Origin of the sequence: Nafulsella turpanensis ZLM-10, assembly GCF_000346615.1 — a bacterium.
In the GTDB taxonomy this organism is placed as follows: Bacteria; Bacteroidota; Bacteroidia; order Cytophagales; family Cyclobacteriaceae; genus Nafulsella; species Nafulsella turpanensis.
In genome coordinates this window covers 1-57,671 of sequence record NZ_ANNU01000033.1, presented here as the reverse complement: position 1 = coordinate 57,671, position 57,671 = coordinate 1, and the positions used below count along the sequence as shown (strand labels likewise).

52 protein-coding genes and 3 pseudogenes (1 of these 55 running past the window's edge) are annotated in these 57,671 nt (G+C 42.2%); 35 read left to right on the top strand and 20 right to left on the bottom strand.

What is annotated here, in order from left to right; all coding sequences use genetic code 11:
- On the top strand, nt 1–1,439 hold the 3' portion of the coding sequence (locus F752_RS26905) for a prephenate dehydrogenase (RefSeq protein WP_017732299.1). 547 nt of this gene lie to the left of the window's left edge; only the last 1,439 of its 1,986 coding nucleotides appear in the window; its start codon lies off the left edge, out of view; its stop codon occupies nt 1,437–1,439.
- A gap of 225 nt (nt 1,440–1,664) precedes the next feature.
- Here F752_RS26905 and F752_RS27000 read toward each other — a convergent pair whose 3' ends face one another.
- Together F752_RS27000 and F752_RS0113595 are read right to left on the bottom strand one after the other, a co-directional pair.
- A complete protein-coding gene (locus tag F752_RS27000; protein ID WP_262491832.1) occupies nt 1,665–1,847 on the bottom strand; it encodes an IS3 family transposase in 183 nt (60 codons plus the stop codon).
- A 481-nt stretch (nt 1,848–2,328) separates the two neighbouring features.
- Nucleotides 2,329–3,447 carry a sensor histidine kinase gene (locus F752_RS0113595; RefSeq protein WP_040664640.1) on the bottom strand — a complete coding sequence of 373 codons (1,119 nt, stop codon included), beginning with the start codon at nt 3,445–3,447 and terminating at the stop codon, nt 2,329–2,331.
- A 1,073-nt stretch (nt 3,448–4,520) separates the two neighbouring features.
- On the opposite strand from F752_RS0113595, the gene F752_RS0113585 reads away from it, so the two are divergent.
- From F752_RS0113585 to F752_RS25405, 22 genes are all read left to right on the top strand, one after another.
- On the top strand, nt 4,521–5,615 hold the full coding sequence (locus F752_RS0113585; protein ID WP_236614010.1) for an ice-binding family protein: 1,095 nt from the start codon (nt 4,521–4,523) through the stop codon (nt 5,613–5,615).
- A gap of 184 nt (nt 5,616–5,799) precedes the next feature.
- Nucleotides 5,800–6,324, top strand: coding sequence for a helix-turn-helix domain-containing protein (locus F752_RS24175; RefSeq protein ID WP_316928880.1), 525 nt, complete (start codon nt 5,800–5,802; stop codon nt 6,322–6,324).
- A gap of 542 nt (nt 6,325–6,866) precedes the next feature.
- Complete coding sequence (locus F752_RS0113575; protein WP_017732294.1) at nt 6,867–7,253, top strand: HYC_CC_PP family protein; 387 nt, start codon at nt 6,867–6,869, stop codon at nt 7,251–7,253.
- Nucleotides 7,254–7,396: 143 nt separating this feature from the next.
- Nucleotides 7,397–11,221 (top strand): efflux RND transporter permease subunit, encoded by a 3,825-nt coding sequence (locus F752_RS0113570; protein ID WP_017732293.1) that lies wholly within the window; start codon nt 7,397–7,399, stop codon nt 11,219–11,221.
- A 13-nt stretch (nt 11,222–11,234) separates the two neighbouring features.
- Nucleotides 11,235–12,563 carry a TolC family protein gene (locus F752_RS0113565; protein ID WP_017732292.1) on the top strand — a complete coding sequence of 443 codons (1,329 nt, stop codon included), beginning with the start codon at nt 11,235–11,237 and terminating at the stop codon, nt 12,561–12,563.
- Nucleotides 12,547–14,373 carry an efflux RND transporter periplasmic adaptor subunit gene (locus tag F752_RS0113560; RefSeq protein ID WP_017732291.1) on the top strand — a complete coding sequence of 609 codons (1,827 nt, stop codon included), beginning with the start codon at nt 12,547–12,549 and terminating at the stop codon, nt 14,371–14,373. The genes F752_RS0113565 and F752_RS0113560 overlap by 17 nt, the downstream gene beginning before the upstream one ends.
- A 30-nt stretch (nt 14,374–14,403) precedes the next feature.
- Entirely contained in the window at nt 14,404–14,985 is a 582-nt protein-coding gene (locus F752_RS25415) for a DUF3347 domain-containing protein (protein ID WP_160164116.1), read from the top strand.
- Nucleotides 14,986–15,026: 41 nt separating this feature from the next.
- On the top strand, nt 15,027–15,404 hold the full coding sequence (locus F752_RS0113550) for a heavy-metal-associated domain-containing protein (protein ID WP_236614009.1): 378 nt from the start codon (nt 15,027–15,029) through the stop codon (nt 15,402–15,404).
- 60 nt (nt 15,405–15,464) lie between these two features.
- Nucleotides 15,465–15,938, top strand: coding sequence for a hypothetical protein (locus F752_RS0113545; RefSeq protein WP_017732288.1), 474 nt, complete (start codon nt 15,465–15,467; stop codon nt 15,936–15,938).
- A 19-nt stretch (nt 15,939–15,957) separates the two neighbouring features.
- Nucleotides 15,958–16,623, top strand: coding sequence for an SCO family protein (locus F752_RS0113540; RefSeq protein ID WP_026135734.1), 666 nt, complete (start codon nt 15,958–15,960; stop codon nt 16,621–16,623).
- Between the two features lie 5 nt (nt 16,624–16,628).
- Nucleotides 16,629–17,183: an AraC family transcriptional regulator gene (locus F752_RS0113535; protein WP_017732286.1), complete on the top strand. Its 555-nt coding sequence runs from the start codon at nt 16,629–16,631 to the stop codon at nt 17,181–17,183.
- A 257-nt stretch (nt 17,184–17,440) separates the two neighbouring features.
- Entirely contained in the window at nt 17,441–17,650 is a 210-nt protein-coding gene (locus F752_RS0113530; RefSeq protein ID WP_017732284.1) for an SHOCT domain-containing protein, read from the top strand.
- A gap of 96 nt (nt 17,651–17,746) precedes the next feature.
- Nucleotides 17,747–19,981: a heavy metal translocating P-type ATPase gene (locus tag F752_RS0113525; RefSeq protein ID WP_017732283.1), complete on the top strand. Its 2,235-nt coding sequence runs from the start codon at nt 17,747–17,749 to the stop codon at nt 19,979–19,981.
- Nucleotides 19,982–20,191: 210 nt separating this feature from the next.
- Entirely contained in the window at nt 20,192–20,779 is a 588-nt protein-coding gene (locus F752_RS0113520) for an AraC family transcriptional regulator (protein WP_017732282.1), read from the top strand.
- Nucleotides 20,780–21,904: 1,125 nt separating this feature from the next.
- Complete coding sequence (locus F752_RS25410; protein ID WP_017732279.1) at nt 21,905–22,645, top strand: DUF3347 domain-containing protein; 741 nt, start codon at nt 21,905–21,907, stop codon at nt 22,643–22,645.
- An 11-nt stretch (nt 22,646–22,656) separates the two neighbouring features.
- Nucleotides 22,657–22,818, top strand: coding sequence for a hypothetical protein (locus F752_RS26255; RefSeq protein ID WP_017732278.1), 162 nt, complete (start codon nt 22,657–22,659; stop codon nt 22,816–22,818).
- A 52-nt stretch (nt 22,819–22,870) separates the two neighbouring features.
- Nucleotides 22,871–23,248, top strand: coding sequence for a rhodanese-like domain-containing protein (locus F752_RS24160; protein ID WP_152425142.1), 378 nt, complete (start codon nt 22,871–22,873; stop codon nt 23,246–23,248).
- Between the two features lie 212 nt (nt 23,249–23,460).
- Nucleotides 23,461–23,802, top strand: a complete 342-nt coding sequence (locus F752_RS0113485; RefSeq protein ID WP_017732275.1) for a P-II family nitrogen regulator — start codon at nt 23,461–23,463, stop codon at nt 23,800–23,802.
- 258 nt (nt 23,803–24,060) lie between these two features.
- Entirely contained in the window at nt 24,061–24,612 is a 552-nt protein-coding gene (locus F752_RS24155) for a hypothetical protein (protein ID WP_152425141.1), read from the top strand.
- A 72-nt stretch (nt 24,613–24,684) separates the two neighbouring features.
- Nucleotides 24,685–25,320: a peroxiredoxin gene (locus tag F752_RS0113470; RefSeq protein ID WP_017732271.1), complete on the top strand. Its 636-nt coding sequence runs from the start codon at nt 24,685–24,687 to the stop codon at nt 25,318–25,320.
- Nucleotides 25,321–25,527: 207 nt separating this feature from the next.
- Complete coding sequence (locus F752_RS0113465; protein ID WP_017732270.1) at nt 25,528–25,983, top strand: hypothetical protein; 456 nt, start codon at nt 25,528–25,530, stop codon at nt 25,981–25,983.
- A 100-nt stretch (nt 25,984–26,083) separates the two neighbouring features.
- Complete coding sequence (locus F752_RS25405) at nt 26,084–26,698, top strand: class I SAM-dependent methyltransferase (protein WP_017732268.1); 615 nt, start codon at nt 26,084–26,086, stop codon at nt 26,696–26,698.
- 143 nt (nt 26,699–26,841) lie between these two features.
- Here the strand turns inward: F752_RS25405 and merTP are convergent, their stop codons facing one another.
- The 3 genes from merTP to F752_RS0113445 are packed head-to-tail and all read right to left on the bottom strand — an operon-like array spanning nt 26,842 to nt 28,102.
- Complete coding sequence (gene merTP / locus F752_RS0113450) at nt 26,842–27,471, bottom strand: mercuric transport protein MerTP (RefSeq protein WP_017732267.1); 630 nt, start codon at nt 27,469–27,471, stop codon at nt 26,842–26,844.
- Between the two features lie 53 nt (nt 27,472–27,524).
- The gene (locus F752_RS26660; RefSeq protein WP_081604569.1) at nt 27,525–27,731 is read right to left on the bottom strand and encodes a GDCCVxC domain-containing (seleno)protein; all 207 of its coding nucleotides are present in this window, start codon (nt 27,729–27,731) and stop codon (nt 27,525–27,527) included.
- Nucleotides 27,732–27,736: 5 nt separating this feature from the next.
- The gene (locus F752_RS0113445; RefSeq protein WP_017732266.1) at nt 27,737–28,102 is read right to left on the bottom strand and encodes an ArsR/SmtB family transcription factor; all 366 of its coding nucleotides are present in this window, start codon (nt 28,100–28,102) and stop codon (nt 27,737–27,739) included.
- 247 nt (nt 28,103–28,349) lie between these two features.
- Between F752_RS0113445 and F752_RS0113440 the strand changes: the two genes are divergently transcribed.
- The 5 genes from F752_RS0113440 (at nt 28,350) to F752_RS0113420 (ending at nt 32,838) form a co-directional block, all read left to right on the top strand.
- Nucleotides 28,350–28,724 carry a metal-sensitive transcriptional regulator gene (locus F752_RS0113440; RefSeq protein WP_017732265.1) on the top strand — a complete coding sequence of 125 codons (375 nt, stop codon included), beginning with the start codon at nt 28,350–28,352 and terminating at the stop codon, nt 28,722–28,724.
- 324 nt (nt 28,725–29,048) lie between these two features.
- A complete protein-coding gene (locus F752_RS0113435; RefSeq protein ID WP_152425140.1) occupies nt 29,049–29,297 on the top strand; it encodes a heavy-metal-associated domain-containing protein in 249 nt (82 codons plus the stop codon).
- 38 nt (nt 29,298–29,335) lie between these two features.
- The gene (locus tag F752_RS0113430; RefSeq protein WP_081604568.1) at nt 29,336–31,732 is read left to right on the top strand and encodes a heavy metal translocating P-type ATPase; all 2,397 of its coding nucleotides are present in this window, start codon (nt 29,336–29,338) and stop codon (nt 31,730–31,732) included.
- Between the two features lie 30 nt (nt 31,733–31,762).
- Nucleotides 31,763–32,149 carry a heavy-metal-associated domain-containing protein gene (locus tag F752_RS24145; RefSeq protein ID WP_040664624.1) on the top strand — a complete coding sequence of 129 codons (387 nt, stop codon included), beginning with the start codon at nt 31,763–31,765 and terminating at the stop codon, nt 32,147–32,149.
- On the top strand, nt 32,149–32,838 hold the full coding sequence (locus F752_RS0113420) for a cytochrome c biogenesis CcdA family protein (protein ID WP_017732261.1): 690 nt from the start codon (nt 32,149–32,151) through the stop codon (nt 32,836–32,838). The genes F752_RS24145 and F752_RS0113420 overlap by 1 nt, the downstream gene beginning before the upstream one ends.
- A gap of 134 nt (nt 32,839–32,972) precedes the next feature.
- Here the strand turns inward: F752_RS0113420 and F752_RS26065 are convergent, their stop codons facing one another.
- From F752_RS26065 to F752_RS0113395, 4 genes are all read right to left on the bottom strand, one after another.
- Nucleotides 32,973–33,161 (bottom strand): hypothetical protein, encoded by a 189-nt coding sequence (locus F752_RS26065; RefSeq protein WP_152425139.1) that lies wholly within the window; start codon nt 33,159–33,161, stop codon nt 32,973–32,975.
- 26 nt (nt 33,162–33,187) lie between these two features.
- On the bottom strand, nt 33,188–33,535 hold the full coding sequence (locus F752_RS0113405; RefSeq protein WP_017732258.1) for a hypothetical protein: 348 nt from the start codon (nt 33,533–33,535) through the stop codon (nt 33,188–33,190).
- 89 nt (nt 33,536–33,624) lie between these two features.
- Complete coding sequence (locus F752_RS0113400) at nt 33,625–34,236, bottom strand: DUF2911 domain-containing protein (protein WP_017732257.1); 612 nt, start codon at nt 34,234–34,236, stop codon at nt 33,625–33,627.
- 187 nt (nt 34,237–34,423) lie between these two features.
- Entirely contained in the window at nt 34,424–34,663 is a 240-nt protein-coding gene (locus F752_RS0113395; protein WP_017732256.1) for a heavy-metal-associated domain-containing protein, read from the bottom strand.
- 296 nt (nt 34,664–34,959) lie between these two features.
- Between F752_RS0113395 and F752_RS0113390 the strand changes: the two genes are divergently transcribed.
- The 7 genes and pseudogenes from F752_RS0113390 (at nt 34,960) to F752_RS0113340 (ending at nt 47,130) form a co-directional block, all read left to right on the top strand.
- The gene (locus F752_RS0113390) at nt 34,960–37,128 is read left to right on the top strand and encodes a copper-translocating P-type ATPase (RefSeq protein WP_017732255.1); all 2,169 of its coding nucleotides are present in this window, start codon (nt 34,960–34,962) and stop codon (nt 37,126–37,128) included.
- 369 nt (nt 37,129–37,497) lie between these two features.
- A pseudogene (locus tag F752_RS26995) lies at nt 37,498–37,665 on the top strand (hypothetical protein); the annotation flags it as partial.
- Between the two features lie 16 nt (nt 37,666–37,681).
- Entirely contained in the window at nt 37,682–38,221 is a 540-nt protein-coding gene (locus tag F752_RS24135; protein ID WP_152425138.1) for a helix-turn-helix domain-containing protein, read from the top strand.
- A gap of 247 nt (nt 38,222–38,468) precedes the next feature.
- Nucleotides 38,469–39,307, top strand: a pseudogene (locus F752_RS27050) (IS982 family transposase).
- Nucleotides 39,308–39,557: 250 nt separating this feature from the next.
- The gene (locus tag F752_RS0113350; RefSeq protein WP_017732247.1) at nt 39,558–43,517 is read left to right on the top strand and encodes a PKD domain-containing protein; all 3,960 of its coding nucleotides are present in this window, start codon (nt 39,558–39,560) and stop codon (nt 43,515–43,517) included.
- A gap of 607 nt (nt 43,518–44,124) precedes the next feature.
- The gene (locus F752_RS0113345; RefSeq protein ID WP_160164114.1) at nt 44,125–44,820 is read left to right on the top strand and encodes a toxin-antitoxin system YwqK family antitoxin; all 696 of its coding nucleotides are present in this window, start codon (nt 44,125–44,127) and stop codon (nt 44,818–44,820) included.
- Nucleotides 44,821–44,952: 132 nt separating this feature from the next.
- Nucleotides 44,953–47,130: an RHS repeat domain-containing protein gene (locus tag F752_RS0113340; RefSeq protein ID WP_160164113.1), complete on the top strand. Its 2,178-nt coding sequence runs from the start codon at nt 44,953–44,955 to the stop codon at nt 47,128–47,130.
- A 140-nt stretch (nt 47,131–47,270) separates the two neighbouring features.
- On the opposite strand, the gene F752_RS0113335 is transcribed toward F752_RS0113340, so the two are convergent.
- The 11 genes and pseudogenes from F752_RS0113335 to F752_RS25805 all read right to left on the bottom strand — a co-directional run.
- The gene (locus F752_RS0113335; RefSeq protein WP_017732244.1) at nt 47,271–47,810 is read right to left on the bottom strand and encodes a hypothetical protein; all 540 of its coding nucleotides are present in this window, start codon (nt 47,808–47,810) and stop codon (nt 47,271–47,273) included.
- 558 nt (nt 47,811–48,368) lie between these two features.
- A complete protein-coding gene (locus F752_RS0113330) occupies nt 48,369–49,634 on the bottom strand; it encodes an HNH endonuclease (protein ID WP_017732243.1) in 1,266 nt (421 codons plus the stop codon).
- Nucleotides 49,635–49,725: 91 nt separating this feature from the next.
- Nucleotides 49,726–50,313: a hypothetical protein gene (locus tag F752_RS0113325; protein ID WP_017732242.1), complete on the bottom strand. Its 588-nt coding sequence runs from the start codon at nt 50,311–50,313 to the stop codon at nt 49,726–49,728.
- A gap of 91 nt (nt 50,314–50,404) precedes the next feature.
- Nucleotides 50,405–51,832 (bottom strand): DUF6371 domain-containing protein, encoded by a 1,428-nt coding sequence (locus tag F752_RS0113320; RefSeq protein WP_017732241.1) that lies wholly within the window; start codon nt 51,830–51,832, stop codon nt 50,405–50,407.
- Between the two features lies 1 nt (nt 51,833).
- Nucleotides 51,834–53,315, bottom strand: coding sequence for a DNA primase family protein (locus tag F752_RS0113315; RefSeq protein WP_017732240.1), 1,482 nt, complete (start codon nt 53,313–53,315; stop codon nt 51,834–51,836).
- A 2-nt stretch (nt 53,316–53,317) separates the two neighbouring features.
- Nucleotides 53,318–53,629: a hypothetical protein gene (locus tag F752_RS0113310; protein ID WP_017732239.1), complete on the bottom strand. Its 312-nt coding sequence runs from the start codon at nt 53,627–53,629 to the stop codon at nt 53,318–53,320.
- Nucleotides 53,619–53,978: a helix-turn-helix domain-containing protein gene (locus F752_RS0113305; protein WP_017732238.1), complete on the bottom strand. Its 360-nt coding sequence runs from the start codon at nt 53,976–53,978 to the stop codon at nt 53,619–53,621. The genes F752_RS0113310 and F752_RS0113305 overlap by 11 nt, the downstream gene beginning before the upstream one ends.
- A gap of 100 nt (nt 53,979–54,078) precedes the next feature.
- Nucleotides 54,079–55,362, bottom strand: coding sequence for a hypothetical protein (locus tag F752_RS0113300; protein ID WP_017732237.1), 1,284 nt, complete (start codon nt 55,360–55,362; stop codon nt 54,079–54,081).
- Nucleotides 55,363–55,385: 23 nt separating this feature from the next.
- Nucleotides 55,386–56,528 carry a site-specific integrase gene (locus F752_RS0113295; RefSeq protein WP_017732236.1) on the bottom strand — a complete coding sequence of 381 codons (1,143 nt, stop codon included), beginning with the start codon at nt 56,526–56,528 and terminating at the stop codon, nt 55,386–55,388.
- A 59-nt stretch (nt 56,529–56,587) separates the two neighbouring features.
- Entirely contained in the window at nt 56,588–57,172 is a 585-nt protein-coding gene (locus tag F752_RS0113290) for a helix-turn-helix domain-containing protein (protein WP_017732235.1), read from the bottom strand.
- A 280-nt stretch (nt 57,173–57,452) separates the two neighbouring features.
- Nucleotides 57,453–57,641, bottom strand: a pseudogene (locus F752_RS25805) (tRNA uridine-5-carboxymethylaminomethyl(34) synthesis GTPase MnmE); the annotation flags it as partial.
- Nucleotides 57,642–57,671: the final 30 nt, after the last annotated feature.

Genomic DNA, 57,671 nt, shown 5'->3' with positions numbered 1-57,671 from the left:
ATCTTTCCCATATTTCTTCTTTTGCATTAGGTCTCACGGTATTAAACATAGAGAAAGATGAGAAAAGTATTTTTAACCTGGCAGGAAGTGGTTTTGCTTCCACGGTGAGACTGGCCAGGAGCTCACCCGATATGTGGGCACCGATTTTTAACCAGAATGCACGCCACGTTTCTGTAGCATTGGGGGCTTATATTGAACAACTGTTGCTGTTCAAGGAAAAAATTGATGAAGGGCTGGAAACGGAAACCTACGATATGATTTCAACAGCCAATCAGATAAGCCGCATTTTAGATGGCATTGAGTTGAAAAACAGGCAGAAGCCTTTTGTAAAGCCCAAATCGGCTGGTGGAGAGATTAAGATTTCGCCTATTACAGAATGGATCCCTAATCTGCAGCGCCCCTTGGTAATCAGTGGTCCCTGCAGCGCAGAAACAGAGGAGCAGGTAATGGAGACCTGCCAGCAACTTGCCGCAACAGGCAAGGTAGATGTGCTGCGGGCAGGTATCTGGAAGCCCAGGACGAGGCCCAATAATTTTGAGGGAGTCGGCACAGTAGGGCTGGAGTGGCTAAAAAAAGCAAAGGAAGCCACCGGTATAAGGACAGCGGTAGAAGTAGCCAATAAACAACATGTGGAAGAAGCTCTTCAGCATGGAGTAGACATTTTGTGGATTGGTGCCAGAACCACCGTAAACCCCTTTTCTGTGCAGGAAATTGCTGATGCCCTTCAGGGCGTAGACATACCAGTTCTGATAAAGAACCCTATTAATGCTGATCTGGAACTTTGGTTAGGGGCGATTGAGCGTATCAGTGGCGCAGGAATTACGAAGCTTGGAGCCATTCATCGGGGCTTTGCAAAGTATGGGGAGACCAAGTATCGCAATGCGCCGCAGTGGCAGCTTCCGGTAGAAATGAAAAGAAGATTACCAGATCTCCCTATGATCTGCGATCCAAGCCATATCTGCGGAAACAGGGAGCTTCTTGCTGAAGTCAGTCAGCAGGCAATGGATCTTAACTATACCGGTTTGATGATAGAAAGCCATATCAGTCCGGAGAAGGCGCTTAGTGATGCAAAACAGCAGGTGAAACCTGAGAGGTTAGCCCAAATAATTAATGAACTGGTACTCAGGGAAGGCTATGAGGGAAAAGTTTTAGTAGATGATACCCTGCAAGGGCTTCGGAACCAGGTAGACCAGTGCGACAGCGAAATTTTCACCATGCTTTCTCAGCGGATGCAGGTAGTGGAAAGCATTGGCCAGTATAAAAAGAAAAACAAGCTGACTATTCTTCAAACCTCCAGATGGAACGACATACTGGAACAATCGTTTGCCAGGGGGGAAAAACTCGGTCTCAGCAGGGATTTTATTGAAAAGTATTTAAAGGCGGTGCATCAGGAGTCCATCAATCACCAAAGTGCCGTTATGAACGAGCTGAGGACCTGAAGAAAAGTTTATACAAAGGGAAATACAGGCTTAGCTGAAAGTGAAATATTCAAAACAGAAAAATGTTTAAGACCCCGTAAAACTGGAGAGGTATTCTAATTGACAAAGGTTAAAAGTTCTCGATTATTCTCTGCTTCATTTCTTCTTTTTTTCCTTTTCCAATACCCCCCCTTTTTTAGTGAGGGGCATTAGAAAAAGAAAAAAAGTATTATCTGTTCTGTCTGTCTAAGCGGCGCAAGCTTTTCTTTCCAGGAGGTGTTTTTCCCTCAACCAAACATTTTCTGGAGCTTGCCTTTTTAGGCTCTCATGCCTTGGTTTGTTATTGTAGTACTGCACATACTGGTCAATCAACTCCCTGGTCTGAGAAAAACTATGGTACTCGAACCGCTGGAAAAGCTCTTTTTTCAGGATGCCGTGATAAGCTCTACATGCCCGTTTTCCTCAGGGGTAGCTACATGCGTAAACTCCTGCTCCAGGCCTACCAATTCCAGATACTCCCTGACCTTAGCTGCAATAAATTGACTGCCGTTATCACTCCTAATGATGGTTCCTTCAGGTAATTGCCCCGCATCAACCTACTGGGAAACACTGCTTCGGAAAGACACCATATCAGACCTTCTTATTAAGAAGTATTCCTCTTTCTAAGGAAAAGATGCTCTATAGGTTCAGACAGAATTCTATCAAACATTTTTTTCGGAACCAGGCCTTTCACCTGAAAGCGAAGGGATGGTGCAGAAAAAAAAATGATCCAGAAACAGCTGGATCACGAGAAGTTTTAACCTGATGTACCTGCCAGATAAATTCTTGGCTACTATATTTTAGATATACCACTTTTACCTAACACACTGGCCTTACCAATTTAGCAGCTTCCGGATCAATCAAATACTTTTTAATCTTTTGGTTTAAGGTAAATATTAAATTGTGAACCTTCACCGGGATTGCTGCTTATAATAATCTGCCCGCCCTCATTTTCTACAATTTTCTTAACCAGGTATAAACCGATTCCTGTTCCTTCTATACTTTTTTCCAGGCGGGTAAAAGGGGTGAAAATGAGGTCCTGTTGATCATTGGCAATTCCTAGCCCGTTATCAGAAACAGAAATGTGTAGCATGTCATCTTTTATTCCTGTTTTAATGGTTATTTCCGGCGCCTGCCCTGGTTTCTGGTATTTAATGCCATTACTGATAAGGTTATACAAAATACTTCTGAGGTTTTTCCGGGAGAATTTTATTTCACGCACCTGGATATCATACCTGATTGTTGCCTGGCTTTCGATGATTTTACTTTTGACCATCATTTCAACCTCATGGAGGATATTTTCAAAGTAAACGGTTTCTACATGTTCCTTGAAATTCTTTTCAATTTTTACGATTTCAGAAAGCTCATTAAGGATGTCTCTCATCGATTTAACAGAGCGGTCGAGCAATTCAGCAATAAATTTTTGCTCCTTGCTATCTTCTCCCATCTTTTCCGCTAACTCTCCCGATGATTTGACCAGGTGCTGAACAAGCCCTTCTATATTGGCAAGGGGGCCTTTAAGGTCATGCGAAACTGAATAAATAAAGGTTTCATGGGCCGCATTTAAGCGTTCCAGCTCTTTTAAAACCTTTATGCGGTCGGTAATGTCCACAAATGTGATAATTACCCCGTTAGTTCTGTTTTCTTTTTTAAGAAGGTAAGGAATAATGTTCATCTGGAACCAACGCAAATCGGTCGTCTGGATTTCTTTTTCAAAAACTTCTTCGGTGCGAATTACTTCCTGAATATTTTCTACAATTGTCGAATACCGAATATTGTCGGCCATTTCCTCCATCGGTCGGCCAATATGGGTTTCGGTAAGGCTAAATTGCTTCATGGCCGGAGGGGTAAACTTGCGCAGTATTAAATTTGCATCAACAAAGAGTTGGGGAATGATGGTATTCCGGAAATAGTTTTCAAGCTCATCATTCAGCTCTATGAGTTCTTTTATTTTCTGATTATCTTTTCTTCCTTTATGGGGTTTCTCCATAAGAGTATAGGATTTATTTGTTTTTAACTTCATTGGATTTTGGTTCTCTTCGAAAGAACCGTTTATGGTAGAAAAGACGGGTAAAAGTAGTATGGGCTTTGTTTTAAACCTCACCCGGACCCTTGTAAAGGGTTTAAGTTTGGTAAAAAAGAACAGACCCCATAATTAATTTCAGATATTCTTTTTTAATAGTGGCTTTGTTTGCAAATAGTTTTTTAGCCGTAATGATATCGATCATTACGGTAGGGTTATATAACCTTTCTTCCGGATAGTTATTGCCGGAGGTGATACCAGATGTTTCCCAAATCAAATCACTTTAGATGTGCCGTCTTTTCTGCCGGTGTAGGAAAGGATACTTCCGATAAATTCCTTTCTATTAAAAGAGCTACGGTTACAGGAGCAAAGCCTGAGGTTTGAATAGAAGGGAATTTAGGAACCGGGTCTTTCAAATCGGCATTGCATTGGTTTTTTGAAGTCCGTTACTGGCAGATGTTGGCCTTCCGAAATAATGCACTTGTTATTGATAGTATAAAGATGGAGTTGTTTTTCCGGCACATTATTACATAGGAAAGAGAATTTGTTACATATTTCACATATTTACTATTCTGTATTCCTTCACCTCTTTAAAAGTCTCTTTCATGTGCAGATCAGGTGGAAAGAATAAAGGTTTTGTAACAGCCACCTTCCTAACCAGGAAAGGATTAGCCTGTGGGTAAAACCCGCCATTAGATAGACAGATAGTTAGCTGATGGTTACCTAGGCCTCCCGGATCTTTGGGCGGTACATCAAAAATTCTACCATCATTTTATAGAAAACGGAACAGGGATGGAACTGCCTCTAGAATAAGAATCAGGGGCTTTGTATGGTTGCTTTCCATAACAGTGAATTATGTAATAATCTGCCGGACTTTTGCAACACTTCATAATTTCATTAACCTCATCTTTGTAGGGTAATCATATAACCAAATCGTGGACCGATCAAAACAAAAATGGCAGCTCCTTTCCGGGGCTGCTAACCGGGCTAAGCTGCACACCGAATTACCCCTCACACATTCAAAGAACAAAATGAAAAATATGAAAAAAATAAACGTACTGATAATGCTGTTGATTTTGATAATGGCAGCCTGCGAAACCCAAAACATCGATCCTGCTCCTGTAACGGATCCTCCTATTGAAACGGATTCTACAAGGTCTGCTGTATCAACCACCGATCCCCAAAACAAGGCTATTGATATCGCCAAAAATAAGGTAATCAAAATAACCTTTACAGAGGAAATGGATGCCTCCACCATTAACGCGTTCACTTTTACCCTAAAGAAGGGAACAACAGAAGTTGAAGGTACAGTGGCTTATTCAGCAAAAGTGGCCACTTTTACTCCCTCTGCTGATATGGATGCCCATCTCGAATATAAAGCAATGATTAGCATGGAAGCGAAAGGGGTGGATGGTCAAAACTTAGCTTCTGCTACAGAATGGTCTTTTACCACCGGTGAAGAGGCACAGGAACCTTTAGCGGTAGTTGAACTTGGTGCTGCAGGCAATTATGTAATTCTTGCCAAAACCGCTATTAACAATAATCCGACTTCCAGTATTACAGGCGATATGGGGATAAGTCCGGCTGCTACTTCCTACATTACCGGCTTTAGCTTAACAGATGCAACGGGCTATGCAACCTCTGCCCAGGTTACCGGCAAGGTTTATGGAGCTGATATGGCCGACCCTACACCCATAAATTTGACCACTGCTGTAGAAAACATGATTACAGCATACAACGATGCTGCAAGCCGTCCGTCACCAGACTTTACAGAGCTGGGCACGGGAAATATAGGGGGGCGAACTCTTTCTGCGGGTTTATACAAATGGAGCAATACGGTTTCCATCCCAACGGACCTTACCATTTCCGGAGGCCCGAACGAAGTGTGGATTTTCCAAATTGCGGGAGACTTAGCCGTAAGTTCAGCGGTAAACATCACCTTAAGCGGTGGTGCACAGGCGAAGAACATCTTCTGGCAGGTTGGCGGGGAAGTCACACTCGGAACCACCTCCGGATTTAAAGGAATTATTCTTTCTATGACAGGTGTTACTTTAGGCACAGGAGCCACCCATGAAGGCAGAATTCTGGCGCAAACTGCGGTAATTCTTGACGGAAACGCCGTTACACAACCTTAATACTCGCTTACCTTTCATCAGAACTGGATTGATAATTTTAAAAGGAGCGTTGCCATCTGCAGCGCTCCTTTTTTTATTTAAGGCATAAGTAAAGCCGGTATTTCAGATGAATTAATACAATTGGTGTTTGCTTGTTTAACAGGGAATTAATGTACCTTTGGCAACTCATTAGGCCCAATCTCATTTGAAACTATACATTAAATTCATGGTAAGCCTTCGTTGCAAAATGATGGTGAAAGAGGAGTTGGAGAAGCTGAGCTTTCAGTGTGTAATAGTGGAATTGGGAATGGTTGAAATTCTACAGGATATAAATCCGGAACAGCGCAATTTATTGAAAATTAACCTGGAGAAATCCGGGCTTGAATTGCTGGATGATAAGCGGGCCATTCTCATTGAAAAGATAAAAAATGTAATTGTTGAAATGATTCACCATTCTGACGAACTCCCAAAGGTGAATTTTTCTGAATTTCTAAGCGAAAGGTTAAATTATGATTATACCTATCTGTCTAATATTTTTTCGGAAGTAAAAGGGATTACCATTCAACAATATATCATTATTCATAAGATTGAAAGAGTGAAAGAACTGCTGCTATACGATGAGCTAAACCTGACGGAAATATCCTATAAACTTCATTACAGCAGTGTAGCCCATTTATCTAATCAGTTTAAAAAATCACAGGACTTTCTCCTTCATTCTACAAACAATTGAAGCAGAAGCGAAATGGTAACCTGGAGAATTTTTAATGTAAAATAGTTAGAAGTAGTTTCTATGCTATTGTAGGCTTTCCTGGAAATGGACCTATGAAGACTAAAGTCAAAAATGCCACCCAAAATTAAACTTACCTGCAATTGCTTTTTTTTGCTAAGATATTGTGCTGCGTTAGCTTCCCGCGATACAGAAGGCATTTAATATCTGTAAAGAGCTGTTTATCAGGCGTATAAATAGCTAAACCTAATGACAAGGTACAAATAGGGAGCAAAATTAAAAATTCATCGCCGATTAAAGGCAGGAGATTTTGAAGAAACCAGGAAAAAAGGTGGCACTTTTTGCTACAGTCAAAATCAAGAATAGTATGAAGCCTGGACCAGTTTTGAGTAATCTTTTCGCTTTTGAAAATCAGAATTTAAAATGATTTTGTGCATTTTTAACGCTCAATCAGGTAAATTCCCAAATTATATAACTTAAAAACGCAATTATATAACACATAAAAATAATTTAACCGTTATCTTTGCAAAGGAAAATAAAAACCAATGCGTAAATTCTTCCACATATTCCTGACCCTTTCCTTGCTAATCAGCACGGCAGGATATGCTGTGACAAAGCAGTTCTGTGGAGAAATACTGGCGCATGTTTCATTAGGTCATGATACTCAGCCATGCTGTAATAAGGCGGAGATGCCCTCCGGTTGTGAGTGTGAGAGCGAGATAGATCATTATGCTGTTGATGATGATTTTCAGCTAGACCATCAGGAAGTAAGACTAACGCCTGCATTACAGGCCACATTAGTTAGCTTTATTAAGTTTTTAGCGTTTGCTCCTTTAACAGAGGAGCACAACAATAACTTATTACCCACTTTAAAATACCCCCCCTTTACTGAGCCCAGTATCCATATCAGGGTTCAGTCCTTCCTTCTTTAATAAGCATAGTAAATTTTTGGTTAAAACAAGCCTTGGGCAAAACGGGTCTTAGTATAGAATAAGTCTTATATAGCACTGTACTATTCCGTTGGTTTTGTCTATCAAAGCAGGCCTGTGTATTCTTTAACAATATAAAATTAACTATGCTTAATAGACTCATTAGGTTTTTCCTGGAGAATAAACTCGTTACTGTATTGCTTACGGTTGCCTTTGTCGCCTGGGGCATTGCCGTAGCTCCTTTTAACTGGGAGGAAAGCTGGATTCCCAGAGACCCTGTTCCCGTAGATGCCATTCCGAATATCGGGGAAAATCAGCAAATCGTTTATACCGAATGGATGGGGAAGTCGCCTCAGGACATTGAGGACCAGATTACCTATCCGCTTACCACGGCCCTGCTGGGAGTGCCGGGGGTCAAAACCATCCGCAGTAGCTCTATCTTTGGCGTTTCCAGTATCTACATCATTTTTGAAGAAGATGTAGAGTTCTACTGGAGCCGTTCCCGCATTTTAGAAAAACTCAATTCCCTCCCGGCAGGTCTGTTACCGGAAGGGGTGCAGCCTGCCTTAGGGCCGGATGCCACTGCCCTTGGGCAGGTGTACTGGTATACCCTGGAAGGCCGTAATCCCGAAACCGGTGAACCTACCGGCGGTTGGGATCCTCAGGAGCTGCGTTCCATTCAGGATTTCTATGTAAAGTATTCCCTTTCCGCCGCGGAAGGTGTCTCGGAAGTGGCCTCAATTGGGGGCTATGTAAAAGAATACCAGGTGGAAATTGACCCTATTGCCATGAAGAGCTATGGCGTAGATGTAGAAGATATTATGCGGGCGGTGAACGAAAGCAATATGGATGTGGGAGCCCGAACCATCGAGTTTAATAAGGCGGAGTACCTTGTTCGGGGGCTTGGCTACATCGAAGAAATCGAAGACCTCGAAGAGGCGGTAGTGGCGGTGAATGAAAATACGCCCATTCGTTTGAAAGAGGTCGCCCGAGTACAGATGGGACCTGCTACCCGAAGGGGTGGGCTCGATAAAGCTGGTGCCGAGGCCGTAGGGGCCGTTGTAGTAGCCCGCTACGGCTCAAATCCGCTGGCCGTTATCAATAATGTAAAAGACAAGATAGAAGATATCGCTCCCGGACTTCCCAGCAAGGTATTGGACGATGGAACAGTCTCGAAAGTAACCATTGTGCCATTTTATGACCGCTCAGGGCTTATTTACGAAACCCTTGGTACACTGGAGGAGGCACTGATTCTGGAAATCCTCATCAGTATAATCGTAGTAGTCGTGCTGGTGCTTAACCTGCGGGCTTCCATCATGATTTCCAGTCTGCTGCCGATTGGCGTGCTCATGACTTTTATTGTCATGCGCTATGCCGGGGTGGATGCCAACATTGTGTCCCTTTCAGGTATTGCCATTGCCATTGGAGTGATGCTGGATGTGGGCGTGATTTTTACCGAAAATATCATCCGTCACCTGGAGATGCCGGAAAATGAAGGACGTTCTAAACTGGAGGTCATTTATGAGGGTGCCACAGAAATAGCTTCGGCTGTGCTTACGGCCCTGGCTACGACCACCATTAGCTTCATCCCTGTTTTTGCTATGAGCGGACAGGAAGGAAAGCTGTTCGGGCCCCTTGCCTTTACCAAAACCTTTGCCCTGCTGGCGGCCATGTTTGTAGGCCTGGTGGTAATTCCGGCCCTGGCACACGGGCTGTTTTCGTTGAATCTTGGGAAGAAGAGAACCCGGAGAATGTGGAACTTCAGCCTTATTGCCTTAGGTATCCTTCTGCTGTTTTATGTGCCATGGGTGGGAATTATGTTTATTGCCTTAGGCATTAATAACCTGCTGGAGCCAATTTGGCCGGAAAATAAGAAGCAGTATCCTAACTATTTAAATATAGGAATCGTGCTGGTAGGAATGCTTTACTTCCTTAACAAAGAGTGGCTTCCTTTAGGGGCGGATCATACTTACCTGATCAACCTGGTTTTTGTAGCAGGTATCATTGCTGTGGTGTTGGGGCTTTTATTTTTGATGGTGAAGTATTATCAACCCATACTGAAGTGGGCCCTGGAAAATAAATGGAAATTTCTCTCCATTCCGCTAATGATATTTCTCTTTGGCATTTTGGCCTGGCAGGGATTCGATACCGTTTTTGGCGTAGTAGCCAATACCAGTGAAAAGCTGGGATGGGACATTCGCAAAACTGCTGTATGGGCCACTTTAGATGAGCAGTTTCCCGGTGCCGGGGAAGAGTTTATGCCTCCGCTCAATGAAGGAACCTTTTTGCTGATGCCTTCCACCATGCCGCATTCCGGAGTAGAGGAAAATCTTGAAACCATTCGCCTCCTCGATAAGCGGATTACTGCTATTCCGGAAGTAGACATTACTGTAGGAAAATGGGGGCGCGCCAATACAGCTCTGGACCCTGCTCCTATTTCCATGTTCGAAAACGTAATCAACTACAAGTCGGAATATGTGCGGGACCAGGACGGTCATCGTGTGCCATTTAAGGTGAATGACGAAGAGCAGTATGTATTAAAGAATGGGGAAGTGTTCGACCCGGCAACCATGGAGCGTGAGGATTTGGATATTTCCCTGCTGATACCGGATCCGGATGGCAAGTACTTCCGCCAGTGGCGCGACCATATTGAGTCGCCCGATGACATCTGGGAGGAGATTATTGCAGCCTCCCATATACCTGGCATGACCTCAGCGCCGAAGCTTCAGCCTATTGCTACCCGACTGATAATGTTATCTACCGGTATGCGGGCCCCAATGGGACTAAAGGTATTTGGCCCGGACCTGGAAACGATCGAAGCAGTTGGCCTGGAAATGGAGGATATCCTGACGCAGGTTCCGGGAATAAAACCTGCCTCTGTCTTTGCCGACCGGGTGGTGGGAAAGCCTTACATAGAATTAGATATCGACCGCAGGGCGATTGCCCGCTACGGCTTGTCCATAGGCGATGTGCAGCGCATTATCAGTGCGGCCATTGGTGGGATGACCATGACCACCACGGTGGAAGGGCGCGAGCGTTATGCCGTCCGTTTACGCTATGCCCGTGAGTTCAGGGATAATCCCGAAGATATAAAGGATATTTTGGTTCCTACGCCCATTGGTGTACAGGTGCCTTTAGGGCAGCTGGCAGAGGTGGAATATGTTCAGGGGCCTCAGATGATTAAAAGTGAAGATACCTATCTGCTTTCGTATGTCATCTTCGATAAAGAGCCTGGATTTGCTGAGGTAGAGGTAGTGGAAAATGCGCAGGCACTCATTCAGGAGAAGATTGCCTCAGGTGAGTTTGAGGTGCCGCCAGGGGTAAGTTTTGAATTTGCCGGTAATTACCAGAACCAGATAAGGGCAGCAAAAACCCTCTCCATCGTAATTCCGATCAGCTTACTGGCTATTTTCCTGCTCCTGTACTTTCAGTTTGGAAATGTTCAGCTTACAATGATGGCCTTTTCAGGCGTGTTTGTAGCCTTATCAGGTGGTTTTATCCTGTTGTGGCTTTACAATCAGCCCTGGTTCCTGGACTTTACCCTTTTCGGGGAGAATATGCGGGATGTTTTCCAGATAGGCCCGGTAAACCTGAGTGTGGCCGTGTGGGTAGGCTTTATCGCCCTCTTTGGAGTGGCCACGGATGATGGTGTACTCATGGGTACTTATCTGAAGCAGGTATTCGCAAGAGAAAATACTACGGATACACCATCCATTCGACGGGCAGTGGTAATTGCCGGTAGTCAAAGGGTTCGGCCTGCCGTGATGACCACCGCCACCACGATTATTGCCTTGCTGCCGGTATTAACTTCTACGGGTAAAGGTTCCGATATTATGATTCCGATGGCCATTCCAACCTTTGGCGGAATGCTCATCCAGACCTTCACTATGTTCGTGGTTCCCGTATTATTTAGCATGTGGCAGGAAAGGAAGTGGTCTAACCCGAAACTAAAAGCGGAAGTAGAAGCATAAAGAGAAAATAATTATGGAAAATAAAAAAGATAGAAAAATAACCGCCTGGTTTTTTGTGCTGGTCTTTTCTCTTGTGCCATTGCTTACGCAGGCACAGGAAGAGATCTCACCAGGGATGGAAGAGGACCCATCTATGGAATACATTCATGACTACCTGGTAACGGCCGCCGAAAATAACCCTGAACTGAAAGCTCTTTTTAACAGATATTTAGCCGCCTTAGAGGAAGTGAAACAGGAAGGAGTTTTGCCCGACCCACAGCTGAGCTTTGGCTATTTTATTCTACCCGTAGAAACAAGGGTAGGGGAGCAAAAAGCAAATGCTTCCTTTAGCCAGATGTTTCCCTGGTTTGGTACCCTGGATGCAAAACAAAGAGTAGCCGCTGAAAGGGCAAGAATAGCCCTGCACCTGTTCAATGTTGCCAAGGCCGAGCTGTACCGCGACATCCGCATTACCTACAATGAACTGTATTACCTGGAAAAGGCCATTGCCATTACAGAGGAAAACCTAAAGCTGCTGGAGTCTTTTAAAGGAATCGCAGAAGTAACCTTTGAGAGTGGGAAAGCAGGCTTTTCTTCCGTACTGCAGGTGCAGATAGAAGAGGAAGAACTGCAGAGCGAACTCGAATTTCTGCTCGACAGCAGGCTCCCCTTATTAACTGAATTTGAACAGCTGTTAAATACAGATCTGGAAGAGCCTGTTGATCTTCCGGATTCCCTCTGGGAAGAACAACTGCTCCTGGAAAAGAGTGAGATATATGAAGAAATTCTGGCCACGAGCCCTCATATCGTGCACATGCGACATGAGGCACAGGTACATGAATATGAGGCAGAAGTGGCTGAAAAAATGGGTATGCCTTCCTTTACCCTTGGTACCAGTTATACCTATATATCCCCCAGAACAAATCTGGAGTCGGGTATGGCGATTCCGGATAACGGACAGGATGTTTTTATGTTTCCCCAGCTAGGGATTCGGCTGCCGATTTACAGGAAGAAATATAAGGCCATGAAGAAAGAAGCCCTTCTCCGGCAGGAGGCAGTCGGCTTCGAAATAGAGAACCTGGAGAATGAGCTGCTGACGGAAATGGAGCAACGCTACCGCGATTACCTGGAGGCACAGCGGAAGGTGGAGCTTTATACAAGACTCACCACCCTTGCAGAGCAGTCCTTAAGGCTGTTGCAGACGGAGCTGGCTACCGGGCAGAACGACCTCTTTGAGATTATTCGCATGGAAAGGAGATTACTGAACTACCGCCTGGAGCTGGCCAAGGCCAGAACAGAAAAGAACAATAATGTTTACAGGATTCACTACTTAATGGGAGAACAACATGAACAAGATAGATAAAAAGGTAATATATATCGGGCTTGGCTTTTTAGTAGCAGGCCTGTTTTTAGGCTGGATATTTTTTGGCGGTTCGCCCGAAGCGGAAGTCGCGGTGGGTGAAGGCGAAGTAGCCGAGGCGGTACATGAGCATGAGGAGGGAGAAGCGGAAGTGTGGACTTGTGCCATGCACCCCCAGATACGGCAGGATGGTCCGGGGCAATGTCCTATTTGCGGAATGGACCTGATTCCCGTAGCCTCCGGCGGGGAAACCGTAGGTCTTGATGAAATACAGATGACGGAGGCCGCCATGAGCATTGCCGATATACAAACTGTAGAGGTGGAGCGGACCGTTCCAGTCAAGGAAATTTATTTGCCTGGAAAAGTACAGGCCGATGAAAGAAGAATAGCTGCCGTGACCGCTCGTTTTCCTGGCCGTATCGAAAGATTGTATGTAAACTTTACCGGCGAAGAAGTCAGGAAAGGCGAAAAGTTAGCTTCTATCTACTCTCCCGAACTCATACAGGCCCAAAAAGAATTGCTGGAGGCCGTAAGCTTCAAGGAAACCAATCCTTCCTTTTATGAAGCTGCCCTCAATAAACTTAAGCTGTGGGATTTAACAGATGCCCAGATTCGGAACATCCTGGAAAAGGGCGAAATACAGTACAACTTCGACATTTACGCGACACAATCGGGTACGGTGGTAAGTAAAAATGTAAATGAAGGAGATTATGTCACTGAAGGGCAGCCGCTCTTCGATGTGGCGAACTTAAACGAAGTATGGGTACTTTTCGATGCCTATGAGAGTGATCTCCCCTGGATTGAAGTAGGCGATGAAGTAAAATTTACCGTCCCCTCCAAGCCCGGCGAAGTATTTACCAGTGAGGTTACATTTATCGACCCGGTCATCAACCCTCAAACCAGGGTAGCCCAGGTGAGGACGGAAGTAAAAAATGCTGAAGGTGAATTAAAGCCGCAAATGTTTGCAGAGGGAATCATGGAAAGTAAACTCGATGATGTAGGAAGTGCTTTGGTAGTACCGAAAACATCAGTCCTCTGGACGGGTAAAAGATCGGTGGTTTATGTGAAAGATCCAAAATTCAAGCAGCCCACCTTCGAGTATCGCGAAGTGATCTTAGGCCCTGAGGCTGGCGATTTATATGTAGTGGCCGAAGGACTGGAGGCTGGAGAAGAAATAGTAGCCAATGGAGTATTTAAAGTAGATGCTGCCGCCCAGCTGCAAGGCAAGATGAGTATGATGAACCCTGTTCCTACGGGAGAGGAAATGCCGCCAATGCCTGGTATGGATATGGGTGGAGGAGAAGTGCAGGTAGAGACTGAGGCCTTTATTGAAGAAGTAGTACCGGACTTAGGTGCCGATGTGCCGGATGTCTTCATCGACCAGTTAAATGAAGTCGTGGAGGCCTACCTGGTGCTGAAAGAAGGGCTGGTAGAGGCAGATGAGGAAAAAGTAGCCAAAGCAAGTACAGCCCTTTTGCTAGTGTTGGAGAAGCTGGATGGAAGCGTTCTGGAAGGAGAGGCAGCTGCCTTCTGGCAGGAAAAAAGAAAGTTCCTGTTTCAGCATGCCAAGCTCTGCAAAGAGGCCGATACCCTGGAAGGTAAGCGGGAGAACTTCATTTATCTCTCTCAGCCCCTCATTAAATTAGTAGAGGCTTTTGGCGCCGACCAGACACTGTATGTAGACTTTTGCCCGATGGCCCAGGATGGAAACGGCGCTTACTGGTTGAGTGAGATAGAAGAAATCCGCAATCCGTTTATGCCAGAGGTTATGCTTAGCTGCGGTGAAGTAATTGATGTAATAGAAGGAAAATAGTTTAAGTAAACACCATTAATCAAAATGAAAATGAAAAAGATAAGTTTAAAATTGAGTGCCATGCTTATGGCTAGCCTGTTATTCGCTTTTATTACTTCCTGTAGCAGCGGTACTGAGGAACAGAAAGCTGCAGAAATAGTAGAAGAACCTGAAATGGGCGAAATGGAAATGATGGAAGAAGATGCAACCGCTGCTCCCGTTGTATTGGAAGGCGAACCTACCTTTCTGGTCGAATATGTGGAAGTGAAAAATGCCCTCTTTCAGGATGATTATGAGCAGGCAAAGGCAGCCGCCGCAGAGCTACAGGAAGCTTTAGAAGGGAATGGAGCGCTCGAAGAAGCCCAGATAAGTGAGCTTCAGGCAACTGCCCTGCAAATAGCAGAGGCGGAAGATATTAAAACGCTGCGCAGGTATTTTGCGGAACTCTCTCAGGAGTTGTATGAAGTAGTGCAGAATAATGAACTTACCGAGCAGGTGCTCTACTGGCAGCATTGCCCGATGGCCCTTGGAGGCGAAGGAGCGAACTGGCTTAGCTATGAAGAACAGATTCAAAATCCTTTTATGGGACAGCGGATGCCAGGTTGTGGGTCTGTTGCGGAAACCATTAACTAGCAATCAATAATTTTAAAAGATAAACAAAAGGATAGATGAAAATGATGAAAATAGGAATTTTAGCAGGTACTATGGCTTTAGCCGTATTCGCCTTTACCCCTGCAAGTGCAGAGAAGGCGGCAAATGCCTCTATGGAGTTTAGCCAGACAGTAGCAACTACCACTTTTCAGGTGAGCGGAAAGTGCGGAATGTGCAAAAACCGCATCGAAAGTGCAGTAAAAGAGCTTAAAGGAATTGAGGCAGCAAACTGGGATGTGGAAACAAAAGCCCTTACGGTAAAGTACGATGCAACTAAAGTGAAGGAAGCGGATATTCACCAAAAGGTTGCTGATGCAGGGCATGACACCCAAGAGGCAAAAGCCACTGATGAAGTTTACAACAGCCTGCCTGGCTGCTGCAAGTATGAAAGAGAGGGATAACAAAAGTGAGCAGGGGCAGAATTGCCCCTGCTTTTTTAGTATCTGTAACTGAATATTAAAATGATAAAAATAAAAAGAAAGCAGTGGCAGGGCATTATTGCTTTTGCTCTCCTTCCACTCTTCATCCTTAGCTCCTGTAACCAAACAAAATCAGATAAAGGAGTGGTTGCTGAAACACTTGATATAGTGGCACAAAAAAGAAGTGAGGTAATGGCAGTTCATGATGCCATTATGCCCAAAATAGGAACCTTAATGAGCCTGAAAAGGCAACTAAAGGAAAAAGCGGCTACACTGGATAATACGAGCAGTGCTCATAAAGAGCAGCTTGATTCGATTCGCCTTTCCATAGAACAACTCGAAGCAGCAGATGAAGCCATGATGCAGTGGATGAGAACCTATAAAGACCCGGCAGATAGCGTAAGCGACGAAGAGGCTATAGGTTATCTTGAGATAAAAGAACAGGAAATCCTGGAAGTAAAAGAAGAAATGCTGGAAAGCGAAAGGGCAGCCCAGGCATTATTAAATGACCATTAAAAACCAAGCGAAGAACAGCATGACTACAAAAACAGGTGCAGGCAGTTTATATGTAATCGTCATTTTTATGTTGATTGCTTTTTCCTCCTGCCAGGAAAATGAAAGACGATTGCCCATTGAGGGGCCAAGAGAAGTGCTGGCCAGCGTATCGGGGGGAGCAGACACGCTTTACCATACCATTCCAGATTTTGCCTTTGTTAACCAGGACAGCAGCATCGTTACGCAGGATACCTTTAGCGGTGGAATATATGTTTCGGATTTCTTCTTCACTACCTGCCCTTCCATTTGCCCGATTATGAAAACGCAGATGCTGAGGGTGTACGAAAAGTACAAAGGGAATGATCAGGTAAAAATCCTGTCCCATTCCATTGATCCAGTACATGATACTGTAGCGGTTTTAAAAAAGTATGCAAACCGGCTGGGTGTAAGCAGTGAGCAGTGGCATTTTGTAACCGGCGATAAGGAGAAAATATTTGAGCTTGCCCAGAAAAGCTATATGGTAAGTGTTCTGGAGGATGCTGAATCTCCCGGAGGCGTGGCTCACAGCGGTGCCTTTCTGCTGATCGACTCTAAAGGAAGAATAAGGGGACATTACGACGGTACCAAAGCAGAAGAAGTAGACCGGCTAATGCTGGATATGGATGTTTTATTAAAAGAAGAAAACTTACAGGATGTAAAATCATAGATACCATGGAAAAACTCACCCTTCGCATAAAGAATATGACCTGTCCCAGCTGTATTTCGCTCCTGAAAATACAGTTAGAAAGTATAGGAGTTGAGGTGGAAGATATAAAGCTGGGAGAAGCGACGATTAAAAAGCCTGAAAACCTTTCTTTAGAGGCCGTAGAGGAAGTTTTGAATAGTAATGGTTTTGTTTCCATTGCAGATGATGAAAAACTGATTGTGGAGGAGGTGAAATTAGCTGTTTTAAAGCTGGTTAAAAGGCAAAGCCGATTAAATGATGAAGTTAAGAATTCAGATTTTATCGCCAGAGAGGTGGGAAGGTCTTACCGGACATTGAGCGAGTTGTTTTCAAGGCATGAGGGTGTTACTATTGAAAGGTATATCATTCAGCAGAAGATAAAAAGAACAAAAGAGCTCCTCTGGGAAGGGGAGCTGAGCCTGAGCCAGATTGCAGCCGAATTAGGCTATTCAAGTGTACAGCATCTGTCAGGACAGTTTAAAAGAGTAGAAGGAATATCGGTGAGCGATTATAAAAATGGGATAGATAGCGAAGGAGTATAAGGAGGAAAATCCACCAGGTTCATTTGCCATGGAAAGGAGCAGCTTAAAAAGAATCAGCAAAGAGAATTTGTACGGGTGTATAGTCTTTTTGAAGCTGAAATCCCTAATGGGACACATAGCCGGGGCGTTCCTTCCGGAAGCAATGCCTCAAAGGAGCAAGGGTTAATCCTGTAAGTCCTTTTCGCGATTGTGTAACATTAAATTTCAGCAGGGCTGTTAGGAAGGTATAGAATCAATAAAATCAAAAAATAAAGACTATGGAATTTATAAGTGGATTATCAGTATCGAGCCTTCTTTTTTGCAGCCTGTTTTTGATAGGTTTTACCGCATTGTTCTTCTGGCCGGTCCACAAGGACAAAGGAGAATCAGCATGGGAGATTTTGCATAAAAAGTTTGCAGAAGGAGGCTTGTCTGTGGAGCAGTACCAGGAAAGAAAAGCCCTGCTGGAGCAAAATAAGCGAAAGTAAGCTGGAAGCAGTCAGTTCTTTTAGGGCTGGCTGCTAAAAATGGTGCTGACCTCAGACTTTTAGAGGGAGTATTTTTCAGTCTTAAATACCAGGCGTATGGAAGTTATAGAAGAAAGAGCGGTAAAGGAAAGATTTGATGTATCAGGCATGACCTGTGCCTCTTGCGCCAGTAGTGTGGAAAGCATTTTGGCTCATGTAGAGGGAGTGGAGTCTGCGCAGGTCAATTTTGCCGATTCAAGTGTCTTAGTAGCTTATAAGCCTGATGTGGCTTCCAAAAAGGAAATGCAGGAAGCTGTTGAAAGTATTGGTTACGAATTAGTGGTGAGTGAGCAGGTTAATGAACAGCAGAAGCAGGAAAAGGAAGAGCAGAAACTGAAAATTGCGAAACGGAAGCTGATAGTGGCGGTGCTGTTGGCCATTCCCGTTGTAGTTATTGCCATGTTCTTCCCCCTAATGTCTTATGCAAACTGGATTATGCTGATTCTGTCTGTTCCGGTAATTTTTTATAGTGGGAAGGAGTTCTTCACTATTGCCTGGTTAAGAGCTAAGAATGGGTCTGTGAATATGGATACCCTCATTGCCCTGGGTACCGGTTCTGCATTTTTGTTTAGCCTTTTTAATACTTTTTACCCTCAGTATCTTTTAAGCCGTGGACTGGAACCACATGTATACTACGAAGTTGCCGCGGTTATTATCGCCCTCATATTACTGGGGAGGTATTTTGAAGAAAGAGCTAAATCCAGAACTTCCTCAGCTATTAAGAAATTGATGAACCTGGGTGTAAAAAAGGCCCGGGTAATTAGAGAGGGAAACGAAGTGGAAGTTCCGGTTGACCAGGTGAATAAAGGGGACCTGATTGTTATCAGGCCCGGAGAAAAGATTCCGGTGGATGGAAAAGTAGCAGATGGAAAATCCAGCATCGATGAAAGCATGATTACCGGAGAGCCTGTGCCGGTAGAGAAAAATCCGGGAGATGAGGTGATTGGGGCTACCATTAACAAAACAGGGAGTTTTACGATGGTGGCCGAGAAGGTGGGCAGTGAAACGATGCTCGCCCAGATTATTAAACTGGTACAGGAAGCGCAGGGAAGTAAAGCACCCATTCAAAAGCTGGCCGATAAAATATCTTCGGTGTTCGTACCTATCGTAATAGGAATTGCTGCTATAAGCTTTCTTATCTGGTTCATCTGGGGTCCTGAACCACAAATCACGTATGCCATTTCTGCGGCGGTAGCAGTCCTCATTATAGCCTGTCCCTGTGCTCTCGGCCTTGCCACGCCAACGGCTGTGATGGTAGGAATAGGCAAAGGAGCTGAGAATGGGATACTGGTGAAGGATGCCCAAAGTTTGGAAGCCATCCATAAGCTGGATGTGCTGGTGCTGGATAAAACAGGGACCATCACTAAAGGACAGCCCGAAGTAACAGACGCTTTTTGGGATGAAGAGGTGGATAACCAAATGGAAATAGCCAGTGTAGTGCTTTCTATGGAGTCAAAATCGGAGCACCCGTTGGCTTCTGCCATTGTACAATATTTTAAACAGCAGGGAAGCGATAGCCTTCCATTGGAGAGCTTCGATAGTGTAACCGGAAAAGGTCTTCAGGCCAGCTTCCAGAACAAGCCTTACCTTATCGGTAATTTGAGATTAATGGAAGCAATGGGAAAACCTCTCTCCCTGAAGCTGTCTCAAAAAGCGCAGCAGTTAGGGAGCGAAGCCAAAACTGTAATTTTTATTGCTCAGGCTGAAAAAGTAGTAGGGGTGCTGGGGATTACCGACCCCATCAAAGAAACCTCCAAGCAAGCCGTTCATGAACTGCAACAGATGGGGCTGGAGGTACATATGCTCACCGGCGATAATGAACAAACAGCCAAAGCTATCGGTGAAAGTGCGGGTGTGAATACGATTAAAGCAGAAGTGCTGCCTGCGGATAAAGAAGAGTACATCCGACTCCTGCAGGAGAAAGGAAAAAAAGTGGCCATGGTGGGCGATGGTATCAACGATTCTCCTGCTCTGGCACGGGCAGGTGTAGGGATTGCCATGGGTACAGGAACGGATGTAGCGATTGAGAGTGCTGAAATAACACTTATTAAAGGGGATTTAAGGGATATTTCTAAAGCCTTCAAGCTTTCCCGCGAAACGGTAAAAACCATTCATCAAAACCTGTTTTGGGCCTTTATTTATAATCTGATTGGAATCCCGATAGCAGCAGGCTTATTATTTCCCTTTACCGGCTTTCTGTTAAACCCAATGATTGCCGCGGGTGCAATGGCCTTTAGTTCGGTATCTGTGGTAACAAATAGTCTCCGTATAAAATCAAGAAAATTAAAGTAGAAGACTGGCTGAGCTTTTTTCCCTGAGACGAAAGTAGCCAGTTAGTTGAGGCTTTAGTAAGTAAGTTTAGTGTGGTTAGCATAGTTAACTCTGTGGGTTAGTAGAGTTAAATTTAAATCCTGCGGGAGGAGTTTCTTTTTTATAGTTTTGGTTGAGAAACTCTCTCCTGGCAGGTACAACTTCCAATTTAAAGTTGAACGCTTATTGTAGATGAAAGAAGTTGAGCTTCATATTAAAAACATGCTTTGTTCCAGGTGTGTCTTCCTTGTTAAGGAAGAGTTAAAAGCTCTTGGTATTAAGGTAGTCGATATAAAACTAGGACATGCTACTATTAAGAAACCTGTCCGGGTAACGCAAAAGCAGATCGAACAAAAATTAAAAAAGTTTGACTTTGAAATTCTGGAATCTCCTGATAAAGTTCTGGTCGAACAAATAAAACATGCAACGCTTGATTATATCCGCTTTACGGAAAAGGAAAGCAGAAAGAAGCAGCCGAAGCATGTAACCTTGTCTGAATATCTTTCTAAGAAGGTGGGAAAAGAATACACTAATTTGAGTAAAATATTTTCCGGCGTTGAAGGCAGGACACTTGAAAAATACTACATCCGGCTGCGGATTGAGCGGGTAAAAGAGTTACTGGATGATGGTCAGCTAAGCCTCAAAATGATTGCTTCAAAGCTTGGCTACAGTAGTGTCCAGTACCTTTCGACCCAATTTAAAAAGGAAACCGGAATGAAAGTAACTGAATACAAGGAAAAGCTGAATGAAATAGAGCGGGAATCTCTCCATACCATATAAAAAGGCTTGAGAAGTTAGCTCAAGCCTTTCAGGGTTACAGCCCCTGAGAGAAAAATCTACAGGTACTTAAGCTTACTTATCCAGCAAAGCTACTGCAGGCTTCCTCACACTGACGGCAGAGGTCGGCACATGGCTTACATTCCTGTTCATGTCCTTTATTATTAGCACATGATTCTGCACAAAGCCTGCAAGCTTCTGCACAGATTTTCACTACCTGCTTAGCCAGCTCTGAGCCGGAAGATATAAAATCTGATGCTGTGCGACATATTCTGGCACAGTCTCTGCATAGGCGGAGCGTTCGAAGCAGGGCTTCTGTTCTTTCATTCTCCAAACAGGCGTTATAACAGTGGTTACACTCATCAGCACATTCTGCCAGGATACGAAGGATCTCTTGGTGTTTAGTGGTGTTATGATTCATCATCAGAAAGTTTAGTTTAACTTACTTAAAAGCCTACAGAGGCTGTAAAATAAACATACCACTTATTTTAATGTTCATACCGATTTTTAATGTAAGGTGCTGTTAAAAAGGCTTTTATGGATGTGCTTGCTTTAATTTGCTATTCTTTAAATTAAATTATACATAAAAAACAAGATATTATACATAAGGAAGAATACCGTTAGGGGAAGTTTCGCCTCTTATGCCTGAATCTGATTCAGGGGACTTTGTAAACCTTTCTGTTTAGCAACCTCATGAGGTAATAAATATACAATCCATTGTTCAGCTTTTTTCTCAAAAGAATCTGCCTTAAGTTTTTATGAGGTACCAATAAGGGGAGGATTGCCTGAAGAAATTTTAAGTAGAATCGTGTAAGACCTTTTCGTGATTGTATAACACGAAAAATTAGCAGGCCCGTTAAAAAGGTAAAGAAACAAGAAAAAAAGATTAGAACTTAAAAATTTAAGATGATGGAAGTTGGATGTGAATTATTTGGATCAGGCATGCTGTGGTAGCTTGCTGTAAGTGCAGGATTGCTGGCTATTTTATTCTGGCCAACCGGCAAAGAGAAAAAGGAATCAGCCTGGTGGGATATTCTACATAAGCGGTTTGCAGAAGGTGCCTTAACCGTAGCAGAGTACCAGGAGAGAAAAGAAATTCTGGAGCAGAATAGAAAGAAAAAGTAAAAGATGTTAAACAAGAAAAAGATAGAAGATATGAAACCTCAAATTAAAAAATACTTATTACTCTTAGTGGTCATTTTTGTAGCTACCGCCGCCTTATATGCACAAGGTAATTTACAGGAAAAACCAAACACAAATCAGGAAAAAGCTGCAGATGTCAAGGCTGGTGAAACAAAAGGTGAATCAGCCATGATGGATTGCTGTAAAAATATGGCAAAGGGGGAAGGTGACATGAAAGATATGATGAAAATGTGCCACTCAATGATGGGTAATATGAAAATGGGTGACGGGATGATGGACCAGCAGATGGAGGGCATGAATATGAGCCAGCAGGACGTGGAGACGAGTTCCGCTACTACAAATTCCCCCCTTTTGAATAACTACCTGGACATCAAAAATGCGCTGGTAAACGACAGTTTTGAACAGGCAAAGAAGGCTGTGGCTGATTTTCAGACTGCTTTAGAAGGTGCGGAAAAGCTTTCAGCAGCACAAAAAAAGACCTTAGAGCAGAGTGCCGCTAAGCTAGCCCAGGCTAAAGATTTAACATCTTTTCGGGAACAGTTCGCTTCCTTTTCACGCCAGGTATATCAGGTGGAACAGGCAAGCAACCTCACCGATGAAACACTTTACCTGCAACATTGCTCAATGGCCGGTGCTAACTGGCTAAGTCTGGAGGAGAAAGTACAAAACCCTTATATGGGACAACGCATGCCTGGCTGTGGGTCAGTACAGGAAGCGCTTAAATAAACAGTAAGAATATGGTAATCAAACAGTTTTATGATGAAGGTTTGGCCCATGCTTCTTATGCGTTGCTGGCTGGCAAAGAAATAGCGATAGTGGACCCGGCCCGGGATCCCAGCTGTAAAGGTATATCCTGCACATGGGGCAGGTTCCTTATGTGGGAAGAATATCAGCAGTGATCTTTCCAGTACTGTAGGCAAAGAGGTGGAGGAAAATTATGTTTTGCAGCCTATGGAAGAAGAGCTTGTAGATATGATTTTAAAAGATCAGCCTTACATACCGAAGTACTTCAGCTATAATGTTGCTCTTAACCAGAAAGGTGCCGATGCTTTTGAAGAAAGTGAAAAGACTGTTCCAAGGCTCAATAAATATGCTGCTCTGGAAGAAGGAACCCTGGTAGTTGATACCCGACCTGCAAAAGGATTTAAGGCAGGGCATGTAGCTGGGGCTATAAATATTATGGATGGAGGCAAGTTTGAAACCTGGCTTGGCTCTATGGTGGAGCCGGAAGAAGCGTTTTATTTAATAGCAGAAAGCAAGGAAGAATTTGAAAGCTTAATCAGGAAATGTGCTAAAATCGGCTATTATCCAATACCCTATGGAGGATAGCCACAAAAAATAGTAAGCTATGAATATGATGAAAGGGATGATTATAGGATGCCTTGCAATACTGTTGCTTGTTTTTGCATTGCCGTATTTTGGTATTGAGGGCATAGGGGCTTACAGCGGCTGGCTATTCTTTGGCTTAATAATGTTAGTGTGCCTTTTGCCTATGCTGATGATGAACCGAAAGAAGAACAACAAATAACTAATAAGTAACTATGAAGGAAGTAAAAGCTTTTATAAGACGTAACATGGTCAATGGTGTACTAAAAGCCTTGCGAGATCATGATTTCAGGAGCGTAACAGTAACGGAGGTGGAAGGAACCGGCCGGTATACCAGACCAGATAATGATGAGAAGACTTCGCTTAAATTCCAGCTTACACATAGTAAAATGAGTAAACTGGAACTTGTTTGTAAAAAAGAAGATGTAACCAATATCGTACAGATTATTAGTGAACATGGAGGTACCGGAGAAAAAGGGGATGGGATAGTTTACGTTTCTGAAGTGGAGCAGATTTTTAAAGTGAGTACTGGAGAAGAAAGCCAGCATGAATTGTAAAATAGCCGCACCTTACTTTAAGCTTTACTATGAGAATAATGTTGCGTAATACATATAGAGCCAGGCTGCGTGCGGCCGGAAACAGAAGCTTATAGTTAATGGTATAAATATGTGAAATAGCATGCACCTGCAAAATAGGGGAGGTAATTTCCGAATGAGTGGTAATTAATTGTTTGTTTTGCTCCTTTACTTTTTTTGCAAAATGCAGTGAAGTGCCATACAACATGAATGGTTTTTTTGAATTTTTGAACTATGAAAATGAGCAAAATACTCCTTTTTCTTTCTCTGGGCTTATTTCTTTTAAGTTGCGAGAGCGAAACAGATCAGGGCCACATGATGGACCATGGAATGATGGATGACGATATGCGACGATCTATGATGTCAGACAATATGGATCCTGAAATGATGGAGGATATGCATCCCATCAGAGAAATGCTGATAAACCATGAACAGATTGATAGACGGGTGGAAGATTTGAATAATGGTGTAAAGACCTGGACCACATCAGAGGACCCGCAAATTGCAGCAGCCATCCAAAAGCATGTGCGGCAGATGCACGAACGCATAAAGAAAAATAAACCTATCCGGCAGATGGATCCTCTGTTCCGGGAAATTTTTAAACATTCCGATAAAATTGAAATGGAGATTGAGGATCTTGAGAACGGAGTGTTGGTGATTGAAACTTCAGATGATCCTCAGGTAGTAAAGCTTATCCGGCAACATGCCCACAGAGCAGTCAGCGAATTTGCTGAACAGGGCATGCAGCGGGCAATGGAGCCAACTCCTTTGCCTGAAGGGTATCAGGAGTAGTTTACGAGATGCTCAACCAATGAATTGTTTTTCTAAATTATATAATTTTTAACCTTTTAAATTTTTAGAATTATGTCACTACGACTTGGAGATAAAGCGCCGGACTTTACGGCCGAAACAACCGAAGGAACTATTCATTTTCATGAATGGCTTGGTAATAGCTGGGGAATTCTTTTTTCTCACCCGGCAGATTTCACACCGGTTTGTACTACTGAATTAGGTGAAGTTGCCAAACTTAAACCGGAATTTGATAAACGCAATACGAAAGTATTAGCACTGAGTGTTGATGATGTAGAATCACACCGGAAGTGGATACCAGACATTGAGGAAACCCAGAATACCCGTTTTAACTTCCCTATTATCGCAGATCAGGATCGCAAAGTGGCTGAATTGTATGATATGATTCATCCAAATGCAAGTGACAAAACGACGGTTCGTTCTGTTTTTATTGTTGGTCCTGAAAAGAAAATAAAATTGATACTTACTTATCCGGCATCTACTGGTAGAAATTTTGAAGAAATTCTGCGAGTAATAGATTCGCTGCAGCTTACCGCTGATTACAGTGTAGCAACACCGGCTAACTGGCAACATGGTGAAGATGTTATCATCGCTCCTTCCATCAAGGATGAGGAAATTCCAGAAAAATTCCCAAAAGGCCATACAAAGGTAAAACCTTATTTACGCACCACTCCTCAACCTAATTTGTAAGTTCAACAATTTAGGCTGTGTCTGATAAGTACTTTAAATCGGTTTTTTTGTCATTCCGACCATAGGAGGAATCTTGCTTAGCTTGAAGGTTAGAGCGATTATAATAGCTGAAAAGATGCCGCAGCGGCAGACCGATTCCTGACATCAGCATGACAGCAAAATAGGATTTATCAGACACAGCCTAATTAAACAAACCAAAGTTGGAAAATGAAGAAGGCCCGGCCGATACTTTCCATTTTCATCATTGGCTTTCTGCTGAACTTAGTCTGGGAAAATGTGCAGGCCCCTCTTTACAAGGGCTACACCAATTTCTGGGATCATTTTATGATGTGCTTTTGGGCCAGTTTAGTAGATGTGGCGGTAATTCTACTATTGTATGGCTTACTTGCGATCTGGTATAGAGACTTTTACTGGATTAAACACATAAACTGGAAAATAGCGGTTGTGCTTATCATTATAGGAGGAACCATAGCGGTTGGGTTTGAATACTGGGCGCTTGAAAATGAAACTTGGGCTTACACAGATAGTATGCCGGTTGTACCCTTTACCAAAGTAGGTTTGTCTCCACTGCTGCAAATGATGCTGTTGCCCCTCCTTACAATTTGGCTTAGCCATAAGATGGTCATTAAAAGAAAGACTGATGGAAAACCGGCAGCTTTATAAGAAAAAGAGGTATTCCAGGGGTACTCCTCCATATAAGGTTCAAGAGCTTTATTCAGATAAGGTAACTTTGTACCACCTATTTCTTAACCTTGCAGAGTAGATGAATATGAATTATTACGAAAAAATAGCGGATAATTATGATAGCAGGTGGAAAAGTTATACAGATAATACGCTTCAAAAACTTATCCAGTACCTCCCTGCTTCCTTAGAAAATAAAACCATACTTGATTTTGGCTGCGGCACAGGCGAATTAATAAAAAGGCTGCTTATTCTAAAGCCTGATTTGGCACATATTACTGGTTACGACCCGGTTGAGGAAATGCTTCGGCAGGCACACATGAAAATGAGCCAGCTCCCTGAGCATACTCAAGAAAAAGTAAAACTACAAAGCCACTCTAATTTTGAAAACAAATTCGACCTGATAGTTTCAAGTAGTGTATTTCACTACCTGCCCAGGCCGAGAGCAAGACTTCACCATTTTAAATCGCTGCTCCGCGAAGGAGGAATCTTAGTGCTGCTTGATTATACCAAGAGCAGTCTATTGGTCCGGTATTTTGAATGGTTCGTTAAATATATTGATTCTATGCACCAACAAGCTTATACGCCGCAGCAAATTAAAATAATGGTAGAAAGTGCCGACTTTAAATTGGAGGATAGCGAGGAGTTCAGAATTAGGCCCCTGTGGAATGGGTTTGTAATAAGAGTGTCGGTTTAAGTAGAAGGACAAGGATGGACCAGGTAGTATTGATTAAAACTTAAATCTGATTTAAGGGGGTAAAAGCCTTCTCGATCCTATAAAATCTTGTGAAGTTGAGCCTCTACCAAAATTAGGACCGCTGTAAAATCAACAAATCAAGCTTATGAGCCTCTCCTTACTAGAAGATCGGTCACCTGATAGCCTAATTCCTTTTCAATTGCTGCTTTCAGCATTTCAGGAGTGATAAGGGCAGGGTTATAGCTTACTTCTGCGGTACCTGCATCATAACTAGCATTAGCTTCCATTACACCTTCTTTGCTTTTTAGCACATGATTGACGCTGCTCTCGCAACCTGCACAGGTCATGCCTTTAATAACCAGCTTTGCCTGTTGCAAATCAGGCAGCTCAAATACCCTTGCTTCCTTTGCCGGTTGCTCAGAAAAAAAAGCTCCGGAGTAATAAGGAAAACTAAGTAACAGAATAGCTAGTACCGTTACAATGCCTAAAAATCCCTTTGACTGAAGAAAAGGCTTTTTATCTTTCTCCTCATCACAGGCACAGACCGTCCCATTCTTTTTAGGTTTAAGCTTTTGGTACCAGGCAAAGCCCAGCACTAAAACTGTGATTCCAGTGAAAAAAGGGCGAAACGGATCAAGCCATGAAAAAGCTGAGGCCGCTCCACCGATCCCTGCCATTAGGGCTAAAACAGGAGTAATGCAGCATAAAGAAGCACCAAGCGCTGCCACAACACCGGATGCTAACAGCTTTGTATTGTTTTCCTTTTTTTTCATAGGTTTTATTTTACTGCTTTAGAGTATTTTTTATCCCGGAATCCGCTCCTTAATCAGCAACAACTTTTTTTTAGTTGAATAGGAGGACAGGGTACTGAACCATAGGAACAGTATACACAGCAGTCTCCTTCCTTTGGTTTTAAAACGGTCTTGCAGTCTTCACATGCATAAAAATACTGGCAGGCATCTTCGGGCATTACTTCTTCTTTTTCAAACCCACAGGAAGGGCAAATAAGGACTGAGTTTAACTGTACTTCCATTTTACTTATACTTTTGAAGGTTCTTGAATCATTTTAAAAAGGGGCTGTAGCAAGCTTTGGTGTTCCTCATTCAGAAAATAAAAGATAATTTGTCCGACTTTCTTGAATTTCACCAAACCTTTATCCTTCATCTTTCGCAGATGCTGCGAAACAGCAGGCACTTTCATATCCAGCACATCGCTCATGTCGCAGGGGCACATCTGCTCTTCCTGCTGAAGGAGAAACAAAATCTTCAGCCGCACCTCATTGCCGGCCAGACTAAGAAAACCCGCTATCTGCTGCACATCCCTTTCTATTGCTGCTATATCAGCTTTACATTGTTTTAGCTGACTCTCATCGGCTAAGACCCTGATGCAATTATTTGATTCCATACTTTATCACGTATTTATTTAAGCAAATTCTTAAATAGAAACCCAAGGTGTAAATTTTTATTTAATATTTAAGCAAATAGTTACCCTTTGTAAGGGTTTTAGCTATATGGATGACTTTGCAGAGTAAAAAAACATCTTTTTAAGAAAAGTTGATTTTTTTCTGGCACACCCCCTCATTCTTGGTTGTACCTTTAATCTTATGTGAAGAGTAAAAGGATTATTTTTCAAGATAACTATTCATCAGGATATGCTACCAAAAGATTTAACCAGAGACTTAAAGACCCGCTTGAAAAGCATCAGCGGGCAGATAGAAGGAATTGTTAAGATGCTGGATGAGGAAAGGTCTCCTAAAGATATTCTTCTCCAGTTCAGATCAGTAAAAAGTGGCCTGAATAAAGCCGAGCAGTTGCTGCTGGACGAGGTATTTAGAAAAACTTTGGCTATTCAGATTGTAAAGGCAATGGATGCCTGCCCCGGTGATTGTGGGAATGAAGAACGGTTTGAGGCTTTCCGTCAACAGTTTCCTGATTTAAAGCTGGAAGAGCTTGCGGAAAAAATGGAAGAAATAAATTCTCTTCATCAGTGGCTACAGGAGTACCTGAAGGAACAGAAAAAGGATTGATTCTGTAGCGTGCAAAAAATACTTTACATTCTTATTTTCCTTGCTGCATTTGGTTTAAACCTGATTTAGGAAAATCTTCATGCGCCTTTGTATGAAGTATACAACCCGATCATGATGCAAAAAGTATAATTTTCTTTTGCATACCCCCCTCCCCCTGACTCTACCTTTGCATAACCTCTAAAAGGAAGGATTATTATACCCTACTTACAATGCTATGAGATCAATAGTAAAAAAACAGGTGTCATTTTGTTAGCCTGCTTCGGTACCCTGCTACCCAGTTTTGAATTAAAAGCACAAACACAGGAAAATCAAAATTCGATCAAGATGGAAAGAACGGAAGCAACTATAGAGGCCCTTCAGCTAAAGGTTAAGGGCATGAGCTGCCAGGCAGGATGTGCCAATGGTATCGACAATATGCTAAAGCAGCAGGATGGAATCGTGAAAAGTACAACCACTTTCGATTCCGGTACTTCTGAAATCCAGTATGATAAGAGCAAGATTTCAGAAAAGGAGATTATTGGCCTGATTGAGAAAAGAGGTTTTAAGGCAGAATTAAAGAAAGAGGGTAAGTAATTGCTGACTGGCATTATTTAGTCTGAAACGAAAAAGCTATGGCAACTGAAACAGTTCAAATGAAAGTCTCCGGACTTATGTGCTCATTTTGCACCATGAGTGTGGAGAAGGCCCTGAAAAGATACCCGGCAGTGAAAAGTGTACTGGTGAACCTGGTACATGGTATTGTGCTGGTTGAAGCGGATACTGCTCAAATGAGCCGTGAAGCGCTTGCGCAAGCTGTTGAGAAGTTGGGATATAATGTATCCGCTACAGAAGTGCAGCAGTATCAAACAGATGAAGATGTTTTTCAGCTGGTAAAGCAGCGGGGAACCATCGGTATGATCCTTTCTGTGATTGTGCTTTTAGCAGACCCGCTGAATTTATTTGGTTTGCCGGCTCAGACCAGAGCCTGGTTTAGTTTCGCAGTGGCAACGGTAGTACTTCTATGGGTAGGATACCCTATTTTGCGCAAGACACTGATGGCTATTGGGCAACGCGTGATCAATGCCAATGTATTGCTCTCCGCCGGGGCATGGGGGTCGTTTATCATTGGCACACTCTCCCTTTTTAATCCTGCCTGGCCCAACTTCCTGCCAGTGGCAGCCTGGCTCATGTCCCTTCACCTGTTTTTTGCCTATTTTAAACTTAACACCCGCAAAAAAGCATCGGAGGCTGTCCGAAAGCTCCTTTCCCTGCAACCCTCCAAAACAAGAGTACTTCGGGCTGGGCAATCTGTAGAGGTATTTACCCAGGATGTTGCGGTAGGAGAAGTTGTGGAAGTACGTCCGGGAGAGCGGATACCGCTTGACGGAGAAGTTGTGGAGGGAATTGCCAGTGTAGATGAATCCAGCTTTACAGGGGAATCCTCGCCTGTTACCAAAGAGGTAAGTGCTGCAGTTATTGGCGGTACCCTGAACTTAGATGGTGCATTGCAGGTACGGGTGATGAAGGTAGGGCAGGATAGTTTCCTCAATCAGATTGTTCGGCTCATGAGCCAGATATCGGAACGGAAACCACCTATTGAGCTTCTGGCTGACCGGCTAATGAATTATTATGGGCCAGTGGTCTTTATCGTAGCCGGACTTGCCTTTGCAGGCTGGGCCCTTATCACAGGAGATTTTGCAGCAGCCACGCTTGTCTTACTTACTACGATGATTATGGGTTACCCCTGTGCATTGGGCATTACCACGCCTATGCTGGCAGCTATTGCAGGCGGGAAGGGTATTTCCATTGGCCTTTTAGTTAAGGCAAGTGAAGTGTTTTACGGGCTTTCCAAAGTAGATACCATTGTATTCGATAAAACCGGTACGCTTACTTATGGCAGACCTACGGTTACAGATGTAGAAGCCTTTAATGCATCGCCCGCAGAAGTGATGGCTCTGGCCGCCACTGTTGAGAGCCAGTCGGAGCACCCGTTGGGGCAGGCCATTACCTTCTTTGCCCAGCGGGAAGGTGTGAACAAGCTTAAAACCCAAAGCTTCCGGGCTGTTCCGGGAAAAGGAATAGTGGCAACTGTAGAAGATAAAAATGTCCTGATCGGCAAGCCTTCTTTTATGGAAGAAAAGGAAATTCGATTTTCTGATGCTGTAAAAGAAAAGATCGATTTTCTGAGCTCAGGAGGGAAAACGGTTGTGGTGCTGGCAAGACAAGAAGAGGTTATTGGGCTGATAGCCTTACAGGATACTCCTCGACAGGGAGTAGAGCAGGTTATAAAAAAGCTAAGCCAGCGAAATATTCAATCGGTGATGTTAACAGGCGATTCCAGGCCCGTAGCAGAAGCCATTGGCAGACAGTTGGGAATACAGCAGGTATATGCAGAACTGCTTCCGGCAGATAAAGTATCAGCCATCGAATCAATCCAGGGCAAAGGCCATACAGTGGCGATGGTAGGCGACGGAATTAACGATGCCCCTGCACTGGCACAGTCTGATGTGGGTATTGCCATTGGGGCTGGTACGGATGTAGCCATTGAATCGGCAGGGGTTATTTTGATTGGGGATAAACTGATGGATGTACTGAACGCCCTTATCCTGGGCAAGGCTAGTTACCGGATTATGACAGGGAATGTGATAGTGGCTGTCTTGTTCAATATTGTGGGTATGGCACTGGCTGCTTTAGGCTTTATCACTCCTATGTTTGCCATCATTATCATGATCCTTAGCATCTTCGCCATTTTATTAAATACCTTAAGAATCAGAGGACTTAAGCTTGAAACTGCTCAGGATGAGGAGGCAGCCTCAGTGGCGGAAGTGGAGTTTAAAATACCAAACATGGTTTGTGAAGGCTGTGCGGAAACCATTACCACTGCTTTGAAAGATTTACACGGAATCCGGGAGGTTAAACCAAAAGTATTTCAAAAGCATGTGTATGTTCGCTATGAATCCGGCAAATTAAAACAGCAGGAGGTGAAGGATGCTATCCGCAATGCCGGATTTACGGCTGTGGAAGCTTGATATACTGTGTTAAAATTAACCTTTATTCATATGGGTAGAAACAATTCCATAAAAGCAAAGAGGGCGCAATGGTATAGCCGCCTACCCTTCTTTTGTGTCTTTTTTATCTTCGTAATGGCCTTTTCCTGCTCTTCTCCAGGCGAAGACAAGCAGGAAAAGAGTGAGCAGAAACTTCCTGCTCAAAACCTTACGAAAACAACGATACCTATTGAAGGAATGAGCTGCAATGCCTGTGTAGCGAGCATAAAAAAGGAGCTGAAGTCTTTAGATGCCTTAGAAGGGGTGGAGGTAAGCCTTCAGCACCGGAATGCAACCGTCTTTTACGAAGAAGGGACTATTACACCTCAGCAAATTCAGGATGCCATCAAAAGAATAGGGTATAAAGCAGGTGAACCGGTAACTGAAAAGAACAGGTAATGACATTAGAAAGGTTTTTTGATAATTTTGGAGGAGATCTTTCGGAAGCATCTTTGTTGAGTTTTGCGATTGCTTTTTTGGCGGGAATCGTATCCAGTGGCGTTTGTCCCTGCACCCTTCCTGTAGGCCTGGGTATAGCCGGCTTATCAAGCAGCAACTCCGAAGGTAAATCCCGCTATGGCTTTTTGATTGCAGGGGGCTTCTTTGTTGGAATTGTTATAAGTCTGACCATACTAGGAGCTCTGGCAGGCAGGATAGGAGTGATACTGACAGAATCTTTTGGACGCTATTGGGCCCTGGCCATGGTTATTATTTCAGTTATCGCTGCTATCGCTGCTTTCTATGGCCCCCGTATAAAAGTAACGAAACTGGCAGCAATGAGAAGACCCGGCATAGGAGGAGCCGTTTTATACGGGTTTATTTTTAGCCTGGGCACTTCTGCTGCCCCGCTCTTGCTCTTGCTATCCGTTGCTGCCGCTACCGCAAATCCTTATTATGGGCTGACCCTGGCCTTTTCTTTCGGCCTGGGCAGGGGATTGCCCTTTTTATTAGTCGGATTGTTTGCCGGGGCCGTATCACGCCTGGCGCAATTAACCTGGCTCAGACGTAGTATTCAGGTTGTTAGTGGTTTTGCTCTCTTATTTGTTGGGTACTATTATAGCATGGTTTTCATTGCGCTGATGCCCTGAAATTTGATTTCTCTTCTTTTTAACAAATTCTCATACTGGAATCACCATAAAAGGAATGGCAACAATCCTGGAGCCAAATATGGGACCTAAATCGTTATCCCCCACACCTGCAATGGCACTGGTAATGTTAATCCCTATTTCCGGACTTGCGGCTGTACGGCCAGCCAAAGCCCCACTATTTTCTTAACTTCTTTAAAGGTTTGACTAAATGCTCTGCTCCCCAATCGGCTGCCCATACCGCAGCGAGTAAAACTAATACCCATAACCAAATACTCATGTGTACCTTCTTTTCCTTTATCACATTCATTAAAAAACAGCTTCATGATCATTATAGATTAAAAAGTTTGGCCTAAAAACATTTTCTGTATTCAAAAAGATGTAAAGCATTGAATAAAAGAAGAAGTTTAGGACTTTCTCTTTTATTCTTTTTCCAGTAGAGGACATTTTTCCGTGTCGAGTTCGAACTGTAGGTGTGGTGGCTAAAATTCCATTCTTCCACTGCCTGAATGGCTTGCTGCCGGACTTCATCTATTTGCTGGTAGCGGCTGATTTTTCCAGCACCAGATGAGAGGTTTGTACATGATGCTGGCCATCCAACGACCAGACACGCGTGATGGATAGGGCTTACATAGGTTAGCTGTTGTAGCTTCTCTTTTACTTCCTGCAAGTTGATGTTCTCAGGGACTCCCTTCAACATTAAGTGGAGCGTGTCTTTCAGTCTTCCGCCAACGCCCCATAAAATGTAAAGCGTAATAGCCAGGGATAGAGCGTTTATGTATTGTGAAGCTACTGTATAACCTCAAATGGAAAGCTGATTTTTTTCTTTTCCCATGCCAGCGAAATGGTTCCTTCTTTGTCGCTTAATTTATTTACCTGATAAGTAAGTTCTTCTTTGGGCTCCTGAAGGGTTTCCGGCTTAACGGAAAAGCGGAACACATCTTCCGACTGCTTGTACTCATCCTTGCCGTGCTGCTCCCTGTTGCGGTTAAAAATTACGGTCCACTGGTCTTCTCCGGGAATGGTAAAGAAAGCATATTTTCCGGCGGGTAATTCATTGCCTGCTATTTTTAAGGCTTGGTTCGTTTCCAGCCAGGTAGCATTGTGAGCGCCTGAAACCCACACCTCATCCAGAGCTACCAGACCTCCGAACACGATTCTGTTGCGAACCCTGGGAGAGCTGTAGTCAATATGGATATGAGCGTCTCCTACCATGGCCATCGTACTGGTGTGGGGGCTTAGAGGTTTCTTCTGCTCTCCTTCATCTGCCTGGTCTCCGGCCTGAACTGCTGAAGGGTGCTGGTGCTCCTCAGCAGGCTGCTGCTGTTCATGATTTTCTTCATTGCCCTGGCAGGATGCTAACAGCACCGCAACAGCAATTACGATTCTAGTTTTCTTCATTGGTGAACTCTTTTTGATGCAAATATGCAGAAAAAGATAAATAAGACAATGCGGTTTCTGAAGATAGCCTCAGCCTAAAATAAGGTTGGCTTTTTGACTATGTCTTCCCCACAGCCCATTCTCCAACTAGTCCTTTTCAGCGGCTATATCCTTTATCGACTTTGCCTTTTTAGGTGAAGGACAATGGCTAAAGGTCCCCTCCACCTATTCCCTGCACCCTAACTACCTCTGCTTTGAAGCCTGCTTTCTCCACCAGATTCTTTACCTGATGCGGTTCCAGTTCTTCTCCAGATACGCTTAAAATTTTATCCGGGTTATTGGTGTCAACCTGCCATTTGGAGATAGATTCATCACTATTTAAGTAAGGGGTAACTGCTTTTACGCAGCCACCGCAGTTTATATTTGTTTTGAATTTTAAAACCTTCATTTTCAGTTATTTAAAATGTTTATCTGTATTTGGATACGACCGGTCTGCATAATGGGTTCTGCCGATAGGAGAGGCAATTTACTGAATATGAAGAACTTATTGTTATGGCCTCTCCTGATGGTATCGAGGCAAGGCCTTTAAAAAATCAACAGGAATGCTTATTCAAGAGGATAGGTGGGAATAACACTCCTTCTCTATGGCAAAATGTTGTCCAGGAAAGTCATAATGATATAAAACCATCACAATAGGAGGGGGTTGAATAGAGATACTGTACCGAAATAACTTTTTAAACTGTTATGGCCAAGCATTCCCACCACCAAAATGATCACCATCAGCATGAGTCCTCCTCCAAAGAGGCTGAAAGCCAGAAAAACCAGGTAGAAGAACGGCTGGAGGAAAAGACCCTTCATGCACACCAAAAGGCTATGCCGCATGGGGAAGGTTCGCACCCGCCCCACCATGAGCATATTGGGCAGGGAAAACATGACCACCATGGTGGTCACCACAATCATCATCAGATGATGATTGAAGACTTTAAAAAGAGGTTCTGGGTTTCTCTGGTTTTGTCCATTCCTGTTATTGTGCTGAGCCCTATGATCCAGCACCTGCTGGGCTATAGCCTGGGCATGGATGTTTCTACGCAGCTATGGATTTCCTTTGGTCTTTCCACCATTATCTACTTTTACGGGGGCTGGCCTTTCCTTACAGGTTTAGTAGAGGAAGTAAAGAAAAAGGCTCCCGGTATGATGACCCTGATTGGTATTGGTATTAGCGTTGCCTACTTTTACAGTACCGCTACTGTCTTTGGCCTGGAGGGGATGGACTTCTTCTGGGAACTTGCTACTCTTATCGTGGTGATGCTGCTGGGGCACTGGATTGAAATGAAATCTGTGATGGGAGCTTCGAAAGCCCTTGAACTGCTGGTAAGTATGATGCCTGCCGAAGCCTCTGTAATTCGGAATGGAAAGACGATAAAGGTAAGGATAGATGATCTTCGGAAAGGTGATACCATCCTCGTACGGCCGGGAGAAAAAGTGCCTGCCGATGGTTTGGTGGAAGAAGGGGAGAGCTACCTCAATGAAAGTATGCTGACGGGTGAAAGCAAACCGGTACAAAAGGTGAAAGGGGAGAAGGTAATCGGAGGTTCCATCAACGGCAATGGTTCGATAAGAGTGAAAGTGGAGCATACCGGGGAAGAAAGTTACCTGAAGAAGGTAATCAACCTCGTGCAGGATGCTCAGAAAACAAAGTCCGCCACCCAGCACCTGGCAGACAGGGCTGCAAAATGGCTTGCATACACAGCTCTTTCCGCAGGCTTCATTACCCTAGCGGTATGGCTTTTCGTTGGAGCAGAACTGGATTTTGCCCTGGAGCGGATGGTAACTGTTATGGTGATTTCCTGTCCGCATGCCCTTGGGCTTGCCATTCCCCTTGTGGTGGCCATTTCTACAGCTGTATCGGCGAAGAATGGCCTGCTTATCCGCAATCGCACGGCCTTTGAGAATTCCCGGAAAATCACCACCATTATTTTTGATAAGACCGGGACCCTTACCCAGGGCTCTCATGAAATTTCGCAGGTGGTGGTTTTTGACAACACCACCAGCAAAGAAGAAATGCTTCGTTTAGCTGCCGGAGTAGAGCAGAATTCAGAGCATTATATTTCCCAGGGCATCCTTCGGAGAGCAAAAGAAGAAAATATTCAGGTTCCTGCGTCAGAAAACTTCAACTACTTACCAGGCAAAGGTCTGGAAGGAGTGGTGGAAGGAAAAGACATTAAGGTGGTAGGTCCTAATTACATTCAGGAATTCAATATCCAGGTACCTGAAAGTTCAGCAGAAGAAGGAGTGGAAACGGTGGTATATGTAATGGTAGAAAGGAAAGTAACAGGATATATTACCCTTCGGGACCAGATAAGACCAGAATCAGCCGAAGCCATTAAAACCCTGAAAGATAATGGAATAAAGAACCTGTTACTGACGGGCGATAATGAAAGAGTGGCCGGAAGTGTTAGTAAGGCTCTGCACATGGATGGCTTCATTGCGAATGTACTGCCCCACCAGAAGCAGGAGAAGGTAAAGGAACTACAAGCTCAGGGGGAATTTGTAGCGATGACGGGCGATGGAGTAAACGATGCGCCTGCACTGGCACAGGCCAATGTGGGCATTGCTGTAGGTTCCGGAACCGACGTGGCAGCTGAAACGGCAGATATTGTCCTGGTCAATAGCAACCCTAAGGATATTGCCTCTCTTATCCTTTTTGGGAAAGCGACTTACCGGAAAATGATTCAGAACCTTTTCTGGGCAACGGCTTATAATATTGTTGCCTTGCCCTTGGCTGCTGGTGTTCTCTACAATCAGGGTATAATGATATCGCCGGCAATAGGGGCGGCCTTAATGAGCCTCAGTACCGTTGTGGTGGCTGTTAATGCGCAGCTGCTAAAGAGAAGTATAAACAGTAAAGATTAAACCGAAATGACAAATAAGAATAAAGAAGTACTGGAAGGTTATGTGGTGGATATTATCTGCCTTACAATTTTTTTTCGTCTGCAAGAGAATATAGTCTGGTGTCTTTTTTCTATTCAGCTCTATGTCAGGTAGTTAAATATTTTTACATTCAAATATTGCTTATATTAACAAAGACACAGAAAAGAAAAAGTATATGGATTTCTAAAGGGGAAAATATATGCTCAACCTTAATGATTTTATTGTCAATAACAATAATTACCAGAAGCTCAGGGTAAATGAGCTAGTTTTTACCATTTTCGATTGTATGGCGGAGGGGAGCCGGTTGGGAATTTGGTCCCACCACAATTTTTTGTCTAGGTTTTAAAGGGGAAGAAGATATGGAGAACTCCTGAAAAGACCTTTATGGTGGGACCTGGTGATTCCATATTTATAAAAAAAGGTGCTTATGTGGGCCACCAGATTTTTAAGGATGATTTTTGCGCACTACTAGCTTTCGTTGCATATGAATTTATTGAAGAAATAATTGAAAAATTATGATCTGCCGATCTCCAGCTTGAGTAAAGGTGAAGAAAACGATTCTTTGATTCCCCTCCGGGTAAATAAAGTTTTAGCTAGCTATTACCAGTCTGTCCTTTCCTATTTTCAGGAATCTGTTACTCCTGCTGAATGTCTGCTCCAGATGAAATTTGAGGAGCTGATCATTAATTCTGTTTATTTCCATCAAAATTCTCCGCTTTCCCACTATTTCAAACAACTGTGCACCGAGGCAAGGATCTCCCTCAGTAGTACACTGCAAACGAATTTCAGCTATCATCTGCCACTAGAAGAATTTGCCTGGTTATCCGGTAGAAGCCTATCAACTTTTGAGCGGGATTTCGTAAAACTCTATAGGATTCCGCCAGGGAAATGGTTGACAAAAAAGCGTCTGGAGCATGGGAAATATTTGTTGGAAACAACCGGAAAAGATATTAATGAAATAGCTTTTGGCAGTGGCTTTGAAAACACCTCCCACTTTATCAGGATATTCAAAGAAAAATTCGGCTTCTCCCCACGCAAATACAAAAGTACAATCCTGTTACCCTCACAAACTTAGCCTTGAATTGCTGAGTATATTTTTTGAACTTTAAGGGATATACTTTTTTCCAGTTTCAGCTTATCTTTAACCTGAACTCGGGAATTGCCACCACGACACCATCAGTTTTAAACAACTGTAAATCAGCTGAATAAAATAAACAATAAGTCTAAAGGAAGGTAGAAATATTGCCAGATGTTTCACCTAAACCTTTAGCCTTATGTCATTTATCATAGATACCACTTAGGTAGTAAAAGTTTTCTGTTACATTGATGATTTTTGTAAGGAGGTAGAGAGATTTTATGTTACTCATCCACTTCCTGAAGGACTTGAAAAGAGGAAATCAACAGCAGGAAGAAAACCTTCTTTATCAGAGAGTGAAGTGCTGACAATTCTGGTGCTCTATCATTTATCTGGCTTTAAATGCTTTGAGAACTACTATAAGAGACTGGTGCTGCAGGAGCTGAAAAGCTATTTTCCTAAAGCAGTCTCTTACACGCAGTTTCTCTTTCTTTCCTGACGAGCATGCTTTCATATCTTTTTGCTGGCTCACTTTTTCTGTACTTTCTCCTCAAAAACCAATCATTACTATGTAGATTCAAAGAAGCTTCCCGTCTGTGACAACAGAAGAATCCACAGCAACAGAGTCTTTGAAGAGATAGCCTCTAGAGGTAGAGACTTCCCAGGATGGTTTTATGGCTTAGACAGCCACGCCTAAAACTACATCTGCTATTTAACCAGTGGGGAGAACTGATGCACTTTCCCATCACCCCAGCCAATGTTGCCGAAAATAATCACGAGGTTCTAAGCTACCTCTTCAAAGGTCTACAGGTAAATGCTATGGAGACAAAGGTTATCTAACCGCTATGCTGGAAGAGCGGCTGGAAAAAGGAATTCATTTATTGACAAAAGTCGGAAGCTATATGAAGAACATGCTTCTAAACCTGCAGATAAGTCAATTTTTTGAAAAGAGGCTCAATTGAGGCAGTCAATTATTTTATTATGAGCGTCTGTGATATTAACCACATCAAAGATGGAAACCCGCTCAGCGCTTGAGTACATATCTCCTCAGGCTTAGCCAATTATACTTTCATGGACCACAAATAAAGTAGCTTCAGTCCATCCAGTTTTGCCGCTTAATCCAAGGTTAAGACAGATTTTAGAAACACCTGTCATTAGCATGAGCTGTATAAAGCCACCCCTTTGAATGAAAGCATTAATTGTTAATGGAAGAAGATCCGGCCTCATTTTGACATTTCCTTTAAAAACCTTAATAAATGTTAAAATTACTATCTATTTGGTTATCAATTTATTATATTGTTTTATGAGTAATTTTTAGGACCAAAACTTTTTAGTCATGAAAAAATTCACCCACCCCAAAGTAAGACATCCCGTCTTCAGCACATTTTTATTTTACTGCTTTCTATGCAGTTTCCTCAGTATCTCCACAGCCAATGCACAATTAAGCGGCACCTATTCCATTGGCAGCTCAGGGGCCGATTACCCAGGTTTTAATGAAGCCATCAGGGCTCTTGAAGAAGAAGGTATTTCAGGCCCCGTTACCTTCCAGGTACAGCCAGGCAAATACGAAGAACAGCTAAACCTCAGTAGTATCGGAGGCAACTCCTGTAATTTCCCGATCATCTTTGAAGGAGCAGGCAATGATCCGGAAGAAGTAGCCATTCAATCCCCATCAGAATTTGCCTTTACGGTCCAGATAAATGGAGTAGATGGAATTCGTTTTCGGAACCTAAGCATTGTCGGGAATATTGATGTGGCTCCCGGAACTGATTGCTTTCAGCTGGAGGATAATATCATCCAGGGATCTCTTGTCGCTAAATCATCCGCTGAAAGCAGAAGTAATCAGCACCTTTACCGGAATAACCTTTTCCAGTCAGGAGGAGGAATATTTAAAGACAATGAAGCTCCCTGGGACCCGAATGCTCCAATTTTCGACCAGGGGCTGATAATTGAAGGAAACAGCCTTGCGGGAGGAGGCATTACCATTACGGGTCAGGCAGATTTTAAAATCAGCCGCAATTCTGTGAATGTTTCCGGCCAGGAACGAGATGGCATTTCGGTTACCAACAGCTGGTATGGCCTGGAAATAAGTGAAAACTCCATTGGAACCAGCGCAGACAATTATAAAGGAACCGCCCTGCTTCTGAATTCAGCTGCTGCGGCAAGGATAACGAAAAATGGCATCGGTTTTGGAGACGGAGGCTTTGCCATGGATGTATCCACCGGCAAATCACAGGACAATGAAATTTTAATTGCCAATAACCGGCTGGTGGTGGACGGACTGGATTCTAGAGGCCACTCACATTTCGATCCTATATCCAACCTTGTTGGGATGGATATCAGCAGTAATTACGGCAATGTGGTTAAGCTCTACCACAATTCAGTACAGGTTATGGGCCAGTCGGAGTATGTGCCCAATTATGCGCTGAAACTTGAAGGAGAAGATAACAGCTTTCATGTTTTAAATAATCTGTTTGCCAATACTGCCTTTGGTGGTACTGGTATAATTGTAGATGCCCCGTCAGCCATTGCGGAAATGGATTATAACAGTCTTTACTTCGAGTATACCAGCCTTTTTGCCAGTTGGAACGGGCAGAAAATTGAATCTTTGGAAGAATGGCAAAGGGTGACCGGCTTTGGTGAACATTCAATTAGTGCCTTTCCTGGCTTTCCCTACACAGCTCCAGGTGAAGAAATGAAGGGAGCCGGAATTTATCTGGCCGAAGTGCCTACAGATATCTATGGGCAGGAGAGAAACAATCCGCCCTCCATTGGGGCAATAGAAAAAGAGCTCACTCAAAATCCTCTTTCCGGCATCTACACCATTGGTGGAGAAGATCCGGATTTCTCCAGCTTTGCAGAGGCTGTTGAAGCTATAAGTAATTCCGGAGGAATAGAAGATAGCATTATTCTTCAGGTTAGGCCAGGCGAGTACAGTGAGCAGATAAATATTCCAAATTACGGTCAGGAAGCTAGAATAATTATTGAAGGCGAAAGCGGGGATAGGACCGATGTCGTGCTAAAGTACCCTGAGGGAGATGTTTTAGAGCCCGAAGGGGATGTTTTAGTTCTGGATGGAACAAGCAATCTAATCTTCCGGAACATGACGGTTGATTCCGGCATCCGAATTGAAGGCGGTTCTGACTTGCTTTTTGAGAACAACATTATTCATGGCGGGATAAATGCTTCCGAAGTAAGGCAGGATACTTACCGGAACAATCTCTTTGTTGGGGAGGGAATAACGATTCGCGGCCCCGGCCATGTAGAGCAGGGGGGAAACCCACGTTTCCTGACGAATCTTGGTCTGCTTATACAGGAAAATACCTTTAATGTCAGAAGCACAGCCATTGATTTGTTTGCTGAGAAAGATGTTGTCATCAGCGGTAATATCATTAACATAGAACAGGATGATGAAGGTGGTGGGGTTACTGCGATAAGTGTTGATCAAAGTCTGGATATCAAAGAAATTATTAATAATTCCATTATTTCAAACCATCTGAATTCAACAGGAATTTCTGTGACAGGAAGCTTTTTCGCAGGAGATTTACCTCAGGAGATTAGCAGGAACAGGATCGTATTAGAAAAGGGCGGGACAGGTATTAATTTTAATTTTGATCCGGGCGCCAGTTCAACTGCTCCTGCACTTGTGGCAAATAATATGGTTTCTATCCATGCAACTAATGGAGGTACGGGAATAGCCGTGAACACGCCGTCTGGCGATATGAACTTCTTCCATAACAGTGTGAACCTTTATGGAAGCAATGCTGACAGTAAAGTGGTTGCTTTAGATTTTGATTCAGAGGAACCGGCTAATGTCCGTTTTAACAACAACATATTTTCCAGTTCCGCAGATGGATATGTGATGGTTGGGGCCTTTTCTACCGGAGCAGAAGGAGTAATCACATCAGATTTCAATAATTTGTTTACGACAGGGGAAACCCTGGCTGTTTGGGATGAAAATACAGTGTCGAATCTGGACGAATGGCAGGCACTTTCCGGCTTAGATCAACATTCTCTCGCAGTCGATCCCAAATTCTTATCCGATGTAAATCTTATTCCGGCTAATTCGGCCCTGGCCGGAGCTGGTACAGGATTGGGAGAAGTGCAGGTAGATTTCTTTGGTCATCAGCGTTCATACCCGCCCACCATAGGCGCAGTGGAGAAGGTACAAACCAATCAGCCTCCTGTGGTTAATGCGGGAAGAGATAAAACCGTTACTTTGCCGCTGGAATCTCTTTACCTGCGCGGAATCGGAAAAGATGCCGACAGCAGGTTTACAGCATTTTTGTGGGAGAAGCTAAGTGGGCCATCTGTTAGCATGAGCAACTTCAACACAGCCAATGCTTTACTGCAGGATCTCCAGCCAGGGGAATATGTTTTCCGCTTCTCCGCTACCGATAATGAAGGAGCTACCGCCTCCGATGAAATGAAGCTGACGGTCCTTTCGGGCAACCAACCACCGGTTATAAGTATAGGAAAGGATAAAACGGTTTATCTTCCACTTGAAAAGTTACTTTTATCAGCTGTTGGGCACGATCCGGATGGAGTATTCAGGGAATTCCGATGGGAGAAGTTAAGGGGACCCTCCGTATCCATGAGACAGGAAAATACAGCCAATCTTATTCTCACAGATTTGGTAGAGGGAAGCTATCTCTTTCGTTTTACCGCCACGGATAATGCAGGCGCCAGTACTTCGGATGAAATGATGCTAACGGTACAGCGAAGGAATCAGGTGCCAATTGTAGATGCCGGAGGAGACAGGACCATTGACATGGGATATTTTCAGTACCAGATTTCCGGCATAGGTTTCGACCCGGATGGGGTATTCAGAGCCTTTCGGTGGGAGAAGGTAAGTGGTCCTTCCGTAAGCATGCAGCAACAGAATACAGCTAACCTTATCCTGACAGATTTTGAGCCGGGGGTTTACACCTTCCGCTTTTATGCGACAGACAATGACGGAGCCACAGCTGCTGATGAAATGAAGCTGACGGTTAATCCTGAGCCTGCTATTGCATTCCAGTCATACAATATTCATGTTTCTGCCTATCCGAATACTTTTCAGGATCATATTCATTTAACCGTCCAGGCAGCAGTGGCGGCGGAGTATCAGATGGAAGTGTACGATATGCTGGGCAAAGTGTATTATCGCGGCAGTTTTGCAGGAGGTCTGCCTAATGAGCAGGCACATCGAATCGATCTATCGGATGTAAATATGAGAGATGGATTGTATTTAATAAAGATTGAAAACAGGAAATATGGTTTTGAAGAGGTAGTAAAGGTGGTAAAAGCCTGGTGAAATAGTGATTAACGAATTAATTACGACCGGCCGCTTAAGAACAAACATGAGTCATCCCGAATTCTGCAGGGATGACTCATGTTTTCTGTAAAGGACCAGGCATTCACAGAAAAAAGCCATCTGACACAGTTCCATTTACACTCCCTATCGAAGAAGTTAAGTGCTCTCTCCTCCTTATTTTAAATTGTTTCCTCCTGTTACTTTAAGAAAGTCGTCTTAGCATAAAATAAAGCCGGGAATTGATTCACTACCTTCAATACACCTACAGATTGTCCTTCTGTTAACTTCAACTAAGAAAAACTTCCCTGTGGTCTTACAAAGGGGAGTACTATAAGGGTGGATAGGCTTGGTTAATATTTAGGGGTCATGTCCTTGTTCAATAAAAGTTTCAACATGCCCTTAATTGTGCTTTAATGTCTAATTCTCTTAAATCTTACAAATGAAATTCCCTTCCTGAAATTGTTTGATAGGTAACTCGAAAATTTCTATTTTCATCATTCTTATAATTTATTGAAATTACCACCGTCCTTTGTGAAGTGATTCAATTTCCCGATAAATGAAAAAGTTGCTATTTCTTAATCTTGTGTTCTTAATAAAATTTCAAACTTTGCTAGCTCAAATTCCTGAGGAAATGCAGGCCCAATTAAAAGATAACCCTAAAGTGCTTTCGATTGAGTATGATGAAGAATTTTATCCTAATGGAAAGATCAAATCAAAAGGATATTACTTTATGTCAAGGTTTTACCCGTTTACATCTGATATTGAGGGAGTTGATACAGTTTTGTATTCTGTGGGAGAGTGGAAACATTATTTTAAAAACGGTATAGTAAAGGAGTTCAACTATTTTCCCGTATTTGAAGATTCAGCTTTTGTGTATTCATGGACTTTTAATAAGAAAGGGAAGAAAGTTTGGTTTAATAGGTATTATTGTAAAGAAGGAATTGTGCCACTCGAAGAGTTAGTTGATGATAATTCTAAACCAAACTTCATTCAAAACTCCTTTCAAATAAGTTTCTTTAATAATGGAAATATAAAATGGGAATCAAATATAACTAGCAAGGGGCCAGTGGGGGAATTCAAAGAGTACCATAGAAATGGGAGAATTAAAAAGATTATTAACTATAACCATAATAGCCTTAAAGATGGTGATTCAAAAGTTTGGTTCCAAGATGGGACTCTCAAAAAAAGAGGTAGGTACAAAGAAGGCTTAAAAGCCGGAGTCTGGGAGAAATATAATAAAAAAGGCCACCTGGTAAAAAGCAAGAGCTACTGTCTTAGCCCCCTAAAGGACTTTCCGCATTAATGTATAATCTTAATTCATATGACTTCTAAGGTTCGAATTCTTTTATTATTACTCCTTGGTTTTCCTTTTCAATTTGTTTTTTCCCAAACATTTACTTCAGCATTTCCAGATACCATCAACAGGCTTAATACGGTGGAAGATAAAATAATTAACTGGAAGATCGGCTCAAAGGGTGAATTGAATAGAAGCCAATTGGCGGCTGAGTGGAGGCTGAATGTGATGGAGGTAAGAGATAATTTAAAGTACGGGCTCCATTACTTTTTTGATTCGGCTGAAAATATCGTGTGTTCCAAGGTGATGGTAAATGAAGAAAACAATTATGAGGAACATGTGACTTACAATATTTTCGATAGTTTGGGAAGAATACGTTATATCTTGCAGCCCCAATTTGTTGAAGAATTAGCTAATGGTTCTCCCCTTGTTGAATGTATTGCAAAATATGCTTTTCAATATCAATATTGGTTAGATACAGAAAGAATAAAAGCCCAGAAAATTCCAGGCGGTGCCTGGAAATATATGATCTATGATATTGATGGAAAGTTAAGAATGTATAAGGAGGAAGGTGACAAAAGGTGGAAAGTAAATAAATTTGACAGGCAGGGCCGACACATTCTTTTTGGGAGTTATGATTCAAATTTGGAACAGGAAGAACTTCAGAACCTGGTATTTTCCTCTGATAATGACTTTGAAGTTGTGGATTATACTACCAGAATATGCTATTCCCTAGATCGAAGTTTTCCCCAATTAAGAGAACTAGATTTATTTTCCATTACCTATTATGATAATTATCATTTTTTAAAAAATGATTCACTATTTCAGTTCCATACAATTGAAGGTCATAATGAAAAACCTTCTGATGCAAATGGAATGGTTACTGGAGAAGTAGTTAAGAGTTCCATGGATTCACTTCCAATGATGACAACTTTCTACTATGATAATTCGGACCGTATAATACAAATAGTTTATCATAATCCTTTTGGAGGAATAGATAGGTTTGCCAAATCTTACTTTTCAGATGATCCTGGCTTGTCGGACCTACAATTGAAATCTACTCTAGTTCATCAGGGGTTAGAAAAAGTTAAAATTCAGAAAAGCTACACTTATACTTCATCCAGTACAGAAATAACTCATCAGATAAATGAGCAGGCGCCAGTGAGCCTTGTGAAATATTGGTATAATGATTCTGGACTTATCCAGAGGAAGATATGGAACGGTTCAATAAAAAACGATTATGTCTATGATGATGACCTTAATTTGACTGAAATAATAGCCACTGAATTAAAAGATGGTTCTCTTGGCAAGAAGCTCGGCATAATAAAAATGAATCTGAATTATGGTAAAAAAAACCTTTTAAACCTGTTTCAGAATTCACAAAACGTTTCATCTCTTGAGGTAAGTTACTTTCGGCCACAAAGGCCGGCTTACCAATATCAAAATGTCTATAGTTACGATAGTTTTAATAGGCTTAAATCAGCAAAACTCCAGGTAGGGATTCAAAATAGCTGGGAAAGTTATAGTATTAGAAATTTGTTTTACGATAAAAATGGAAACATTTTGAGCCTTACCAGGGCAAGGAATAAAAAAGTAATAGATCGGTTGAATTATGAATATTGTGGAAACAGGTTATTAAGAATTTCTGATTTTGGAAATCGTAAGAAAGGATTCAAGGAGAAATCAAGAAAAAAGGAAGAAGAATATTTTTATGATTCAAAAGGAAACACCATACTGGATTTAAACTCAAATATTACTTCTCCAATTCAATATAATTTTCTTTCCCTTCCAGTGGAGATGATAAATGGGGAATATATTAGCCAAGTTTCTTATTTAAGGAACAATAAGATTAAAGTGATTGTACAGGGTAAGGATATTCTACAAGAGAATGTTTTCGTTAATTCAGAATATACAGAAGATGAAATTCAGTACCAAAATAATTCCATTAAGATAATAGAACATTCAGAGGGAAGGATAGTAAAGAATGGAGATCAATATGAATATGAGTTTTTCCTGAAGGATCATTTAAACAGGGTAATAGTAATCTTTGATGCCGTAGGAGAGGTGGAAAACTTGAACAATTTTTTTCCTTTTGGTTTAAAAATACCTCTTCTCGAATACACTGGTAGAGGAATAACTAATTACTACCCCCATCATTTTCAAATCTATAATTTTCGAATCTATAATCCAATTATAGGAAGATTCTTAAACTGTAATCCTCTGTCTGAACTTGAGTTGGATTACAGTCCATACCACTATGGGTACAATAATCCTTCGAGCAACTTTGTGCCGCTAGGATTAACAGTTCAATCAAAATAATACTAAACTAACCAATAGTTTTGGTTTCCGTACTTTTTTAGAAAGGAGGAAGCTTTAAATAGGAAAGCAGTTTAAGCGGCAGGCTCGCTGTGAAAATTATTAACCTCTTATGCAAAAGAGAAGACAATTTTCAGCCGAATTTAATGCAAAACCGTGGCGCCGGTGCGATGGTTTACCAGTGATACCTTTACTGATATTCTCAAGAAGAAAGGAACCAAATCAGAATGGGTGGTAAAGACAGAGCCACTGATAAAATTTTCATCGAGAAGATGTGGCGCAGTGTAAAATGTGAATATCTTTTCCTGAAGAGACTTGATTCTTGTTATTGTAGAGCCATTTCCGAGGTAAATTTCCAGATACTCAATTATTCTGTTGACATCGGCTTTTTTCTTCCGGCCTTTGCTTAAGTCTGCAGTTTCGCTGGCATCAGCCAGAACTAAGCCTTTTGCCTGATTGCAGCTGGGGAGTTTGAGCAGGGAAACGCAAATACATTCAGCTAACCTGCTTTTATGTACACCCGCCTGGCCCTGGATAATATTGATAGTATGAGGAAAAATTACAGCGTTTTCGTTTTGCTTTATAACAGGGTCAGAGAATTTAATGTCAGTTGCCTTTGCTGCTTTTAATTTCTCCCTGGTTTCTAATACCGTATTTAAATTTTCGGAATAGGTCTTGCTCAACTGCTTTTCAGCTTCATTTTTTATATCGTCAGGACTTATAAATTGCTTGAAATCAAAGTTTGGGTAGTCTTCATTTTAGAAAGAGAAAGGGATTGATTTGGTTGGAAAATACTGTGTAGGAAAGGGGAAGCTGGAGGGCTGGTTACCCCAGGAAAAACAAAGGCAACTTTTTTCGGAAATAGGCCTTTAGTAGGAGCAACGTCAGCAGTAAAAGAATAGGCATGTTCGCTGCTTTTGCTGTTTTTGCCCGTTGGTCCTTGTTGCTGCACGTTGCTGTACCGTGTTGTTTACAGGTTTAGCCATCTGTTGTCAGTAAAACAACATGGTTTTCACCACCATCCACAGTAGAAGTGGTATATTCTATAGTATTCATAAGAACTTGATTAAGGATTGAAAAGGGAGGGCAGGAGGAGCCTGCCCTCTCATTAAAATCTGAATGGGCGATGGGTGGCGTAATTTGCCGATACAGAAAGTATTTAGAACTGATAATCAGTTACTTACAATAAAAAGGTACAAATAAGGTACAGATTACCTATAAAAACAGCTTTTCTCTGCTTTTTATGTTGCCCATCCTGTGAAGTTAAAATCGAAATTTAATGGATTAGGGGTTTCATTAGAAAAGTTTTTGAAAGACCATTTTACAGATTCTTCATAATGATGAAAAAAACTCCAGAAGTAATCAAAGTCGACCTCATCAGTAAAATCCTTTTTATCTTGACTTGACAGCGGAATTATAAAAACCAAAGAAATGGAGGTAAAGCAAAATTCACCAACAGCATGAGGCAAATTTTCGTTTTTATCCCTTCTAAAGGATACCCTAATTTCTGGCTGTATAATGGGGTTTTTATTAAAAGCCAAAGCCACTTTGGGTAGCTTTTTTATTTGCTTTTTTCCTCTAATCCATTTAATAGTTTCTTGGAAATACTCAAGCTGGTCGGAAGAGATAACGCTTATAAAAAACTTACATAATGCTTTATAGATATTTTGTGGGATCACTGGATATTTCCCTGGAAAAGTTAGATTGAAGGGTTTAGTAGGGTCTATTTGTTCTAACTCATTGGTGAAAATTTCTAAAATTTTATTTTCCTCATGAGACCCCATATTAAAATTTTTGCCGCTAAAAGGTTTTACTCCCCCTTTGCCCATAACATCAAACCAAGTTCTAAAGAAGGACAAATATTCTATAATATGAGGTTCAATGGATTTGCTGAATTCTTTATTGCAGTCATCACATTCTTCAAATAATATCAATTTTTTATTGCCAAGACCCTCTGGAATGGCGTGCGCTTTATTTTCAAAAGTTGTATTTGACCTGCTGTTATTACAAAATCTACACCTTCTTTTAGTTCGTTTAAATTCCCCGATTTTCAAACGGCTTGACCCGAAGATTGATAATGTATAATTATTTAAGAAATTCTGAAATCGTTTTAAGGTCTGCTTGTGGTAATCTTCAAAATTTTCTCCCGTTTTTTTCGATTTCAGAATATCGTAAAGCATTAGCTTTTCAAGTTCATTGAACTCCCTAAGTGGTATGAAGAAAAAGAATTCATCACTTTTAAGCTTGCGGAAAAAGGAAGGTAAACTTTTGAGTACAGGATTACCGTTTTTATGTTTCTCTACTATTTCATTAATTTTTGACCTTACAACTTGGGTATTTTGCTGTAGAATTTTTATTGTGGTGATTTCTTGGTTTTCCTCATTAGGAACTGAAAAATATTGGATTAATTCTTGGGTAGGAGCATCTAACTCTCCATCATCTGTAACCGGTACCTTATAGATAATATTATCTGTTAGTGCTAAAAAAGTTATTGTATGCTCCTCCATTTTTCTTATTGATAAGATGAGTTAATGAGAGCAAATTTAGAAAAAAGTCTATTGTACCACTTAATAAATTCTCAGTTTACCACTTTACATTTTAACTTATTAAAGCCTGTTCAAAGTCATTATGTGAAACACTTTCCGCTTTTCGTATCTGCTTCATTAACCGCAAATACTTTTTAGTTGGCTTTCCAGCATACGACCTTTTAAAATGTTTGCTATAAAGCTGCTCATACAGGCTATCCAATTTGAGGTAAGCCCCAAAGGTTTTATCAAGTTGTCTGTACTTCTTGCTTTGGGTTTGGCTCTCGTACATACAACCTTCAAAGGCTTCACGGTGCAGGAATTGGCCGCCAATGCTGTAAAGGTTCCGGCAACGCTTGTTAGTTGCAGGGCAAAGGAAATACCAAACCCGGCCTTTGCCAATATTAGCAGGAACGGACACTAATTTTACCCGGTACTGCATCGGCTTTTCCCTGAAACGGTAATCCAGTTCAAGGTATGGGCTATCAGAATTTGTATTAACGGTAATGTCAATTGCTCCTGTTTTATTGCCGTTCCTGCTCCATTTTATTGAGCCGCTTTTTTGCTGGTTCGGTTTCAGGTAGCCCCATTCTTTTAGCTTTGAAATGTGGATTTGCAGAACTCCATCGTACAGGGTCGGAAATGTCGGGTATTTTGCCATTGCTGTTTGATTTTTAAACCTAAATCTTTAGGGAAATTGCAGTATAGTTGTTCTGTTACCGTTTGGGTTTAGATGCAAAAAAGGCTCTATTTTAGCCTGAACGGGGGTAAATCCTTACTTTGGAATAGGTGCTGTTAAACTCTATTAAACGGCCTCCTGCAAGGATAATTAACTGTTTGATACATTCAACAACCTTTGCCGGGTTCTTAGCCGCTTCCGGTAGTTCCTCAATTGAAATAATTCTGCTTTGGGTAATCCCTACGGCTGTGGTATAAATAAAGCTGCTAACCTTGTCAAAGTATGTAAAATCATGTTCAGGTTTAGGGGCTTTTTCATCTTTGAAACTGTTGCAATTCGTTGCTTTTTGTGTTGGCTCTGCCTGCGAAAAAAAAGTTTTTTTTAGGGCTACACCTTTTTCACTTTTTTCACGGGTTGAGCTTTCAATGGATTCAGGTTCGGGCTGCTCCTGTACGTTTCGCTTTCGGAACAGTCGCCAATCCTGTTTTATTAAATAGTCTGCAAGGTCGTTTCCCTGCTCTTTATCGCTGTCAGGGGCTAACTGCTCTAAAAAGTCCGCAACTTTAAAGTATGTACCCGGCAATTGGCTTTGTATGTCCTTTGCATTCCGGCTCCACAACTCAAAGGCTTTACCGCCTTTTGATAGGTCAGGAAACAAATAAACATTCCGGCCTTTAAGTGCCTGGCATTTGTTGAGGTTTAAGCTGCTCAAATTGTAAACTGCAAACCAAAGCAGGTTTTGGGGCTGTTCGGGAAAGCCAAAATACAACGTGCCGTAAATAGCCGTTTTAGGGGCTTCAACAAGGGCAATGGGGTTATGTGGGTACTTGCTTAACAAGTGTTCACCAAACAGGCAGGAAACCCTTTTATCGTTCTTTTTATAGCCTTTTAACCATTCGGGCAAAGGCTCATTGTTCCAAGTGTGCTGCTTTTCAATAATTGAGTGCAAAAAGTCCGTGCCTGTGGTGTGGTTCGCTTCGTCAAACTGCTTTACCTGCACCGCTCTTACATTGCCGTTTTTATCAATAAAAGGAAAGGTAATTGCCCCTGCTCTATAACCGTCTGTAACCGTTCCCAAATGGTATAAGGAAATAACCTTTTCAATATCCTGTACCTCAAAAGGAAAGGCAATCCGTGTGAGTAGGTTTTGAATGAAAACGTTCTGTTCATAACCTGTACGGGTACGGCTGAATACCTCAACGGGAATAAATACAGGTTCAGGGGCTGACTGTGGCTTAACGGTTCTACGTTGAGGTTTCCATTTATTCGGAAATTCCAAACGGTTGCCCTTTTCCTGCTCTTTTATTGCTTTGGCGTACCCGTCCAAATACGGGTTGAGGTGGTACGAACATTTGCTTTCACGGTCGCAACGCCCGTACTGGTCGGGTAAATAACCGCCTGTTTCTGTATCAATGTAGCGAACGAACCGCCTTTTATTGCATTCCGGGCAAAGGTGTTTTTTGCTGCCTTTCTCTAAAATGTATCTGTGTCCTCTGCTCATTTTAGAAAGGTCTTTTGCTGTTTACCAAATACGCTACATTACCAACGTTCAGCCTATCAACTACAACGCCAATACCTGAAAGCCTTTTAATGAAATTGGTCTTTTTCACGGGCTTAAATCCGTCCTCAATGCAAAAGGCTTTATATTCAGGGTATAGTTCTTTAATCAGCCTATAATCGGTGGGGCTGCTCTGATAGTCGTTTTCATCAATAAACATTTTTACGCTATCGGACTGGCTTTTATACTGCTCAACTGCCTGCTTTACGGCTTCACAATCAGTAAACCGTTTTTGCTCCAACAATCGGTTAAGCCCTTCTATTACCCAGTTAAAAACGCCTGAAAGCTCGTTTTCAATTATTTTAGTATGTAGCTGTTTATCCTGTTCCTCTGGCGGTATGGTAACATCAAAAGGAATAATTAGGAACCGCCTGAAATAAGCGTTTGTATGCTCAACGTCCTTTGGTAACTCATTACAGTTAAATATCAGCTTTGCGTACTGCTTCATTGTGAAAGGTTGCCCATATTTTGCACAAGCTTCAACGGGTTCGCCTGAAACCAACTGTTTGAAAACTGCACTTTCCAGTTTGCCGTTAATTTCGCTGGCATAGTTTACCAACTTATGAGCAATTTTTACCCGGTAATATCCTTTCTCCTCTGTCAGGTTTTGTAATGAATAATTGCTTGTATTTTCTGTACCCAGTAAGGCACTTACAATTTCAAAGAATACGGATTTGCCATTAGCCCCGGTTCCGTAAAGTATTAACGCCTTTTCTTCTTTCAGCCTGTTGCTGCCGTGTTTTATGAAAATAAAACCCAAATATTCGGCCAGTACCTTTTGCCGTTCTTCATCGGGTAATACCCGGTTTAAATAGGCTTCAAATAGGGGGGCTTTGGCCTGCGGGTTGTATTCAAATGGTAGCTGATAAGTAAGGAAGTCGGAACGGTCAAACGGCCTTAATTGGTTGCCTTCCGGGCTTATTTCAAACGTGCCGTTTAGCAGGTTAATCAATACCCTGTCTGGCAATGCTGGCTTGGGTTCAAGATAGGCCGTGCTTAGAAACTGCTTGTAAAGCTGCTCCCTAAACTGAAAGTATTTTGCAGTAAATACGGGTACGCCCATTTTTTCGGCTGCTTCGCCTAAAAACTTTTGGAATGTTTCCTTATCTACTTCGTTCCAGTAAGTGCCATTGTACAGGTAAATAAAATCGTGGTTCTTGCATAAGCCCCAACGGTTGTTTTCGGCAACCTTTAGGACGTTTTCAATAGCCAAAACTAAATAATGCTTATTGTTCAGGTTGAAGTTTTCGGCATTGTTAGGGTTTGCCAAGGCTTCAAAATCCAGCGGCTCAAACTGGTCAATTAGCTTGCTTAGTATTTCAGCGTGCGGGGTAGGGGTTTGCCTTGTTAATCCCTGAACACCGTTAAGCAATGTTTCCGGCTGGTTCAGGTCGTCAAACTGTGGGTTTAATTTTACGGCTTTCATGCTTAGAAAAGGGTTAATTGGGTGGAACATCCGGGGGCATTGCCGGGGTTTGTGGTTATGTACCACGCTTTGAAGCCTGTGTGTTTACATTGCTTCTTTTCAATTTCCCAAAGTCGTCCCGCCTTTTCTAAATCACGCTTGTATCTGCAAATATTCTTTTGAGGTATTCCGGTTGCAGCCGATACCATTGAAGCCGTTGCAACGTGTTCCTCTAAATACTGGAATATGGTTTTTAACTGGTTCCTAAAGTCCTTATCTTTACCCTGTCTTTTATGCTGAAAAGCATTAGGGTTGTTCAACTGGTTATTTTCCATTGTTCAACCCTTTTTTATTGTTCAACAAATACGCTTCTGCATCCGATTCAATTTCAGCATTAGACTTTTTGCGGCCTTCTTTCAGGTAATCCAGTAATTCAGTCCGGGAAAAGTACAGCCGTTTGCTCCGCTTCATTACGGGCAATTCGCCCTTACTTACCTTACTATAAATGGTAGGTACTGTAAGGTTTAAAAATTCGGCTGCTTCCTGAACAGTTAGGAGTTGTTCAGGTGCATTAGCTGGGTGCTGCTCTCTTTTTTCAAGTAACAGCTTTTTAAGTTCGCTAACTTCTTGCGTTAGCATCGTTACCGCTTTGGGTAACTGGTCAAATGTTAAATTTTCGTTCATTACAAAAGAGTTTTTGTTTCTTTTGCAATGATATTGCTCTGTAAGTGCCTGTAATAAAGGTTAGTAACCTTAGTGGTAGTTTCGTAAAATTCGTATAAGTTTAGTAAACTGACTTACTAAAATTGGAGCTAACGGTGTTTGTTTTAAATCCCTGAAAATAATTACCTAAAAGCCCGGCATACTCCTTTTGCTTTCCGTGAGGTTTGACGGCTACGTTTTTGTAGTATTCATAAAACACTCTCATAACTTTATCCTTTGATGGGGTATTTTTTAGATTGAATAAGTCTTTAGGCGGTTTCTTATCCTCAAATGCAGCTTTAAGAAATTTTTTCAGTTCATTATCAGTAAACCAATTACTCTTTACAAGGCCATTTTCAAAATGCTGATAAACCTTATCACAGCTTACATTATCAAACTTATTTACAAAGCTAAACTTGGTGGGGTTGCTATCTTTTGGTGTTGAGGCTTCCAGTTCGGTATTTTTTGGAGTTGCCGGGCTTTGGGTTGGCTCATTATCTTTTTTAAGCTGCTGTAAGGCCGTAATTGTGGCCTCAATTTCTTTTTTTATCCTTTCCGCTAAAGGGTGGTTCTCCGAAAAGGATAAATATTCAATTACCAACTCTTCCAATAAGTAAATTTGAAAGCCTAAATCCTTTCCTTCTAAGTTGGTAGCAAAAGAGCTTAAATATCGTTTTGCTTTACTAAAATGGGTTGGTAAGCCTCTTTCATTGTACTTTCTAACCTCTGATGAGGATTCAGTCCAGTTTTTGCAGGCTATTAAAAATCCAACTAAATCAAATCTCGAAGACGTGGTGTTAATTTGTGCTGCATTTGTTGATTGCTCATTTAACAACCTTTCCAGCCAATTTTTAAATAAATAGTATTCTGCATAAATACTTGCTGTTAGGCCACTATTAGGGGTGCGGCCGGGTATTGTCCAGCCATCCTTTGAGCCGCAAAAGTTTTTATTATAGTAATCGTACTTAATTCTAAGGTATTCCTGCTTAGGACAATCAAATTTTGGCTTTTCGGTAGCATCTAATAGGCTTAGGCTTTCCGCTTCTTCAATAAAACTGTTAATTACTTTTAATCGGTCTTGAATTGCTTTTAGGGCTTTCGGGGCTGTGCCTTCCATCCATCTAATTTGCAAGCTCTCAAAAATTTGTTGAGCATTTAGCCTAACTAACCTTTCCCAAGCTTTTTCATTGGTTTCAGGGGGTGGTAATTGTGTTCCTTTTTCTCCAACCTGAACAGTATCTTTACCGTGCCGGGTGTTTATCCTTTCTGCATCGGCTTCTGAAACTATCCATTCAATACGCTCTGAATTTTCATACAATACGCTGGGTCTTTCAACTCCAAAATGTTCTTTATACCTGTCCTTCATGTGTCTTTTATGCTCTAAGCGTTTTATAAATCCAGTTTAATTTTATCGGCTGCTTTACGTTTGGCTTCATCAACAATTTTGGCGTAAACCTGGGTTGTTTTCAGGTCTTTGTGTCCAAGCATTTTTGATACGGTGTAAATATCCGTGCCATTAGATAGCTGCAAGGTTGCGAATGTATGCCGAAAGCAATGAAAGGTTATTTCCTTTGAAATTCCAGCGGCTCCAATCCATTGAGCTAAATGTTTATTCTGATAGGCTGAATATTCCAGCCCGTCAAATACTTTTCCTGTGGGTTCGCCCGGTGTGCCTAAAAAGCTATAAGCCTGTTCGGAAATAGGTAAATAATTATCCCTTTGGGTTTTCTGCCTTTTGGTTAAAATCAGGTATTCATTATCATCACTTTTTCTAATATCGCTCCAAACCAAATTTTGAATTTCTCTGAATGCCATTCCGGTAACGGCTGAAAAAAGGGCTGCACGCTTTAGTAAATCATTATTGCAAGGGGTTTTAACAAGCCTGTTCAGTTCCTCAATAGTCAGGTATTCCCGTCTTGTTTCGGCTGCTTTTATGGGCTGTACTTTGGTGTTCAGGTCGGTTTGAAGTATGCCGTCTTTGTACGCCTGTTTTAGTGTGGCCTTTACCTTATTGAAATACGATACAGCGGAATTTTGGGAAAGGGTGGTTTTGCTGCTCTTGTTGCTTTTTGTGGTAAGCAGGTATTCTTTGAGATCCTCTAAAAACTTTTCGTTCAGGTCGGCAAACTTCAAGCTGCCATTGGTAAAAGCTTCAAGGTAATTGAGTGCCGAAACCCAGTTGTCGTGGTTTGAGGCTTTCCGCTTTTTGGCTAACTTCCTGAAATACTCAACAAAGCATTGTTCGCCCAATTCTTTTAGCCTTAGTTGTTCCTTTTCGTATTGGCTGTAAATTTCCGGTTTGTTTAAGAAGTTTTCCCGCTTCTGCCTGATGCTTTCGCCTATTTTGAGCGTTTCGGTATTGTGCTGCTTGTCAATCGGTGTTTTAGGCTTTTCAAAAATGTATAGCCCTAAAAACTCCCTGCGTGTGGGTTCGCCTGTTTCGGGGTGGGGTATAGGTGGGTAAAAGTCAAGGTACAGGCTCTTACGCCCCTTGCTTATTTTCTTCTGCCGTAATGCTACTTTAGTTGCCATTGTGTCTTTTATGCTTTTGTGAAAATCGTGAAAAAAGTGAACACCTGAAAAAAACTTTTTTACGTCAGTAATTCATCTATTATCCGCTTCGGTACATAGGCGTACCAACCTTTTTTTATTTTAGGTATGCTGTTCCTTTTGATAAGCTGCTGAACGGTGCTTTCTGAAATCCTGTACTTTTCCTGTACCTCTGTAAGCGTATAGCAGTCCGAAATTTCAAAATAGCCTGCTTCTTTCCAGTCGCTTAGTTCCTGCCTTTGCTGTTGGGGTATGGTTCCGCTCTCCGGTATTTCAGTAAATAAACTGTCAAGGTCGGAACGCCTAACAATGGTTTTCTTTTCCAGTAGGTTAGTGGCCTGTAACTTTCCTGAATTGATAAGCTTGTAAACGTTTTGCCGGGAACAACTTAAAAGTTTTGATACCTGCGAAACCGTTAAAAATTCCTTTGCTTTCAGTTCCTCAATAGGTTGTTGCTTAACCTGTACAGTTTCTCTATTTGACTGCTCAACCTTTTCGGCTCGTTTCCGGGCTTTATAGGCTCTCTTTGCACAAGCCTCACCGCAATATTTAGTTACCGTTGTACGGGCTGTAAATTCCGTTCCGCAATGCTGGCAAATCCTTTGTACTTCAATGTTGCTGCTCATCTTTCTGTACCTTAACTCGGTGTAACAATCGGTAATTTCTCCCTTAAAGTGTTTAAAAGTGTTCCAAAGTGTAAGCTATGTAAACTTTGTAAACCAAATGAGGTACAAAATACCTGAAAAAAAGCCCCTTTTCAAATAGGGATACAACAAAGGTACAAATTTGTACCTAATATCGCATAATAACGCAAAACAAATATAAAACAGAAAACACTAAAAAAGCCCTATAATTAGGGCTTTAGGTGGTTTTTCAATGGTTTTGTAATGAGTTGTATTGTGGGGGTTACTTTCCGATACAAAACTTTGAAAAAATATTTGCCAGTAAATCATCTGTCGTAATTTCACCGGTTATTTCACCTAAGTGATAGAGAGAATTGCGGATGTCTAGGGCCAGGAAATCATTGGTAATTTCCCCTTCAATGCCAGTGATCACTTTAGTGGACCCCAAGCTTAGGACAGCTTTCTTTGAATTTTAATTGAATTAAGCAGCCACTTTATGGAT

Bases quoted from the DNA above. Each gene is read 5' to 3' on its own strand.
- F752_RS0113595 (WP_040664640.1), bottom strand. From the start codon at position 3,447: ATGGAGAAACCCCATAAAGGAAGAAAAGATAATCAGAAAATAAAAGAA.
- F752_RS0113585 (WP_236614010.1), top strand. From the start codon at position 4,521: ATGAAAAAAATAAACGTACTGATAATGCTGTTGATTTTGATAATGGCA.
- F752_RS0113575 (WP_017732294.1), top strand. From the start codon at position 6,867: ATGCGTAAATTCTTCCACATATTCCTGACCCTTTCCTTGCTAATCAGC.
- F752_RS0113570 (WP_017732293.1), top strand. From the start codon at position 7,397: ATGCTTAATAGACTCATTAGGTTTTTCCTGGAGAATAAACTCGTTACT.
- F752_RS0113565 (WP_017732292.1), top strand. From the start codon at position 11,235: ATGGAAAATAAAAAAGATAGAAAAATAACCGCCTGGTTTTTTGTGCTG.
- F752_RS0113560 (WP_017732291.1), top strand. From the start codon at position 12,547: ATGAACAAGATAGATAAAAAGGTAATATATATCGGGCTTGGCTTTTTA.
- F752_RS25415 (WP_160164116.1), top strand. From the start codon at position 14,404: ATGAAAAAGATAAGTTTAAAATTGAGTGCCATGCTTATGGCTAGCCTG.
- F752_RS0113550 (WP_236614009.1), top strand. From the start codon at position 15,027: ATGATGAAAATAGGAATTTTAGCAGGTACTATGGCTTTAGCCGTATTC.
- F752_RS0113545 (WP_017732288.1), top strand. From the start codon at position 15,465: ATGATAAAAATAAAAAGAAAGCAGTGGCAGGGCATTATTGCTTTTGCT.
- F752_RS0113540 (WP_026135734.1), top strand. From the start codon at position 15,958: ATGACTACAAAAACAGGTGCAGGCAGTTTATATGTAATCGTCATTTTT.
- F752_RS0113535 (WP_017732286.1), top strand. From the start codon at position 16,629: ATGGAAAAACTCACCCTTCGCATAAAGAATATGACCTGTCCCAGCTGT.
- F752_RS0113530 (WP_017732284.1), top strand. From the start codon at position 17,441: ATGGAATTTATAAGTGGATTATCAGTATCGAGCCTTCTTTTTTGCAGC.
- F752_RS0113525 (WP_017732283.1), top strand. From the start codon at position 17,747: ATGGAAGTTATAGAAGAAAGAGCGGTAAAGGAAAGATTTGATGTATCA.
- F752_RS0113520 (WP_017732282.1), top strand. From the start codon at position 20,192: ATGAAAGAAGTTGAGCTTCATATTAAAAACATGCTTTGTTCCAGGTGT.
- F752_RS25410 (WP_017732279.1), top strand. From the start codon at position 21,905: ATGTTAAACAAGAAAAAGATAGAAGATATGAAACCTCAAATTAAAAAA.
- F752_RS26255 (WP_017732278.1), top strand. From the start codon at position 22,657: ATGGTAATCAAACAGTTTTATGATGAAGGTTTGGCCCATGCTTCTTAT.
- F752_RS24160 (WP_152425142.1), top strand. From the start codon at position 22,871: ATGGAAGAAGAGCTTGTAGATATGATTTTAAAAGATCAGCCTTACATA.
- F752_RS0113485 (WP_017732275.1), top strand. From the start codon at position 23,461: ATGAAGGAAGTAAAAGCTTTTATAAGACGTAACATGGTCAATGGTGTA.
- F752_RS24155 (WP_152425141.1), top strand. From the start codon at position 24,061: ATGAGCAAAATACTCCTTTTTCTTTCTCTGGGCTTATTTCTTTTAAGT.
- F752_RS0113470 (WP_017732271.1), top strand. From the start codon at position 24,685: ATGTCACTACGACTTGGAGATAAAGCGCCGGACTTTACGGCCGAAACA.
- F752_RS0113465 (WP_017732270.1), top strand. From the start codon at position 25,528: ATGAAGAAGGCCCGGCCGATACTTTCCATTTTCATCATTGGCTTTCTG.
- F752_RS25405 (WP_017732268.1), top strand. From the start codon at position 26,084: ATGAATATGAATTATTACGAAAAAATAGCGGATAATTATGATAGCAGG.
- merTP (WP_017732267.1), bottom strand. From the start codon at position 27,471: ATGAAAAAAAAGGAAAACAATACAAAGCTGTTAGCATCCGGTGTTGTG.
- F752_RS26660 (WP_081604569.1), bottom strand. From the start codon at position 27,731: ATGGAAGTACAGTTAAACTCAGTCCTTATTTGCCCTTCCTGTGGGTTT.
- F752_RS0113445 (WP_017732266.1), bottom strand. From the start codon at position 28,102: ATGGAATCAAATAATTGCATCAGGGTCTTAGCCGATGAGAGTCAGCTA.
- F752_RS0113440 (WP_017732265.1), top strand. From the start codon at position 28,350: ATGCTACCAAAAGATTTAACCAGAGACTTAAAGACCCGCTTGAAAAGC.
- F752_RS0113435 (WP_152425140.1), top strand. From the start codon at position 29,049: ATGGAAAGAACGGAAGCAACTATAGAGGCCCTTCAGCTAAAGGTTAAG.
- F752_RS0113430 (WP_081604568.1), top strand. From the start codon at position 29,336: ATGGCAACTGAAACAGTTCAAATGAAAGTCTCCGGACTTATGTGCTCA.
- F752_RS24145 (WP_040664624.1), top strand. From the start codon at position 31,763: ATGGGTAGAAACAATTCCATAAAAGCAAAGAGGGCGCAATGGTATAGC.
- F752_RS0113420 (WP_017732261.1), top strand. From the start codon at position 32,149: ATGACATTAGAAAGGTTTTTTGATAATTTTGGAGGAGATCTTTCGGAA.
- F752_RS26065 (WP_152425139.1), bottom strand. From the start codon at position 33,161: ATGAAGCTGTTTTTTAATGAATGTGATAAAGGAAAAGAAGGTACACAT.
- F752_RS0113405 (WP_017732258.1), bottom strand. From the start codon at position 33,535: ATGTTGAAGGGAGTCCCTGAGAACATCAACTTGCAGGAAGTAAAAGAG.
- F752_RS0113400 (WP_017732257.1), bottom strand. From the start codon at position 34,236: ATGAAGAAAACTAGAATCGTAATTGCTGTTGCGGTGCTGTTAGCATCC.
- F752_RS0113395 (WP_017732256.1), bottom strand. From the start codon at position 34,663: ATGAAGGTTTTAAAATTCAAAACAAATATAAACTGCGGTGGCTGCGTA.
- F752_RS0113390 (WP_017732255.1), top strand. From the start codon at position 34,960: ATGGCCAAGCATTCCCACCACCAAAATGATCACCATCAGCATGAGTCC.
- F752_RS0113350 (WP_017732247.1), top strand. From the start codon at position 39,558: ATGAAAAAATTCACCCACCCCAAAGTAAGACATCCCGTCTTCAGCACA.
- F752_RS0113330 (WP_017732243.1), bottom strand. From the start codon at position 49,634: ATGGAGGAGCATACAATAACTTTTTTAGCACTAACAGATAATATTATC.
- F752_RS0113325 (WP_017732242.1), bottom strand. From the start codon at position 50,313: ATGGCAAAATACCCGACATTTCCGACCCTGTACGATGGAGTTCTGCAA.
- F752_RS0113320 (WP_017732241.1), bottom strand. From the start codon at position 51,832: ATGAGCAGAGGACACAGATACATTTTAGAGAAAGGCAGCAAAAAACAC.
- F752_RS0113315 (WP_017732240.1), bottom strand. From the start codon at position 53,315: ATGAAAGCCGTAAAATTAAACCCACAGTTTGACGACCTGAACCAGCCG.
- F752_RS0113310 (WP_017732239.1), bottom strand. From the start codon at position 53,629: ATGGAAAATAACCAGTTGAACAACCCTAATGCTTTTCAGCATAAAAGA.
- F752_RS0113305 (WP_017732238.1), bottom strand. From the start codon at position 53,978: ATGAACGAAAATTTAACATTTGACCAGTTACCCAAAGCGGTAACGATG.
- F752_RS0113300 (WP_017732237.1), bottom strand. From the start codon at position 55,362: ATGAAGGACAGGTATAAAGAACATTTTGGAGTTGAAAGACCCAGCGTA.
- F752_RS0113295 (WP_017732236.1), bottom strand. From the start codon at position 56,528: ATGGCAACTAAAGTAGCATTACGGCAGAAGAAAATAAGCAAGGGGCGT.
- F752_RS0113290 (WP_017732235.1), bottom strand. From the start codon at position 57,172: ATGAGCAGCAACATTGAAGTACAAAGGATTTGCCAGCATTGCGGAACG.